The sequence below is a fragment of the Nocardia sp. NPDC051570 genome (assembly GCF_044454005.1).
Lineage (GTDB): Bacteria > Actinomycetota > Actinomycetes > Mycobacteriales > Mycobacteriaceae > Nocardia.
In genome coordinates, this window is the sequence record NZ_JBITDI010000034.1 from 1 (window position 1) to 49555 (window position 49555).

The following is a 49555-nucleotide window of genomic DNA, read 5'->3' on the forward strand; positions in this document are numbered from 1 at the left end:
CGGGATGCAAAGCCCCGACAACTTCGAGAAGTCACTACACGCGGCGGCCTGAAGCCGCACAAGCCCCCTGTCCACCGTCTTGGGGGAACCTCATGGGTGATCCAGATGGGCATTCGATCCGGCGGCCACATCTCAGAGTTCCTTCAGCATCCGGTCGCGCCGTGGCCCGCTGGCGCGGGCCCGGGTTCCGATCAACGTCGTGAACAGCTCGGCCTCGTACTCGTCCCTCGTGTCGTAGCTGGACACGCCGCAGGCCGTGCGGGCTGTAGACCCGTCGATCCCATGGTTAGCCGCTGCTTCCAGCAAAGAATCCAACTTCGCTGCTGAGATCGACATATCCCGACCGTGATCGAGCAACATGTGACCGACCTCGTGGAGGCTCACGTGCAACTCGACTGTAGGCTCGGACGAGGGGCGAAGAAAGATCACATCGTAGTCACTGCACGCCAGCCACAATCCGCACAACCCCACCGGAGACGTTGACGGCAGCGGTAATCGGACGATGCGCCTGCATCGAATGCGCTCAACCGACGCGAAGCACTCCGTGGCTGTCCAGTCTTCGGGCAGCTCAAGGCGATCGACAAGGATCTGCAAGCGGGCTCGCGTGGAAGGCTTGCGCCACAGAACCTTCAGCATGCCACCCCTGCACTTCCTCCGAGCACCCGACTGACCTTGTTCACTGGACGTTCAGCGCCGACGCACGAGGTCGACAGAACGCCTGGGCATCTCGATGCCGGGGCGAGCACGGTTCGATCACCATGCCGATAAGCAGGTCCCTGTATGATCCGGCTTCCGCTTTCGTTTACCCCGCACGCGCTCAATCACCAGGATAGGGCCGGGCCGCTGCTGTCGCGACACAGATGGCAGAGCCAGGCGGGGGCGGCCATACCGGCTACTAGGCCTCCGGTCGCACGAAGGTACGCCGCCGACACGAGTGTAAAGGGGACGGCGGCGAGATAGGCTAGCGCGGAAGCGATTTCGGGGACAACATACGTTTCTGGGGGCCTGGCCATGATGACACTGAAGAACCGCTTCGGCGCGAATCGCTACTTCTGGTTGGGCATCATCGGTGTGGTGCTGATCGTGATCCTGCTGATCGCGTCGAGCACCTATAAGAAGCTCGGTGTCGGGACCGAGGACATCAAGGCCGAATTCGCGCAGACGGCCGGGATCCGGGTCGGTGACAAGGTCGATGTCGCGGGCGTGCCGGTGGGTACCGTATCGGGTGCGAAGCTCGAGGGCGATCACGTGCTGATCACCTTGCAGATCAACAACGATGTGAAGCTGGGCGCCGACGCGCGGGCGTCGATCAAGATGGCGACCCTGCTCGGCGCCCGCTATGTCGATCTGGATCCGGGCGACGGCTCGGGCCTGAAGGGTCAGCGGATCCCCAAGAGCAATACCGCGGTTCCCTACAACCTGGCCGATGTGGTGCAGATCGGCACGCCGAAGTTCGAGGCGCTCGATACCCGGAAGCTGACCGAATCGCTGAAGGTGCTCGGTGATCAGATCGACGGATCGCCGCAGCTGACCGCCCAGGCCCTCGACAGCGTCGGCGCGCTGGCCAAGACGATCAACGATCGTAAGCAGCAGGTCGATTCGCTGCTGAAGGATCTGGATCGGGTCACCCAGATCCTGGGCGACAATCGCAACAGCGTATTGCTGGTGATCACTCAGGGCGAGGCCATCGCGAATCGGGTGATGGAGCGGCAGACCCTGTTGCGTCAGTTGCTCGATAACGTTGCCGCGCTGACCAAGCAGCTGCAGCAGATCGGCGCGGAGAACAACAATCAGTTCGGTCCGACCGTCGAGCAGCTCAACACCATTGCCGCGGGTCTGCAGAAGAACAAGGACAATCTGGATCGGTTGCTGTCGGTCATGCCGGTGTCGATGCGCTACGCGAACAACAGCTTCGGTAACGGCCCCTACGGCGAGGTCGGTATGCCCTGGCTGCTCATCCCGGACAACTGGTTGTGCTTCGCCCGCGTCGTCGAAGGATGCCAAGGATGACACCGGCCGGGTCGCGAGGGCCGCTGAGATGTGTCGGGCGGATGGGTGCGGCGGCGTTGTCGGCCGCCGCGGCGACACTGTCGATCGGAGTCGCGACGGCGGCGCCTGCGTCCTCGTGTGGTCCGGCGACGGTGACCACCGAAGTCGCGGCGCATATCCCGCTGCTGGACTGGTCGGAGAATCTGACCGTGGACCGAGACGGCGACCTGTGGGTCTCACGCCCGTTCCGCAGCGTCGTGGAACGCTACAACCACGAGGGCCGGCGCACCGCCTCGGTCGGGATCCCCACCCCCGATTCGGTCCGGCTCGGGCCCGACGGGCTGCTGTACGTGAACTACATCAATGCCACCTCCGGTGCGCTGCCGCCCGGTGGTGGTGTCGCGCGATTCGACCCTGCCGCACCGCAACCACACCTCGAGTCGTTCGCCAGCGGTCTCCGGTTCCCGAACGGATCGGCATTCGACACCGCGGGCAACCTCTACGTGGCCGACACCTTGTTCGGCGTGGTTCGGATCCGCCCGGACGGCACCACCGATCGTGATTGGACCGACAGGGCACCGAAGACACTGGGCCCCAACGGTTTCAACACCAACGGTATCGTGGCCTCCGGCGACTCGCTGTATGTGACGTACACGATCAGCCCGGCCGCGCGGGTGATCCGCATCCCGCTCGCGGATCCGGCACATCCGACCGTGGCCGCCGATCTCGCCGCGGCCCCGCTGACGTTGCCCGCCTTCCCGGACGATCTCGCCCTCGGCCCCGGCGGACTGCTGTATGTGGCGACCGCCAGCGGGGGACTGGTTCGTGTCGACCCCGCCACGCGCAGCACGTGCACGGTACTGTCCGGGCCGCCGATCACCTCCGTCGCCGTCGTTCCCGGATCCGATCGCGCCCTCTACCTCGGCTCCGAAGGAGGCGATGTGTTGCGCGTGCACCTGAACTGAACCACCGGTCGGGTCTCGCCGGAATCGACGTTCGGTTGATCAGAGACCTTGGCGCAGAGGATTTCTGGACGATGTGTTCGGAGCATTCGATGAGAGAGTCGATGTCGCGGTGGACCGTTGCCGACATTCCGGATCAGCGGGGTCGCACGGTGGTGGTGACGGGGGCGAATTCCGGAGTGGGTTTCCAGACGGCGCGGGCACTGGCCGACCGAGGTGCGCGGGTGGTGTTGGCGTGTCGAAGCCTGGACAAGGCGGAGGTGGCGTGCGCGGCGATTCGCAGCACGGTCGCCGATGCCGAAGTGGCCACGGTGCGGCTGGATTTGACATCGGGGCCCTCGATTCGGGCCGCGGCGCGGCAGATCGGCATCGAGCTGGGTCACGTCGATGTATTGATCAACAATGCCGGCGCCGCGTTCGGCGCTTTGGAGCTCCTCGACGGAGTCGACCGCACTTTCGTGACGAATGTGTTGGGCCCGTTCGCGTTCACCGGCTTGCTGTTACCGCACCTGCTGGCCACCGGGGCCGGGCGAATCGTGGTCGTGACCAGCGGCAGCCACGAGACGGGCCGACTCGACCTGGACGACTTGGCCTTCACCAGGCGCCGCTACGGCCGCTGGCGCGCCTACGCGCAATCGAAACTGGCCAATGTGCTGTTCGCATTCGAGCAGCAGCGGCGTCTGTCAGCGGCGAGAGAACGGGTGATCGCGGTCGCTGCGCATCCGGGAGCCGCGGCCACCGACTTCGGGCGCAATACCGGCGGTCTCGCCGGGATGCTGTCCGCAGCACCGCTCCGACAACTGGTGGCCCCCTTCTCCAACACGGCCGCCCAAGGCGCCTTGCCGAGCCTGCGTGCCGCCGTGGACCCCAGTGTCCGCGGAGGCGAGTTATACGGCCCGGACGGATTCCACGGCATCAAGGGTTGGCCGGTCCGGGTCGAGCCGGCCGCGGTAGCCCGGGACATGACCATCGCCCCGACGCTGTGGGAGACCTGCGACAGGCTCACCGGAGTGCACTATCAGCTGTAAGAAGATCCGCGCGACAAAAGCGAGACGTGCGCATGACCCAGTCGCTCAACAGGATTCGCTTCCGGGGGGAGTTCGAGCTTGGCTTGGCCTGGCCCGGACTGCCACCGCCGCCAGACCTCCTCGATCTCCGGCTCCGACAAGGGCCGCCAACGTCTCTGGAATGTCCAGACCCGCGGCCCGCGTTTGAGTGGGTCGGTGGAACATCACCGATCCGGGGCACCCCACCTCGCTGGGCACTGCCCGACCCGACTCAACGCGGGCGTCGACCGCGTTCGCCGGTCGCCCCGGAGCCCCACCGGCGTGGCGGTCATGGCTCAGTGCACGGGCCCGCCCCAGCACAAACGGGTGCGCCGCCCTCGACATGACCCGGATGGCTGAACTGCTCGGTGTCTCGACCTCGGGTTGGCTGGCAGCTACCGGCGATGACGGCCGGTCGGTCGTCGGCGACAAGCCGCGACTCCGTCAATCACCAAGCCCAACACACAGATCGACACCAGAATGGCGAGATAGCTCGTATTGAAACGATTTCTGCTGCATTCCTTCACGCGAAAAGGCGTGGACAGTGACAAGGCAGGGCTCGCGATGCTGGTCGAGTAACGCGGGGAGCCGGTCTCCAGGGATGCAGATATTTTGAATGACACAACAACTTCCAAGTCGGTCAGCACACGCGGGGTGTGGCGATGTACGTCCAATCGAGCGATGTCGACGGTAGGAGAATCCAGAAGAGAGGTCGCCGCATCAATGACCCTGAGGTGATGAGAACATGCAGGTGGAGGGTCGTTTCTGGTTCGGGAAGCTGCCTTCCGTTCCGGAAGAGTCCGGAGAGGAGGGCGGCTGTTCGACTGAACCGCAGTCGAATCCTCATCTGTGGCGCGGCGTGCTCGGTCGGTCGGTAATCTGTCGGCATGGTGACGGTTGGCCCACCTCGCGGCAACGGCGAGATCGGTTCGCCACGAGCACTATTCGCCGCTCGGCTCGCGGAGCTGTGGGAGGCCGCGGGCCATCCGACACTCGAGCGTGTGGCGCAGTCCACGACTGCTCGGATGCGCGCGGCGAAGGCCAACGGTCAAAGTCGCAGTACATCGGTCCAGCGGATCAGCGATTGGCGTGCTGGCCGGGCCGTGCCTGCACGGCTGGAATCGTTCGAGCCAGTGCTGGTGACATTGATTCATCTGGCCAAAGCCACGCCGACCCCGGTCCGAGGCGAGCTGACCGACGTAGTGGCCTGGCGGCGCCTGTGGAAAGCCGCGATCGCAGAAGCAGATACGACGACAGCACGGCGCGAAATGTTCCCGCCGCGACCGACGGTGACGACTGCGCTGCGCCGCGATATCGACACGTTCGTCGGACGCGATGTCGAGCTGCAGCGGATTCTCGACGCGGCAGCGCCAGGACGCGTGGTTTCCATCCATACAGTCGATGGGATGCCCGGTGTCGGCAAGACGGCTCTGGTCACACGGGCGGCGCACATGCTGTCCGACCGATTCCCGGACGGCCGCTTCTTCGTCGAGTTGAACGCCCACACACCGGGGCAATCTCCTGCCGATCCTTTCCATATGCTGGCCAGGCTGCTCACCGATCTCGGTATCGCTCCCGGCCACATACCCGACTCGGTCGACGGACGCTGTGATCTGTGGCGGGATCGCCTCACCCATAAGCAGGTGCTGTTGGTGCTCGATGACGCCCGGGACCACGCCCAGGTCGAGCCGTTGCTCCCGGCGGGACACGGTTGTCTGACGTTGATCACCAGTCGCCGTCGACTGCTCGCCCTCGATGGTGCCCAACCGCTGGCGTTGGACATCCTCGACCCAGGCGCCGGGGTTGAGTTGTTCTGCCGTGTGGCGCAACGCAGTCCGAGCGGCAGTGACACTGTTGCGGTCAGCGAAATCGTCCGCTTGTGCGGGTATCTGCCCTTGGCGATCGTGCTGCTCGCCAGCCGCCTCGCCCACCATCCCAGTTGGACCATCGCCGGCTTGGCGGCGGAATTCGGAGCGACTCGTGATCGGCTCGGCGAACTCGACGCTGGCCAACGCGCCGTCCGGGCCGCCTTCACGACCTCCTACAACAATTTGCCACCCGACCGTCAGCACCTGTTCCGCCGACTGGGGCTGCACCCCGGGGTCGACCTCGACGCCTACGCCGTTGCCGCCCTGAACAACATCCCGCTCACCGCGGCTCGCCATGCCCTCGACACCCTCTACACAGAGCACCTGATCGACGAAAGCGCACCCGGCCGCTATCGCCTGCACGACCTGCTGCGCGAATACGCCCACGCCTTCGTGACCGACGACCCGCCGACGACCGCATCCGAGCTGTCGACCGACTCCTCGACTACTACGAGCGGACCGCCCAGACCGCCGTCCGTTCGACACCGACGCAGCCACAACCGCGGTGCGATTCCGCGCCCACAGCGATGCCGGATCTGTCCGCACACGCCTCGGCTCTGGCATGGATGCAGACCGAGCGCGCCAACCTGCTCGCCTGCCTCAAATACACAGTGTCGAGCAATCAGTTGCCACGCACGCTGAATCTGACCAACGCGCTTACCAGCCAACTGCGCCTCCACGGACCGTGGATACAGATCCAGCAACGCCGCACCGTTGCCGCGCACACAATTGGCGACCGCAACGCGGAAGCATTCGCCCTCAAGGATCTCGGCCCGGCCGAGTACCTAGCCGATGACTACTCGACAGCCGCCGAACTGTTGCACCGCGCACTAGAGAACTTCGGCGACATCGGCGGACCCTCACGCGAGGCCTCCGCCCTCCGCACCCTGGCGCGGGCGTGGTATCTGGCCGGCAGCTATCCGGCCGCACTTGATGCGCTGGAGCGGGTGCGGGCACTCTACAGAGAGATCGGCGACCGAGTCGGTGAAGCCGTGACCCTCAACAACCTGGGTTGGTTGCGACACACCACCGGTCACTACTCGGCTGCGGCCGAATTGATACAGCAGGCGCTCGAGATTCATCGGGACATCGGCAACCGCACCGGTGAAGCCTCCGCCCTCAACCACCTGGGTAGAATCACGTACCTGACCGGCGACTACTCGACCGCGACCGATCTGCTGCAGCAGGCACTCGAGATCTACGAAAGCATCGGCAACCGTACCGGTGAAGCCGAGGCCCTCGGCAACCTCGGCTGGCTGCGGTATCTGACCTCCGACTACCCGGCCGCGACCGATCTGTTGCAGCATGCGCTGAGCATCTATCGAGTCATCGGCCACCGATCCGGTGAAACCGAGGTGCTCAACCGAATCGGGGCGCTGACAACGAGATCCGGCGATCCCCGGCATGCCCTGACAACGTATGACGAGGCGTTACGCCTAGCACGCCGAATACAGAACCCACTGGAACAAGCACGAGCATTGGAAGGATCAGCCCGATGCCGGGTTTGCCTGGGCGACCCGGTCGCCGCCAAGGCTGACCTGCGGGAAGCTGTGAAGCTTTACAGGCAAATCGAGGCAGCTGAAACCGGCTCTGCCGCAAGCTATCTCGCCACGCTCGAGCTGACTTGACGCTCTTATTGTCGTCTGCGTTCGCTGCGAGGGTGTTAGAGCCTGTGAACAAACTGCTCATTTCCGCGGTTGAGTGCGGGCGAGTCGGCGGGACATGAGCATGACCATCGACCAAGTGACCCAGGCTTCGTGGTGTTCGGGCAGCCGTTCGTAGTCGCGAATGCATCTGCGGCGCAGACAGATCCAAGCCAGGGAACGTTCCACCAGCCAGCGGCGCGGCAACACGACGAAACCGGTCATCGAGTTACTGTGCCAGTGGGTCAGGACCGGTCGGATTGCGGCGGTGAGAATCCAGCGTGTTCCCGAAGATCGTTGTTTCGCGCACTTACTAGTTCTGCCGCCAATTGCATCCGACGCAATTGGCGGCAGAAGTAGTAAGTGCGCGAAATCAACGGATATGGCGTAGCCGCAGGTGAAGCTGTTATCGCCTGGTTTGGTCGGGGCCGAGAAGACTGGTGATTTCGCGCATGGCTGCGGGGGAGGGTTTGAAGTAGCGCCGTAGGTTGGCCCGGTAACGCCGGGGACCGCATGCGACCCGGGTCGATCGTCTGCCTCGCTTGTCGACCACCCGCCGAACCCTAGGGGTCACTTCACCGTTCACCCCGCCGATCGGTCCGGTCGGCCTGGAATTGCCTCCGCTCGAACGGTTGCCGAGTTACCGTGTCGGCAGACGTGTTCCACTGTGGCAGAAGGACTTTCGCTGCGTAGGTGTCGAACGTGTCTTTTCAGGGGGTAGCAGGAGGGGGTCATGGTATTGCTGCCCGCGACATCTGATGCGCAACCGAGGTCGGCGTACTTCGAAAGGAATGTGGAAGTGACAACCGAAAGAACAAGACTCAGAACATCCTTATGGAGAGGGATAATCGTCAGCGCCGCAGTGTTGTGTGCGACTGCGGGGATCAGCGCGGCCCCGGCCCCGGCCGCACCGCCAGCGGACGCCTCGCCGAGGGCGCTGATCCAGACGACGTTCACCAGCGTCAGCAACGGCAATCTCCTCGATGTCCAGGACGGCTCCCAGGATGACGGTGTCCGTGTCACCGTCGATCCGGCGCCGGGCTCGGCCACGTCGTGGCGGATCAACACCGGGAGCACCGCCGGCGCCGGGTTCGCCATCGTCAACAACACCACCGGCAAGTGCCTCGACAAGATCCCTCCCCCCTTTTGGCTTCAGCTATTCCAATCGCCTTGCGATGGACGTGCGAGCGAGCAGTGGTACTTCCAGCCGGTCGACGGATCGTCGAATGCGTTCCGGATCCGCGACGTCGGCACCAACAGCTGTCTGTCCACGGAGATCCCGCCCGCCACTGACAACTGGGTGTACCTCAACAAGACCTGCGATGCCACGCGGTACCAGCAGTGGACACTGGCCGGTGAGGTATATCAGGCGGCCCGGAACGCCGCCGTGGACTACGCCGCTGCCCGTTGTGCCAAGGACACCTCCACCTGCTCGTGGACCACGACCAAAGAAGCACTCGCCGCTCCTCTGCCGGACGTGTGCGTCTCACCGGTGTGGTACAACGACACCTCCCGCGAGATCCCGTGGACGTTCACGCTCACCACCAGCACGGGCTGGTCGAACACCATCGGGGCATCACTGTCGACCGATCTGACCGTCGGCGGTGAATTGACACCGCTCAAGACCGTGGTCACCGCAGAGGTTCACGGCGAGACCACGCTGGATCTCAAGCAGGAGCTGGGCAACAGCCTGACCGTGACCGTGCCCTACCACAACTACGGGTGGGTCACGCTGTCCGAACTGGCCACGAAGGTCACCGGTACCTGGACCTTCGACACCCAGGGCGTCCCGTGGACCGCCGAGGACACCATCACCGTGCCCCTCAAGCACGGCCCCAACGGTGGCGCGAGCATCTACAGCGCGCACACCAGGACGGAGTTCACCTCCTGCTCCGGGACCGCAGGGACTGTCGGTTTAACCGTGGATCCGACCTCGGTTTGGTGACAGGCGACGGAAGTTCGGTGATGTGGGGGCGAGTTGATCGAACGGCGCGCCGCAGACCGGATGGGACAGGCCCGGGCCGGTCAGCGGGTCCGGTTTGCCATCGCCGTGAACGCCAGCTTCGGTTCCCAAGTCTTGGCCGCGCCGTTGATGCTGTCGAAGACCTTCACGAGGCCGCCGCTGGCCAGGTCGAGGTCGAGGGTCGGATCGTCGCGGTGTATGAGGTCGGGGCGGGAGAAGCAGTACCAGAAGGCGGTGTCGATGCCGGCTTCGTCCAGGATGTCCAGCATTTCGAGCAGGTGGGCGGCCCGGGCCTCCTCGTCACGCTCGTAGGCGCCGTCCAGGCGCAGCGGGGTGGCGGTGTGGGCGTCCCATTGCAAGATATCCGCGCCGCGATCGGCCTTGTCGGCTGCGCCGCGGTAGGTGACGCAGCCGAATTAGGTGACGGTCACCGGTTTTCCGAGTTTCGCGCCCTCGGCGACGTAGATGTGCATGAGGTCTGGATAGCGGTCTGCCAGTGCGGCCGAACGGTATCCGGCATCGGTGGCGAGGATGTCGAACAGTTCCCAGTTGACCCGTTCGAAGGGCAGGCAGCAGTAGGTGAGCCTGCCGTGGAGCGGGCTCGCGCGATTTCGGCTGCGCGGCCGAGGAATTCGTTGAATCGGGTCGGTATTTCGGCCATGGCCGCCTGGCCTGCGGGGGTGGGCAGGGCGGCGGCCCGCTGCTCGAAATCGTCGCCGGGGAAGAAGCCGTTCACGAACAGACTCAGCTCGGAGCCGACGGCCAGCACCACGTTCGCGCCCGCAATCCGCAGGCGCTCGGCAAATTCCGCAATATCCGCAACCAGCTCGAGCAGTTCGTCCTGGGTGACACCGTTGACGAACGGGCAGATCCACACATCCAAGCCGACGTCCGCGGCCAGTGCGGCCGCCTGTTTCAACCGCTCCACGTAACCGCCGGTGATACGAACGGCGTCGCAGCGCAGGTCGTCGTGGATGGCTCGCATATCCCGCAGCACCGCGTCCGGATCGAACGGTTCGTGCGTGCTGTTGCCGCGATTGATGAAACCGGTGTCGTAGCACACGCCGACGGTGCGCATCTGTACCTCCCTGACCATTTAAGGTACGTCCGGCTGCCCGGGCATGACCATGGACACCGTCGCCAAACGCGCCGACACCAACAAGAACGCCATCTACCGCCGCTGGCCCAACCGGGCGGCCCTCGGTGTCGCCGCCTACAACCAGCTAACCGCCACCGCCCTCGACCTCCTCGACACCGGCGACCTGCGCACGGACACGCTGGAGTTGTTGCGGCGCGCCCACTCTCACCTCGCCCCTCCCCTCGGGGAGATCCTGCGCAGCCTGCTCGCCGAGCTCGCGCACGAACCGGGGCTGCTCGCCCAGTTACGCGAACAATCCGGGGACGCCGCAGTAGGGCCCTGGCTCACCATTCTCGACCGGGCCATCGCATGCGGTGGCCGGCGAATCCGCCATTTCCGTCCGCGTTGCTCCGCGAACCCCTGGACGCGCTGGGCCCGGTCCCGACCCGGGGTCAGGACCGGGCTGACATCACTCCGTTCGAGCCGGGTGCTGTTATGCGGCGGTCCCGGAGCAGGAGGTGAACTCCGTCCTGGTGTGCGCGCTGTAGATGCTCGCGCCACCGTTGGGGCCGTGCTTGAGGGGCACGGTGATGGTGTCCTCGGCGGTCCACGGGACGCCCTGGGTGTCGAAGGTCCAGGTACCGGTGACCTTCGTGGCCAGTTCGGACAGCGTGACCCACCCGTAGTTGTGGTAGGGCACGGTCACGGTCAGGCTGTTGCCCAGCTCCTGCTTGAGATCCAGTGTGGTCTCGCCGTGGACCTCTGCGGTGACCACACCCTTGAGCGGTGTCATATCACTGCCGACGGTCAGACTGGCCGACAGTGAGCCCCCGATTTTGTTCGACCAGCCCGTGCTGGTGGTGAGCGTGAACGTCCACGGGATCTCGCGGGAGGTGTCGTTGTACCACACCGGTGAGACGCACACGTCCGGCAGAGGAGCGGCGAGTGCTTCTTTGGTCGTGGTCCACGAGCAGGTGGAGGTGTCCTTGGCACAACGGGCAGCGGCGTAGTCCACGGCGGCGTTCCACGCTGCCTGGTATACCTCATCGGGCAGTGTCCACTGCTGGTACGGCGTGCCGTCGCAGGGGAGTTCGTACGCCCAGTTGTCAGTACCGGGTGGGATCTCCGTGGTCAGACAGTTGTTGGCGCCGACGTCGCGGATCCGGAACGCCTTCGACGTCGACCCGCTGACCGGCTGGAAGTACCACTGCTCGCTCGCACGTCCATCACAGGGCCGTTGCCGTAGCTGATAGGTGAGAGTACCGGTGTCGAGGCACTTGTCCGTGGTGGCGTTGACGATGGCGAACCCGGCGCCGGCGGTGCTCCCGGTGTTGATCCGCCACGACGTGGCCGAGCCCGGCGCCGGATTGACGGCGACGGGAGCACCGTCATCGCGGGTGCCGTCCTGGACATCGAGGAGATTGCCGTTGCTGACGCTGGTGAACGTCGTCTGGATCAGCGCCCTCGGCGAGGCGTCCGCTGGCGGTGCGGCCGGGGCCGGGGCCGCGCTGATCCCCGCAGTCGCACACAACACTGCGGCGCTGACGATTATCCCTCTCCATAAGGATGTTCTGGGTCTTGTTCTTTCGGTTGCCACTTACACATCCCTTTCGAAGTACGCGCTTCAAGCAATGTAGGGACACATGCGACTCAACGTATGTCAGTCCAAAAAGATCTTCATGAGATGAGAGTGTTTTCTCATCGAGACCGCCGCACCTGGACCGGCGACGACCACTTCCCTTGAGGGAAGGATGCAGGTTCCAGTGCTCGTGCTCATCTGACTTCTCGTTATCATCAGACTGTCAGAGAAATTGCCGCGGAATATATTCGGGAGTAGGTAGTCAAACTTTCTTGAAATAGGATAAGACTTGCCCATCGGCCTCGGTTAGAAAAACGCGCCCGGAATTTTTCGAATACCACGGTGACCCCTAGACCTCGGGACACCCTGGACTGACTAAAACACGCGAAATCCTCCAATGAAGTGTTGCTCGAATCCGGTTGCCCACTGCTTGACGTCAGACTGTCCGGCTTGATCTAAAGCATGCAGCTACCTCCCCCGATATCTAGTCCACTTTGCCGTTAATAAGCCTCAGGTTTGACCATCTATGCGGTTCAGTTCGCTTTGGTTGCCCAGAGGGTCCATTCGGACCCGCGGTCGGTACGCCAGTAGCCAGTTCCGATCCCGACGTTTGCTGCAAGTTGCAGGGATGGGTCGGCGCCTAGCAGAGTGCCGAGCGGCACAACGCGCGAGTCCTCCGCTGCTACGTCTGGCCCGGGGCCAGCGAACATCTCCCATGCGTCCTCTTCCCAGCGCATCCACTCCGTGATCGGCTCGCCCTTCAGCGCCGCGAGATTCGTGGTCGCTACAGAGTTTCGCGGCACCGGATGTTCCCATGACTCACGCACCCACCGCCACACCGGTTCACGCTCGGAGGCCCAGGGTTCGCTGGCATTCGGAACGTCGATCGTGACGTGAGATGAATCCGGGACAATCTGCATCATCGACACATTCTTGTTCTCGTAGTAATCGACAGCGCCCAACGCCAGTTGGCGAACCCATGTCTGATGCGCAGGACGCAGGGCGAAAGAACCGAGCGTATCCAGGTCGACCGTGCGCACGGTGGGATCTTCGCGAAGGGTAGCGGCAATGACGCTCATTATTTTGTGTACCGCTTGTTGATCGTAGAATGAGCCGCCGGTCATGAGCAGGTCGAAGCCGAGAGGGTTTATCAATCCGATGGTATACGCAAAACGGGGGATCGCTTCCGCGGGAACTAGCGTGACCGTGAACCCGTACTTGTCAATATCCGATTTTATTTGATCGAGCCGGGCGGCTCTGGCTGCAGAGTTCAACTCGTTCTCCGTCACCTTCTATGTAGGTTCGTGTGGCATTCTGGGCAGAGTACCGCCAGGTTGCTCGGGTCTGTGGGGCCACCGTCGGCGTGACGGTCGATATGGTGTCCATGCGCACCCTCGAGCTCTTGCGGCTGCCCGCACATCGCGCAATTGCCGCCTTGCTTGTCCAACTGTTCCTGGACCTGCTCGCGGGTGAACCGGCGCTGCGGATCCCGCTCGCTGGGCGCGACCGAGCCTCGCCCGGTAGGTGGCTTGGGTATCGAACTCGCACCCGCATCGGACGCAGCGCCAAGGTGGGACGCGCCGGTGCCGCCAGCAGCTGTCTCGGTAGCTCTCGCGGCTTTCTCGACTGTCGATGCTTCCTTGGCGGCAGTCTTGGCGACGGTGCCGACCAGCTTGCCGCCCGGGATCATGCCGAGTGCGTCCATGGCCGCGGCCTGCTTGTTGCCCTGCGCGAGCTGACCCGCAGCGGCCACCCCGGAGGCAACCGTCCCGACTGGGCCCGGCACGTAGGCCACAACCTCCGCGGCGGTGGTCGCCACGCGAACTACCGACTTCCAGGAGAACGTCCCGGCCAGGTCGAGACCGTTGATCGGGTCGGCGTCGACGTAGTCGTAGTCGTTGGCCGATCCGCCCTCGACGGGGTCGATCTGCAGGAACCGTCCGAGGATCGGGAGGTAGACCCGGGCGCCCATTTCGATGGCCTGTTGGCCGGCTAGGTGTTCCACCGGCCGTTCGTGCTGGCCGAGCCAGCCGAAGTCCATGCCACCGGCGGCGGTGGTGGGGATGGGGATGTCGGTGAACGCGCCGGTCGTGGGGTCGATGGTCTGCCCGAACGGGTCGTATAGGTGCAGGCCACCGGTGCGGGTGGCGGTGCCGTCGGCGGTGAACAGCACATCGCCGTGGATGTTGGGGTAGGACCAGTTGGTGATGGCGGTCTTGTCGTAGTTCTTGGTCAGCAGTACCCCGCCGGGCAGCGCCACGATCCGCTGCAGCAGGCCGCCGTCCTTATCCAGAACCAGGTCGGCGGTGTCGTGTTTGGAGCTGTATGAGTAGCGGGTTTTGCCGTTCTTCGATGGCTCCTTGGCCCCGGTCACCGTCCGCGTCGTCAACCGGTCGGCCGGATCTCGTGTATAGGAGATCGACGTACCGGAGGCCGTGGTCGTGGATATGTGACGTTTGGTGGCGTCGTAGTCGAGGGTGTCGTCGCCGACCTTCACCGCGTCACCGTGAGCGTCGTAGGTGAACGCCAACGTGGTGCCGCCGCTGGTGGAGGTCAGCCGGTCGGTGCCGTCGTAGCAGTAGCGAGTGGTGACCGGCGGGGCGCCGTTGAGGCTGTCGGTGGAGGCGGTGCGGTTGGTGTTCGAGCCTGCTGCCTTGGCCGACCCGCAGCCGTCGGCCGGGTCGAACCGGTAGGTGAGGATGTGGTGCGGGACGGTCGCCGCAGTCAACCGGCCCAGAGTGTCGTAGGTGTAGGAGTAGTTCGCGACCGATCTCCCGCCGTCAGTCACCGCGTCGTCGGTGATGCGGTTGTCCCGGGAGCGGGTCACGGTGTCGACCACGGCGGCCGCGGTGTTCTTCCACGTCAACGCGGTTGGTTTGCCGGAGTCATTGCGCGCCAACGAATCCAAGCGGGATCCGTTGCCGTAAGCCACACTGCTCAGTTCGGCCGCGGTGGTGTAGGCGGGGGTGGCGACGACGGTGCCGTCCACCTTGACGGTGGTCAATTGGTTGGCGTCGTTCCAGGCGTAGGACACGGTGCTGGACACGCCCTTGACCGTGGTGGTGTCGGTGCTCAGCCGGCCGACCTGGTCGTAGGTGGAGGTCGAGGTGATGCCGTTGGCGTCGGTGTAGCTCACCTCCTGACCGAGCAGGTCGACCACCGTGGTGATCGACCCGTTCTCGTCGGTGACCTTCGCGGTCAACGGGTCACCGCCGACCGCGTAATCCGTGACGACTGTGCGCGCCGGCTTGCCGTCCAAGCCCGGGAAACTCTTCTTGATGACCCGTCCCCGCGCGTCATAACCGGTGCAGGCCCACGGCTCACCACCGACCCGGCTGGCGACGACACGGCCAGCCGCGTCGTACACCGACTCGCTGAACAGCGCCGGACCGCTGCCCGGTCTGGGTTTGGTGGCGGTCTTGGCCATGCCGGCCTGGCTTACCGCTGGCGAGCCCGCGTCACACGGATTGGCGCGGGTCTCGGTGTCGCCGTAGAAGGCAGTGGTGGTGCGCTTGTCTGGGTTCGTGAGATCACCGGCTGGCAACGCTGTGGCGACCCTGCGTAGATACCCCTCACCCGGCCGCTCGTAAGCGGTGTGGGCGATCAGGTCCAGCCCACCCGGATCCGCAGTATGCGACACCGCGAGCCCGTACACCGGGTCGATCCCCGCGGTCGGATCGGAGTAGCCGCTCGCGCTGTGCTTGGACGGTGCCCGTTCCTTGTCGCCGCCGGAAGTGTCCTCGGTGGTGGAGCTGGTCGCCCACCCGTACCGCGGCGCTAGGTTCGCACCGGGCACTGTCACCGGCGCGGCCGAACCGGGTGGGGTCCAGGTGAAGTTCAGCGCTCCCGTTGTGCCGGAACGGTTGTAGTAGTCGATGCGGACGCGGTGCCAGCTGCCCGCAGCAGTGTTGGTGTACTTGCCAGTGACCGCTGTGCTGGGTTTGTCGCCCCAACTATCGACGGTGAGCACGTCGTCGACCCACAGCCGCACGCCGTCGACCGCGGTGAACCCGAGTCCGTAGTCGCCGTCGGCGGGGAATTGGACCTCGCCGGTGAACCGGCCCGACCAGCCCCCGGTGTTCGCCACCGGTGAGGTGGCGCCCCAGGTCCGTGACAGTGTCCCGTCGGGTGTGCCCACTCCGGTGACGAACACCTTCGGCACGCCCGCCAGAGTGGGGTTGTCGTAGAAGGCAGCGGACAGCCCGGCCAGGCCCTCGTCGTAGCCGGTGTGGGAGTGCGGCATGGTGGCCGCGCACGCGGGTGCCGGGAGCTGGCCGGCGAAGCAGGACGCGGATGCGGGTCCGTACTTGTCTGTCGCGCGGTCGGCGTGGTCGTACACCGTGGTGGAGCGCCGACCCGCGCTGTCGACCGAGGCGGTGGCCTGGTCTTTGGCGTTCCACTCCGCGGAGATGCTCGCCCCGGTGAAGTCGGTGGACACCAGCGCACGACCGGCGTCGTCATAGGTCACCGTGCGGGACCGCGTCGCGTCGTCCACCCCGGCCAAGGCCACAGTGGCCTGTTTGCGGTCGAAGTAGTACTGGTAGACGTGCTCGGCCCGCTTCCCGGTCCGCAAGCCGTCCGGGGCCGGGGCCAGGACCTGGATCGCCCGCGGGACGGGCGGTTCGTTGACGTGTTCGGCTATCGCGTTGTAGCTGATCACCGTGCAAGCGGCGGCGGTGTCGTCGGTGTTGGTGCACCCGTTCTCGCTCGACGGGGCTTGGTGGGCCACCCAGTCGTAGACCAGGCTGCCACGCAGGGTGGCCAACGGCCCGACGCTGTCCAGTGCCTTCTGCTTCTCCTCCTCGTTGTCGCCGGCCTGGTCGTAGCGCTGCTTGGCCAACGCGCGGCCGGTGTAGTCGAAGTCCTGCATGGCCGCACCCGGGTTCTCGATCCGGGCCAGCGTGCCCATCAGGTACCACAGCCGCGTCTCGCTGCCATCCCAGTACTGGATCCGGCACAGCATCCCCGCCGGAGCCCGGTCCGAGCCCGGAGGGCGAGACACCCCGCCATAGCAGCGGTCGCTGCCATCGGTGTTGTAGAACAGCTGATGCTCTCGACCCGAGACCGGATCCTTGATCTGGGTCAGCCGCGGCGCGGCACCGCTGTAGAGGTACTGCAGCGCCGCCGGTTTCTTCCCGTCCAGCACCGACGCGACAGCGTTGACAGTGCCATCGGGGTTGAACACCGACACCGTGTCGCCCTCGGTGACGGTGATCCGGCCCGTGTTGTCGAAGGCCAGCACGCCGTCCTCGTTCACCGGCGGGCTGTAGCCACCGGCTGACTGCTTGGCCCAGGTGTGCTTACCTCCAGCGGAATCGGTGAGCACCACCGAGCCGTCCAGCATCTCGGCGTGGCTGTAGCCGCTGGACTGCGCCGAGAGCGTCCAACCGGCCGGCAGCGACTGCGAGTCCGTCGACATCAACCACTCGGTCGGCACGATCCGCGGATCCAGGTTGTGGCTGCGCGCGGTGTCCGTGCCCGTGGAGCTCTTGGTCCACAACACCATCCGCGGACGCTGGTCGGTGTGGTGGTACAGCTCGATGCGGATCGGCACCAGCTGACCGGCCTTCAAGGCAACGTCGTGGTCCTGGTGCGGGCCGGGCAGCAGGAAGCCATCGTCCGGGTCGGCGGCGGTGGGGTTGTCGTAGACCAGCTTGTCGCCCACCCAGATCCGCGCGCCGTCGGTGTGCCCCCCGGCGAACCGGAAGTCCCCGGTGACCGGGGCTTTGAACTGGCCCTCCCACCGCACCACGAACCAGTTCTTGTCAAGTGCTGGCGGCATCGGGTTGTCCCGCCACGGCAGGTTGTCCGGGTTCCCGCTCCAGGTGATGCCCCAGTCCAGGTTGACCTGGGACTCCCCGCGCACCATCACTGGGATGTCGTCCGGCGTGCCGGTGTGGCGCGAGTCGTTGAAGTACGACGCGCGAACCCCGTGCGGGGCGCCCTGCAGGGAGTTGTAGGCCAGGTTCACTCCGGCCGGCCCACCGACGGTCGGGAACGCCGGTCCGGCGGCCTCGATGTGGGCGTTGCCGTTGAACAGGTTCACCGTCACCGGGCCCAGATGGTCGGTCGGTGCCGGTCCGGGATCCCCGATCCGCTGGTTGACGGTGAAGTGCCCGATCCAGTTCGGCGCTGTTGCTGTGCTCGCGCCGGTCATCGCGGTGGCGGCGGTCCAGGTGTAGCGGGCACCGTCGTGCAGGACGTGCTTGGGCACTGTCCACTGTGGCTGGTCCAGGCACCCGGAATCGACCACGCTGCCGGAGCGGCCGTCGAATCCGGTGGAGATCTTGAAGCAGTACAGCACCTCGTCACCAGCGGCGGCGACCTGCAGCACCGGGGTCTCGATACCCACCACCGCGCCATCGGCCGGGGCGACCAGACTGGTCTGCGGTGCGGGAGCGGCGTCCCGTACTGATCGGCGCGCGTCAGCCTTGGAGTGCCTGCCCCCCGCCAGCGGTATGAAATCGGCCTTGGGCTGCTTCGGCACAACCTCCGGCCCATGCTTGTCCTTCGACGGCACCGACAGGATCGGCAGGTTCCGCGGCACCTCTGATGAGCGTGCCGCCGCCGTCCCCGATCCGGTCATCAGCTGCGCCACCGAGATCGGCAGTGCCACCGCCAGCACGAACGCGATCGCGCGCAACCACATCGGCCATCGGGAACGCGGTTGCAGACCCGCTCGATCGCGAGACCCTGCGTCTTCGAAGGTGATTCGATGCCATCCACACGAGGACGGTTGATACCCTGGCAGTTTCGACGCCAACCATCCCCGCGATCGGCGATATCCGCCCTTGAACGACCACGGACTTTTCCGCATCGGGAACCCCTCCGTCTCCACCTGCGCGCCGCTGATCGACACCGGGAAGTGGCTACGAGACCGCTGAAAGTCGTTGCGCTACTTGGCAACACTCCTCTGCTGCCGTTGCTATTGGAGCACGTATCGACCAGACGCGAATCGGACTCGGTAACGTGTCCATGACCAACCAACATCCGCCCTAGGGGCGCCCCATACCTGGAGACTTCACCGCCGGCAAGTTCCCGACGGCCCACGAGCCGACCCTGATGCCATCACGCCGGCCTCGATCCAGCGACATGCAGCACGACCGACGGGCCGCCATGCTGGGCTTTCAGCACCTCGGCGGGGATGTAGTCTTACAGATCGACACCTCACTTTGAATGCCGCGAAACACATTGGGCTGCAATCGATCTCGGCTGACAAGGTATCGAGAAAACTCTCCGCAATACGATAGGGGTTGCGGTCGCTGGCGCTACGAAGCTTCAGAACCTGCACAGGCCGTTCCCGCACGGACCGATACCGAATCCATCTCACACACGCACGACCGGACGGCCACTAACTCTCACGTCCTCCCGCGTGAGCAGCAACTGGCCGAACTGCGCGCCCGTATGGCCACCCATCACCGGCATCAAGGTCGGCGCCGCCGACCGGGCACCCGCTGCCAGCGCGGTCGACGTGCTCGCGGTGCCCGGCGGAATCGGCGAACTACTCCTCCACGGCAGACCGGTCCAGGGAAGCGCAGACACTGACACCCGATCTTGGGGCAGTGTGTGCAGGAGTGGCGGGGCTGGCGGCGTGTGGATTGCACTGACATTCTGGTGTTCCACGCAGAGTCCGAAGCGGAGTGTGCCGTGGGGAAAGTGCGAAGGAAGCAAGCCTTCGAGCTAGCACTTGCCGCTCGGGTGTTCATTTGGGTTGTCCTGGGGGCAGGCATCGTTGTCGTTGCGCTGCACGTGGGGAACGCGAGGTCGGGCTACCAGCACATACCCGCGAATCCGGTCACGGCTATCGAAGAACTCACCCGGGGCAAGCTGCACTGGCCACACGATGCGACCCGTGTGGTGAAGGTCGAGCCGGCGAACGGCAAACCATACGGTATGGACGGCACGCAGCGGCCGAGTTATTCGCCGAATCTGGCGCAGCGTCGGCGGCATCGTTCGCCGCCGGATTCGTTCGGGCAGGTAATCGCCGTCGTGATATCGGAGTGAGTCGGGAACAGGTTCGATTGCCGGCTCGCCCATGGTGCCCCCTGGTACGCGATTCTGCCGCCGCCCATCAGAGCACGACGAGCGTGGTGTGGCAACCCTCGTCGGGAGCTGGCAGCGAAAAGGCGGGATGCACGGAAAACGGCGCGCGGGTCGCGGCAGATGCGGATGTTCCCGAACATGCGGAACGCGCCGTTTGCGCGGGTCGGTGGATAGCGGACGAGCCGGAAACTCCCGAGTGAGGCACAACACATCGAATGTCTCAGCTGAGACAATATACTGAGAGTGTCTCAAAAGAGTGCATCCCTACTTCGGCCCAGTCTGGTCGAGGAGGAGAAATGCCGTGAACAGATCGAAGGAGGGCGACCGGGTAAAGGTGAGCTATCAACCCCACTTCTGAGCAGGAGCTTGATCATGTCTGAAAGCGCTTTGTCAGCAGAGGTTTTCGTCACTCCTACGATCCCGGCGGAGACCGGCATCCCCGGGGAGAGCTCGATCTGGTCACCCATGTCGGCCACACTGATCTCCGGTACACGCGACGCGGTCCTGGTCGACGCCTTCCTGACCGAGGATCAAGCCCGGGACCTGGGCGACTGGATCGAGGCCTCGGGAAAGAACCTCACCACCATCTACCTCACCCACGGCCACGGCGACCACTTCTTCGGCATGACACCACTACTGCAGCGATTCCCCGGCGCCCGCGCCGTCGCCACCCCCGGCACCATCGCGCACATGCACCAAGAGCTGGAACCCGAATTCTTCCAAGCATTTTGGGGAAAGACCTTCCCCGGCCAACTCCCGGACAACCTTCAGGTGGCCCAACCGCTGACCGACGGAGTGATCGACCTCGAAGGACACGAACTACGCGCCGTCGAGGCAGGCTACAGCGACACCCACGACACCACCTTCCTGCACGTACCCTCGCTCGACCTCGTCGTCGCGGGCGACATCATCTACAACGGCGTACACCAATACCTCGCCCAAACCAGCAGGGCCACACGGCAACAGTGGATCTCGGCAGTCGACCAGGTCGAAGCCCTGCATCCGAAACGAGTCGTCGCCGGCCACAAAGCACCGGGCGCGCAAGACTCGCCACAGGCAATCGCCGACACCCGCGCCTACCTCACCGATTTCGACCGGCTGCTCGACAAGGCCGGCGACCCAGCCGAACTCATCGAGGCGATGCTCGCCCGCTATCCCGACCGCATCAACCCCGACGCCTTGAAACTGTCCGTACGAAGGGTCTTCGCCCGGGAGCGAGCACACAGCCCCGCATGATGGACTACTCGGCAGCCGTCCATCGTTCAGCGGATCGAAGCCGAAGAATCGGCAACAGCGTGGAGGTTCCGATCCGCAGCCGTGCGGTGCCTGAGATGGCATCAGCCCGTTGATCTTCCGAGGTCCCGCGCTGGCCGCTTCGGTCAGCGCGGGTCGCGGCAGATGAGTGTGTTCGAAGCCTCGAGATGGCAGGGCTGTTCGCGACGTAGTTCATGGCCGCCATACCAGGCGGACGTCTGGCTCACGCTCCTCGTTGCGCGAGCCGTCCGTCCGGTCGACCTCGACGAATCCGTGCCGCTCGTAAAATCGTCGCGCTGGTTCGTTGACCTGGAATGTCCACAACCCCAACCTGTTCGGTCTCAATCGCTTGGCCAAATCGATGAACCGGTCCCCGAGGCCACAACCCCTCCAGGACGGTTCCAGATAGAGCTGTTCGACTTCGGCAGCATCGAGCACAAGGAGCCCGCGGACTATACCGTCGGCAACTGCAACCCAGGTTTCGTGCTGAGGCACAACCACTTCGGAGAACCAGCGCCGAACGGCATCATCTGTGTGCCCACGTCCGACCGTCGGCAGCGCTGCGGCAAAGGATCGCAGCCACACGTCAGCAATGTCGGCGGCATCGGTGTTCTCGGCACGCCGAAGCAGGAGATCCATGGCCTGAACGCTAACCCGCTCAGGCCGACCACGGCCGTCCGGCCGAATGCGCGACATTCGGCTACTACCGGACGTTCTGCGCCGCAGTCGATCTCGGTGTATCGACTGCCCGCACATCGCCATGGGCGGGCAGCGTCGACACGAAGCTCAGAGGGTTTCTGCTCAGGGCGACCAGGTGCCCCAGCATCGGCACGCCCCAAGCGCGACCCCTCGGTCAGGCTGGTCGCTATCAGTGATCATCCTTCCCCTCGGCGACTACGCCGCATCAAGCGGGAGCTGATTCGTACTCTGGTTTTCGGAACTCCCCATCCAATGCATGGCAACGATGTCTACGCGATATACGAGATCATCAGCAGCAGACTCTGTGGCAGTTGGCTTCTCGGCGAGCAGAATCTTGCGCAGCGGGCAGCAACGCCTCGAACTGCAGGTGTGAAAGACCCAGGATCGGAGATGTACTCCGTGAGGCCAACCGCCTCAGCCTATTTGCGCTTCTTGTCCCTGTTCTCCAGGGCCTCAACGCCGGCTTGTCCGCTGGCCGACTTGGCCTTCTTCTCGGCTCGTTTCTCCTTGAGGGATTTCCCCTGCTTCTTGGACATCGTGCTACGCGGAGATTTGTCGGACAACTGGGACGTCCTTCGTTTGCAAGACCTCGGCGGTCTCGTTGTCTCGACAGTACGCTCCCTGGAGGCGATTCCGCCCCGGCACCCAGCAGGAGAATCCTCACCGCTTCCGGGTGACCGCGCAGGCACGCCGCAAGTATCGCGCCAGGGCGGTGCAGGAGTTCTCGAAAACATCCAGTCCGACGCCGGGCCGGTCACACCGCACTCGCCGCAGCCTGGCTGCGCCTGGTCGCATGACCCGGCCTCGCTATCGCCCGCCGTACCGGCGACCGCACAGAAGCTTCGCCGTCGGCGGCACGTGGACCCATGCACGGCCACAGCGTCGCGTTGCACGATTCGACCGCACATCGGCATGTGGCTGGAGCGATCGGGCCTCGTGACAGTCAGGGGTGATGGCGGTCCCGGGGCAGACCGGGTGCTGCCTGGCGTCCGAGCCGAGGGCAGCACACCGGTCTGCGGCGAAGTGGTTACGGCAGTACGGCGCAGGCGGGGCCGAGAGTGATACCGGTTCCGACGGTCAGTGGAGTGTGGAGGGAGTAGGCATCGAAATCGTCATCCGACAGGACCTCGACCACCACGAGCTTGTGCTGCCCCTTCCTGTCGGGGGTCCATGTGGTGCGTGCCGTTCCGGACGCGTCCGCGAGCACATCGGCCGGATGGAATTGACGGTAGTCCGCGGTGGCCCGGTCATCGCCGATCTGGTCGATGAAGAACACCTCCCTGCCTGGTTCCGTGGTCACGGTGACCGGGTAGGAGCAGCCGGTGCCGCGGGTGTCCGCCGAGCTACCGAAGCTCTGCCCACTCTCGACATGGATGCTCGTGACGGCCGCCCCCGCCTGAGGCGCAGCGAACGCGATCGATGCCGCGAGCGCACCGAGCGTCGCCACGGCCGCGGCTGCCCTGTTCGATTCGAACACGTGAAATTACCTCTCTAGCAATGGAGTTCCCCCGGATGGGAGCGCAGCGAACTGCTGTACGAGCCAATCCGCATGCGTACGAACATCTTTCAGGCAATCTCTCAGTACTTCAACTCGGTTTCGTTCGACGCGCCCCGTGCCTGCGAAGAACCCACGCCACCGGCGCTGATGGGTTGTCTGTGTCGGAGTCAGAAGCTCGTGTCCGGTCGGATGTCCGCTTCTCGGCAAGAGCGGACGTTCTGCGCCGCAGCACATCTCGCCTCGGTTTAGGCGCGGCCGGGTCCTTCGGCGACGTTGCGGAAGGAGTGGAGGTTTTCGGTTGCCCACTGCCGGAACGTGCGCCCGGCGCGGCCGGTGAACCGCTCGGCGGAGCGGAGTGGACCGGTTCGGTCGTTGCTCAGCTGGGCCCAGTAATTCAGGACGGCGTCGACGAATGCGGGAGGTATATGGCTGCTCATCTGCTCGGCCATCCGAGCTCGGGTCGGTTCACGCAGTTCGACCTTGCGTCCGAGCAACTCGGCCAGCGTATCGGCTTGGTCTTTGAAGGTGAGGGTCTCGGGTCCGCCGAGGGGGACTGTCGCGCCGTCGAGTTCACCGGTGGTCAGTGCCAACTCCGCGACGTCGACGATGTCGGCCGGGTGGAGAACATCCAGTGCCGCATCCGGATACAGCTGCTCGACCGCATCTCCACGGCGGATGGCCTGCGCCCAGCCCAGGGTCATGGTCGCGAACCCGCCGGGCCGCAACACGGTCGTGGTGAGCGGTGAGTCGCGCAGCGCGTGTTCGACCATCAGATGATGGCGTGCCAGGGCATCGTTGTCGGCGCCGGGCCGCTCGACCGAGTCCGAGGAGAGCAACACCACCCGCCGCGCACCGGCGTCGACCGCGACCTTCAGCAACGCGTCGATCCCGGTGGGTTCGGCATAGAGGAACATATCGGTGACGCCCGCGAGCGCCGCGGGGAAGGTCGTCGGGTCGGCCAGGTCGAGTGCCACGGTCCGGACGCCTCGGGGCAGTGTGGTCCGCGCCGGGGCGCGACTTGCCGCGCGAACATCTCGGCCCGAGGCGTGCAGGCGACGCACGAGACCGGCGCCGATGCCGCCGCGAGAACCGGTGATCAACGTGGTCGTCGACCTTTCGGCGTGAATTGTCATGGCACTCCTCGGGTTTGGGAAACAGAAACTCGTCCCCCAGCTTGCCCTCGCCCGAATGATCTGATCCAACGAGGATTTCCGATCTCATTGATCGGCCTATGCGATGATTCGGCCGTGGAGCTCCGACAGCTCGAGTGTTTCGTCGCCGTGGTGGACGAAGGTGGCTTTACCGCCGCCGCGGCGCGGTTACATGTCGTTCAATCAACGGTTTCGGCCACGATCGCCGCACTCGAACGTGATCTGGGGACCGCGCTGCTGGTTCGCACGACGCGGCGAGTGGTTCTCACCGAAGCCGGAACGGAGTTGCTTCCGCAAGCACGGCGAGTGCTCGACAGCGCACGAGACGCCCGCGATTCGGTACACGCGGTGCACGGCGGACTTCAGGGCACTCTCCGCATCGGCACGATGAGCTCTCTGGGCCTGATCGATCTACCCGCACTGCTCGGCGCTTTCCATCGTGGCTACCCTGCCGTGCGAATAGGACTGATGACGTCGGGCTCGGGGTCGCCGGGGCTCGTCGCCGAGCTGGTCGCGGGACGGCTCGACGCCGCCTTCGTCTCACTGCCGGGGCCTATATCGGCCGCGGTGTCCCTGCGGCATTTGGCCTCCACGCCTTTGGATCTCGTGGTGCCTCGCGAGCATCGCCTCGCCGAACGAAGCGAGGTGACACCGGCGGAGCTGGCGGACGAATCCTTCATCGACTTCCCCCGCGGATACGGCAACCGCGAGATCACCGAGCGAGCGTTCGCGGCGGCCGGAATCCAGCGACACGTCGCCATCGAGATCACCGATATCGAGGCCGGTGCGGACTTCGTTCGGCAGCGGCTCGGGGTCGCGCTGCTACCACGGTCGGTGGTCGCACTCGACGACGAGCTGACGGCGATTCCAGTGGCCGGCTTCGACCTGGATTGGCCCATTTCACTGGCCATGCCCCAGGCCCGTACGGTCGGCGCGGCGGCCCGCGCGTTCGAACGGCTGGTGCTGCGATACGCAGCCGAAGACGGCGCGGAGAGTCGGCCTATAACAGGAGGCGTCATATAGTCGGCATGTGTCGGGCGCTCCGAAGATGTTTGATATCAACGGATTCTGACATCCGGCGTCCGGGTGCGAGTTAGCCTCGAAAGGCCGGTCACTGCGACCGTCGATGGACCAACCACCGGAGGTGCAGCATGGCATCCAAGGCTGAGAAGATCGTCGCCGGGCTCGGCGGGATCGACAACATCGAAGAGGTCGAGGGCGACATCACCACGCTCCGCGTCGAGGTCGTCGACCCTGACCTGATCGACGAGGCCGCACTGAAAGCGGCGGGAGCCCATGGTGTTGTCAAGATGGGCACCGCTATCCAAGTTGTCGTCGGTACCGATGCCGACCCGATCGCGGGTGAAATCGAAGACATGATGTAAGCCTTCTATGGCGACTACTCCACGCTCTGAAATTCGTTGCCGGTCAACCCAACTCGCACGAGGTGTCGTGGACGTAGAGGTCTGCCGGTGCGGGTCGATCGGATGTCGAATCGGGTTGTTCGGCCCGGCGGCGCAATTCGGCTCTGTCGGTCTTTCCCGTTGTCGTGCGGGGGAGCGAGGGCAGTATCAGGACGGCGCTCGGGTGTTCGTAGGCCGAGAGTCGATCGGTCAGCAGGTTGGTGAGGTCGGTGATCGCGTGGGTGGCGACCGTGTCCGTGGCGAGTACCACGTAGGCCGCCAGTGCCGCGTTTCCGGATGGCTTCGTGTATCCGACGACGGCGGCGTCGATGACGGTGGGATGGCTCAGGAGTACTGCCTCCACTTCGGCTGGCACGACGTTGTATCCGTCGATGCTGATTGCGTCGTCGGTGCGGCCGCGCATCCAGAAGTAGCCGTCGTGGTCGCGTCGGCAGAGATCGCCGGTCAGTGTCCAGCCGTCGTGGATGGCGGTGGCTTGGCGTGGGTGTGCCAGATAGCGGCATCCGGTGGGGCCGCGCACCGCGAGCTGTCCGATGTGCCCGACTGGGCACGGATGGCCGTCCGCGTCTATTACTTGGACCTGGTAGCCGGGAATGGGTAATCCGGTGGAGCCGGGGCGGATTCGATCCTCGGTGGCGCCGAGTACGCCGTTGGTCAGCTCGGTCGCACCCATGATGTCGATGATCTTTCGTCCGGTCCTGTCATGCCAAGTGCGCCACAGGGATTCGTCGAGTCGTTCACCCCCGGACACGCAACGACGAAGAGTCCGCAGCGTTTCCGAGGCGGGTACCGCGGCGCGGTAGCCCGACGGTGTGGTGAGCACCAGGTCTGCCCGGTGACGGGCGATCGCCTCGAACAGTGATTCGGGACCGGTATCTTCGGGCAGCAGGGCGGCGGAGCCGAACCGCAACGGTGACAGGACGAGCCCGCCGAGACCGTAGGTCAAGGCCATGCTCCGATTGCAGGCCACGAGGTCGTCCGGCCGCAATCGCAGCAGATGGCGGCCCACGGTATCCCCGACCGCCAGCAGGTCACGATGGAAATGCATGGAGGGCTTCGGGTTTCCGGTGGTGCCCGAACTGAACAGGATGAGTGCGACATCGTCGCCTGCGAGATCCACTCGCGGGCAGTGGGTGGGGTGCCGGGCGGCGCGCCGGTACAGATCGTCTGTCTCCCCGGTGCCGTATCCGAGGGCAGGCAGGCCGGTGCCGGTCATCGTGTGTAGATTGCCGGAATCGCACAGTGCCGCAGATGGTTCGACCGCGTTGATCATCGAGTTCAGCTCATGAGTACGCAGCATCGGCGGCAGCGGCACCGCGACCGCGCCCGCCTCGAGAACGGCCAGCAGGCAGGCGATGAACCAGGGTGAGTTCGAGCCGGTGAGCAGCACCCGGTTGCCGGGTACGACGTGGAGGTCGTGGTGGAGCACGTGCGCGATCTGGTGAACGCGGCCCAGTAGGTCCGCGTAGGTCCATATCGCCGAGTCGGTGACCACCGCGCGGCGGTCGTGCCCGAGCCGCGCGCCGGTGCCGTCCAGCAGTACGGTGGCAGCGTTGAACCGCTGCGGATATCGCAGTTCCGGCATGCTGTAGACCAGATCCGGCCACGGGCGCACCGCCAGTGCGTGGCGTCGGGTGAACGGGTCCGCGTGTCCGGACGGTGTCAGCTGCGGGGGATCGCCGGTCATACGTGCACCGCCTCGGAGATGATCACGCGATCGACGACACCGATGTCCGAGGACCGTCCGCACTCGGCACACCAGCAGCAGAACCACCGCTCGTCTCGGGCCCAAAACTCTTGGACCAGTGCCGAATCGGGGTATGGATGCCCGCACCACGGGCAGTGCACCGGCGTGTTCACGAGGCTGCCCCCGCACGGTCGGGATCGGTGAGGTTCAAGCCGAGGTCCAACCCCACTTCGGTGTAGCGGCGGGCGATCTCGATGCGCCGGGGACTGAACCGGGGGTAGGCCGCGGTGAGGAAATCGCGGACGAAGTTGATGCCGGATCCGAACTTCTCGTTCTCCTGCGGGATGTCGATGACATCGTCGCCGCCCCGCCGTACCCCGAGCGGATCACGGCCTTCCGCAACGTCGGTCATTGCCTGGAAGTACATGCGGCGCAACAGGATCACACCGCGGTCGACGGTTCCGAGATGCTCGAGGGAGCGGTCGGCGATGCGGCCCTGGGTTACCCAGGCCATGATGTCCTGGCCTTCGACGTGATCGACCCGGTGCTCGCCGCCCGGCCACCGCCACGGAACCTCGAAGGAGGTGATCGGGCCGGGTTCGGGGACCGGGAGACCACCGGGGCGCCAGGCGGTGTACCACAGCACCCAGGTGTTCTCATTGTCGATGGGCACTCGCAGGTGGTAGTGCGAGCTACCGCCGCCTCCGAGCCGGAGCATATGGGGAAAGACCAGTGGGTGCCCGACCGACCAGTCGTCCGCGTCGGTGTTCTGGCCGTGGAGTTGACGGCGCATGAGGATGCCGTGTTCGAACTCCTCGAAGGCTACTTCGCGGTTGAGCTTGGCGAATGTCGCGGGGATGCGCACCGCGTGCCCCCGACCGGCCATCCATTCGCTGTACCTCCCGTGCAGCCAGGCCACGTGGTCCAGGTCGACCGCGTTCTCCATGATCTGCACGAAATTGCATGGCACGACGGCGAATCCGATATCGCGGATGGCGTCGTCCCAGCAGAACAGGTCATAGCGGGGCAGCGTCGGCACCGGGTCCGGGCCCAGGTAAGCGAATACCAGACCGCCCAATTCCCGTGCGGGATAAGCCTTGGCCTCGACTCGGTGAGCGAAGGTGGACCCGTCGGGTTCGCCGGGTTGTTCCAAACATGCTCCGGCGCCGTCGAATAGCCACCCGTGGTAGGGGCAGCGCAGTCCGTTGTCCTCCACGATTCCGTAGGAGAGTGCGGCGCCACGGTGTGGGCACCGATCCTCCAGCAGATGGACATCGCCGCGGGCGAGCCGGTAGAGGACCAGGTTCTCGCCGAGGAGACGTACCTTGCGCAGGTCGTGTCGCGGCAGGTCCGCGGAGATGGCGACCGGCCACCAGTAGCGCCGCAGCAGCTCGCCCATCGGAGTGCCCGCGTCGAACCGTGTCAGTCTTTCGTTCCGCTCGGTCGAAAGCATTCAGACCTCCTCGACGCAGACGCGGCGCAGCTCACCGGATCGGATGAGTTCGACCAGGGTCGCGATATCGGAGTCCATCTGCCGATCGGCGTCCAGGAACGCGATGTGTTTGCGCACCGTACGAAACGCTGCCAGCGTGCCGCGGCCGAGCTGATCGGCCCCGCGCAACTCGGCGGCCTGGCACAAGGCGGCGAGATGGATCGCGGTGATGTTCTGCACCAGCTCGACGATTGTCCGCGCGTCGCGAGCGGCGATCGTGCCCATGCTGACCTTGTCCTGGTTATGCGCCTCGGTGGACCGGGAGAACGTCGTCGCGGGCGTGGCGAGTTTGAGCGCCTCGGCGGCCAGCGCGGAACAAGCCAGCTGCATACCTTTGAACCCGTGGTGCAGTCCCGCCTGGTAATCGTCGTCGGCGAACCGGGGAATGAGATTGGGGGTCAGGCCGCGGTTGAACTTCTCGTCGACGACGAGCGCGAGTTGCCGATCCAAGAGATCGCCCACGCTGGCCACCGCGATCTTGAGGCTGTCCATCGCCTGTCCGACGTGACCACCGTAGAAGTTCCCGCCGTTGTACACGTTCTGGGTGTCCACGTCGAACAGCGGATTGTCGTTGGTCGAGTTGATCTCGGTCTGCAGCCAGGGCCGCACCCAGTCCAAGGTGTCCCACAGCACGCCCGTGACATGCGGCGCGCAACGCAGCGAGTAGCGATCCTGAATGGGATGAGTGAGCTGGACGTACCCGTGTTCGCCGAGCTCTGGATTGGCCGCCAGCACCTGCGGATGGTTGCGGGACAACTCGGACCCCGCCAGCAATGCGCGAATCCTTGCCGCGCTGCGCATTTGGCCGGGATGTCGCTTCTGCGCATGGATCACCGCATCGAAATGACCACGGTTGCCGCGCAGCACCTCGACCGCCAGCGCGGTGCACACATCGGCCGCCGTGGCCAGCTCGGCGGCATCCTCGGCGGCGAGCACGGCGAATCCGGACATGAACGACGTGCCGTTGATCAGCGCCAGGGCTTCCTTGGCCTCCAAGACAACCGGCCGCAACCCGGCCTGTGCCAATGCGCGTTCGGTCGGCCACAGCGCGCCCCGGAATCGGGCCTGTCCCGCGCCGGTGAGCAGATTCGCCAGGTAGCACAGGGGAACCAGATCACCGCTGGCGCCCACCGATCCCCGCTCCGGAATGACGGGCAGGATATCGGCATTCAGGCAGTCCAGGAGCAGCCGTACCACTTCCGGCCGCACGCTGGAGTAGCCGCGAGCCAGGCAGTTGGCACGCACCAGCATCGTGGCGCGCACCACCTCGGAGGGTGCGGCAGGCCCGGATCCGTTGAGGTGATAGTTGACGAGATTGCGTTGCAACTCGATCGCTTTGTCCGGACTGATCTGCCGAATACAGCTGTCGCCGAATCCGGTGGTGACACCGTAGATGGGCTGGCCGCTGGCGATGAGCCGGTGTTTGAGCCCGACCGAATCATCCATCCGAGCGACGGCGCCGTCGGGTAGCGTGGCGATCCAAGTATCGGGATTCCTTGCTACACATACGGTCTCGGTGACTGTCAGTGTGTCCGCGCCCACCGCCAGCTCGGTGGGCGCGTCGTCCTCCATCACGGCCAGAGGCTCTGCCATGGATTTCCCCTTCGCGGAAGAGACAGCCACAGGCCCCGTGGCCGAATGGCTCACGGCGAGAACGTGATCACCGCGCCACGGCGCCGAAATCCGCCGCGAATCGGGTCCGCCACCTGCGGGAGATTGTTTGCGATACATCTAGAGTGTGTTGCCCCCGGCAGCCTGATGCCCAATCCCATCTCGTCATGCCATCACGGCATGACCATGAATTCCCGCGGTCGTCGACGGCGGCAGCGCGGCGTCGGTAAATGACCTGTCCGGCAGGGGATTTCGAACAATCTGCCCTAACATCCCGGTATGGAGTTGGAGGTACGACATCTGCGGATGCTCTGTGCCATCGCGGAGCACGGCAGTCTGACCAAGGCGGCGGCAGCGCTGGGCATGTTGCAGCCGGCTTTGACCAGGCAGCTGCAACGCCTCGAGCAGGGGCTGGGTGGTCCGCTGTTCACCAGGAGCGGCAACGGGTCGGTGCCGACCCCACTCGGCGAACATGTGTTGTCCAGGGCCCGTGCGGTACTGCCCGCACTGGATGGGCTCAACAGCGACGCCCTTCGTGAGGCCGCCGGATGTGAGCACCCCAGTCGGATCCGCTACGGCGCGGTGCTCGGGCCGTTGGCGGCGGGGCTGCTGCCGCCCCTGCGGCGGTTACTCCCCGCGGCCGATGTCAGATTGCTCTCCGAACCGTCGAATACGGTGCTGGCCGACCTGGTGGCGGGGGGTCGTTTGGAGTTGGCGGCGATTCTGGAATTTCCAGGCTACGAGTTGTGGGTGAAGCCCGATGTGCAACGGCACGTCATAGCCACCGAACCGGTGTTCGTATTGCTGCCCTGCGATCACCCTGCGGCGCAGTGGTCCGAGGTTCCACTCGCCGCACTCGCGCAGGGGGATTGGGCCTTGGAACCGCCGGACGACAACAGGTTCCGTGAGTACGTCACAGTGGCCTGCCGTGCTGCCGGGTTCACACCGCGCGTCTGCTACGAGGCCGAGGCGGGCAGCCTGACAGACCTGATCAGCAGCGGTCAGGCGATCGGTCTGGGACAGGCCACGTTCCGGGTGACTCCCCGGATCGCGGTGCGGCCCCTGGCGGGCAATCCGCTGTGGGAGAGCCATGCGCTGATCTGGCAGAAGTACGGTCCGTTCGCCGGGCTCGTACCGAAGTTGATCGGCGCGGCGGAACAGGTGTACGAGGCTGCGGTGGGCCGGAGTCCGGCCTTTCTGGAGTGGCGCGATCGCCAGGGCTAGGCAGTTGTAGGGGCCTGGCTACTTTCGCTTGTCGGATCGGGTGGCGGTGTATCCGGAGGAGGGGAACGCTGGGGTGGTTTGGACGAGACTCTGGATCGTATTGCGGCTCAGGTGAGTTCGGGCCATGGATCGAGGTGCTGGCCGAGTGGATCGAGATGGCCCCCCGGAGGCGAGAGGCCATCTCGTGAGGTCCGGTTACGCGCTGCCGAAGGGCGGCAGCGGGAACGGGCCGGGCTGCGGGCCCGGAGCGGGCTGCGGGGCCGGGGTGTTGGTCGGGGCCCGGCTGGGGGCCGTGGTCGCGGTCCAGTGCGATCTGGGTGTGGGCGGGTGCGGCCGTGGCGGGGCCGCGACGAGTGCCGCCGGGACGGCCAGGAGTGCGCCCGCGATGGCGATCTTGGCGGCGGTTCGTGTGCGTGCGGTGTTCTTCGTCATCTGGTTGGGACCGTTGCCGTTGAGTGTGTTGTGGTTGCACGCTCTTCGGCAGTCGTCGTATTGCTACGCGACGTTGACCGCGTGGGTCTTCCCGTGGCGGTACCCGCTGCCAACCAGGTTGGACTTATGTGGGTTTCCATCGGGCTCGTTTTCCGTCGCCCCGCAACTCGGGGAGGACGCACCACTGTCGACGCTTGCCGCGAGCGCGGCAAGGCAACGGGCGGCGTTGACGTCGCGATCCAGGGTGAGTCCGCATTGGTCGCAACGGTAGATACGTTGGGATAGACGCAGTTTGGCTTTCACCGCGCCACAAGCTGGGTTCGAGCATGTCTTCGACGACGGAAACCACCGGTCCGCCACGATCAGGGTGCCGCCACGCCAGGCGGTCTTGTATTCGAGTTGGCGGCGCAGCTCGCCCCATCCGGTGTCGGCGATATGCCTGGCCAAGCGCCGGTTACGCAGCATCCCTGCGACGTTGAGGTCTTCGACCACGACCGGCCCGGATTGCTCGGCGAGCCCGGTGGTGAGCCGGTGCAGGCTGTCGGCGCGAGCGTTGGCCACCCGCGTGTGCAGCCGGTTCACCTTCGCGTGGGTGGCTTCCCAGCGTTTCGACGGGGTCGCGGCGGTGCGTTTGTCCGGTCCGCGGGGGCGAGCAGCTCGGCGTTGCAGTCGACGCAACGCCCGGTGAGCGTGGTCGAGGTGCTTGGGGTTGGCGACCATCCCGTGCTCGTCGGAGACGCCGGCGACCGGCCTCGACAGCACCGCCAAATGTGCGATCCCCAGATCGACACCCACCGCGGCAGTGAGGCTCGGCCGGGCGGCGCCGCTCCGCGCCGGGTGATCGACTTCCACGGAGAAGGACACGAACCAGCGGCCTCGCCGGTGCGAGAGGGTGGCCGACCGGATCCGAGCGGTGCCACGCTCGATGTGGCGGGCCAGTTTGCGGGTCGATTCGAGTGTGCGGACGACTCCGATCCGGGGGAGTTTCACGTGTCGCCGGTCCGCATCGACCAACCCGAACGCGCCGGTGGTGAAACGACACGACAAGGTGGTCTTCCTGCCCTTGAACCGGGGAAACCGAATCGGCTTGCCTTTGCGGTCACCTTTCTTCGAACCCGACCAATTCGCCAGTCCCGCAGCCAGATTCGCCAACCCGCTGGAATACGCCTCTTTCGAGTTCTCACTCCACCACGGCGCAACCTCGTCTTTCACCCTGTTCCAGGTTTTGCGCAACGAATACGCCGACCAGTTCAGCGGCGGCGTGCGCTCATCATCGGGAACATCATAGGAGTCCTCCGCAGCTCGCTGTCCGAGGTTCGCCTTGATCACCCCCAGGCCCCAGTTGTAGGCGAAACGTTGTGCACCGCAATGCGATCGCAATGCTTCGACCTGGCCCGGCGTCGGGTCGAGCGCGAACCTGTAGGCGCGCAGCACTCGGACCGGCTCGCCGCTCACGCCGGAACCCGCTCATCGACGTGCTTGGTGGCGGTGACCGCGCGCAGTGCTCTGTTCCGCGCACCGCGGCGCCCGTACAGCCGCGCACACATCGAGGTGAGCACCTCGATCATGTCGCGCACCAGATCGTCGGTCGTCTCGCCCGCGTCGGCGACCACGATGCGGCGGCCCTGCGCCGACAGGGCGGCCTCGAGATGCTCGACCCCGAAGCGTGCCAGCCGATCCCGATACTCCACGACGATCACTCTCGCATCCGGGTCCGACAAGATGCGCCGCAGTGTCGGTCGTTTCCCGTTCACCCCGGACCCGACCTCGCACCCGACCCGGCCGACGGTGACACCGGTCGTCGTTGCCCACGCCGTCAGCCCTGCCACCTGCCGATCCAGATCGGCGCGCTGGTCATGGCTCGACACCCGCGCATACAACACCGCCACACCCGGCTCAGAGGCCGCGACCGGACACACCACAATCAGCCACCCCACCCGCTCTCCGCCAGCACCGGTAACGTCCCCTCCCGATACCAGCGGTACGCCGTATGCCGGCCCACCCCCAACCGACACCGCCCAACCCGCCAGGCTCACACCATAGGTAGAACCTACTTACACACACCAAAACACACCGAACGCGCAACAGCTGCGAACCCTTCGTTCGTGAATCGGGACTGCGCCCGGTCGGTCACGGACTCGATCTGACCTGGGAAGTAGTCAAACGTCGGGGGATGGGCGGCGACTATGTCCAGGCTGTGCATCGGATAAGCGCCATTTCTCGTCGACGGCACACAGCAATTACATAGCTACGGCACAGCCGAGCCCTAGTCCGCCTGTGCACGATGCGAGGATGTCCACCATGAGCGCAGGAAATGCCGGGCTCCCCATCGAACGTGTCGTGATGCGCCGCGCCGATGGTGCGCCCATCACTGTGCTCGTCGTCGACGATGAATCGGTGCTGGCCGAAATGGTGTCGATGGCCTTGCGGTACGAGGGGTGGGACGTCACGACGGCGAGTGACGGTGCGACCGCGGTGACCACGGCGCGTGCGATGCGGCCGGACGTGGTGGTGCTGGATGTGATGCTGCCGGATATGACCGGGCTCGAGGTCTTGGGCCGGTTGCGGGCGCAGATGCCGGATCTGCCGGTCCTGCTGTTGACCGCGAAGGATTCGGTGGAGGATCGCATCGCCGGGCTGACCGCGGGCGGCGACGACTACGTCACCAAGCCGTTCAGCATCGAAGAGGTGATCCTGCGGCTGCGTGCGCTGTTGCGGCGCACCGGGATTACCACCGAAGACAGCGGCGCCCGGATCGTGGTCGGCGATCTGGTGCTCGACGAGGACAGTCATGAGGTAACACGCGCCGGGCAGCCGATCACGTTGACCTCGACCGAATTCGAGCTGCTCCGATACTTCATGCGCAACCCCAAGCGGGTGCTGAGCAAGGCGCAGATTCTGGATCGGGTGTGGCGCTACGACTTCGGCGGCCGCTCCAACATCGTCGAACTCTACATCTCGTATCTCCGGAGAAAGATCGACAGCGGTCGCGAACCCATGATCCACACCCTGCGCGGTGCGGGCTATGTCCTCAAGCCCGCACCCTGACGTGGCCGGGGGGCCGCGCCGCCGGACCTGGTTGCCTCGGCCGTGGTCGTTGCGGGCCCGGCTGCTGGTCGGTCAGGTACTGCTGCTCGCGGTGGTGTGTGCCGGTATCGGAATCGCGACCGAGCTTGCGCTGCAACAGTTTCTGACGAGCCGGCTGGACAGTCAGCTGGTCGATATCATGCAGCGGACGGTGCGCGACTCCTATCTTGATCAGGGTCCTCCGCTGCATCCGCCGCTACGTCCACCGCCACCGCCACCGCCGGACCCGGTGACCGGCCCGGGGCCCGAATTCCTCGGGCGGCCGGGTCAGCCGATCGGGACCATCGGCGCCGTCGTCGAGGGCGGCCGGGTCACCGCCGGTGCCATCTTGAATTCGAGCGATTCCCGAGAGTCGTTGTCGGACAAGGCAAATGCGGAAATCGCCGCGGTGCCGGTGGGCGGCGGGCCGGTGACGCGCGCGATCGACGGTATGGGCCGCTATCGCCTCGTCGGTGCACAGGATCCGCAGGGCGAGACCATCGTCGTCGGTATGCCGCTGGCGGACGTGGATGCGACCTTGGTCCGGCTGGTGCTGGTCCTGGTGGCCGTCACGGTGGTCGCCCTGATCGCGGCGGCGTCGGCGGGCATGTTCATCGTCCACCGGGCGCTCGCCCCGCTGAACCGGCTCGCGGCCACCGCGGCCCGGGTCGCCGATCTGACGTTGGATCGGGGCGAAGTGACACTGCCGGTGCGGGTTCCGGCCGAGGACGCCACCCCGCGCACCGAGGTGGGCAGGCTGGGTTCGGCGCTCAACCGGATGCTCGATCACATCACCGATGCGCTCGCCTCGCGCCAGGCCAGCGAGACCCGGGTCCGGCAGTTCCTCGCCGACGCCAGTCACGAGTTGCGTACTCCGCTCACCGCGATCCGCGGCTATGCCGAACTCGCACAACGCAATCGGAGCGAGGTCCCCGCGACCGTGGCGCACGCGCTGGGGCGGGTGGAATCGGAGGCCGGTCGAATGACACACCTGGTCGAGGACATGCTGCTGCTGGCCCGCCTGGACTCGGGCCGGCCGCTGGAACAGCGACCCGTCGATCTGTCGAGACTGACCGTGGACGCGGTCAGCGATGCGCACGCCGCCGGCCCCGATCACCGCTGGAACCTCGATCTGCCCGCCGACCCCGTGCTGGTGCCCGGTGACGCGGCACGGCTGCATCAGGTGTTGGGCAATCTGCTGGCCAATGCCCGGACCCACACCGGCCCGGGGACATCGGTCACCACCGCGCTGGCGGCGGATGCCTCCGGTGGCGCGACGTGGCGGGTGATCGACGACGGCCCCGGCATCCCCGCCGAATTGCAGCCGGAGATCTTCGAGCGGTTCGCCCGCGGCGACTCGTCGCGGTCGCGGCGCACGGGCAGCACCGGTCTGGGGCTGGCCATCGTCGCCGCGGTGGTCAAGGCGCACGGCGGAACCATCGAGGTGCACAGCGTCGCGGGCCGCACCGAGTTCACCGTGCGATTGCCGGGCACATATCCACCTCACAGCGAGGACCAACGGCAGACCTAGCCGCCGCCACAACCATCGACGGTATGACAACTACCACCGGCCCACGGAACACCTTCGAATCCCGGCCGAACGCCGTGGCCTACGCGGCGGCCCGCGGCGTCCCGGTGCTGGACGTGGTGGTCCCGGTCTACAACGAACAAGCGGCCCTGGCGGATTCGATTCTCCGCCTGCACCGCCACCTCAGCGCGACCTTCCCCTACTGGTTCCGGATCACCATCGCCGATAATGCCAGCACCGACCGCACCCCCGTGATCGCCGCGGCGCTGACCGAGAGGTTCGCCGAGGTCCGTTGGGTGCGGATGGAGCAGAAGGGCCGCGGCCGCGCCTTGCATGCCGTGTGGTCGGCCTCGGACGCTCCGGTGCTGGCCTATATGGATGTGGACCTGTCCACCGATCTCGCCGCCTTGGCTCCGCTGGTGGCGCCGCTGATCTCCGGCCACTCCGATCTCGCCATCGGTACTCGGCTGGGACGCGGCTCGCGGGTGGTGCGGGGGCCGAAGCGGGAGATCATCTCCCGCTGTTACAACCTGATCCTGAAATCCACTCTCGCAGCCGGATTCTCCGATGCGCAGTGCGGTTTCAAGGCCATCCGGTCCGATGCCGCGCGGCGGCTGCTGCCGCATGTCGTGGACACCGGATGGTTCTTCGACACCGAACTGCTGGTACTCGCTGAGCGCAGCGGTATGCGGATCTACGAGGTGCCGGTGGACTGGGTGGACGATCCGGACAGCCGGGTCGACATCCTCGCCACGGCCACGGCCGATCTGTTGGGAATCGCACGGCTGCTGAAGGGATTCGCCACCGGCGCGATCCCGGTCAACACCATCGCCGAGCAGCTCGCCCCCGCCGCACCTGCCGCGCCGAGTTCGCTACTGCGCCAAGCGGTCCGGTTCGCCGCGGTCGGCGTCGCCAGCACGCTGGCCTATCTGCTGCTGTTCGTGGCGCTGCATGGCTGGCTGGGCGCGCAGGGCGCGAATCTGGTCGCGCTGTCGACGACCACGATCGCGAACACCGCGGCCAATCGCCGGTTCACCTTCGGGATCCGGGGGCGGGCCGGGGCGGTGCGCCACCAGTTCGAGGGTCTCGTGGTGTTCGGAATCGGCCTGGCCGTCACCAGCGGATCGCTGCTCCTGCTGCACAGCGTGACCGATCAACGCCACGGTATCGAACTCGTGGTGCTGGTGCCCGCGAATCTCGTCGCGACGGCAGTGCGTTTCGTCCTGTTGCGCGGCTGGGTCTTCCGCTCGCGCCGTCCCCGCTGATCAAGACTCCGTCGACCCTGAGAAGAGCCATGTCCACAACAGTTCCCACGTCCCCCGCGCACCCGGCGTCTTCGTCTCCCGCGCCCGGTGACGGCTCCATACCTGCCACACCGAGCAACCCCGGCTCATGGGCGACCCGCGTACTGTTCGGCTCGTCGGCCCAACCACGCTGGGCCCGACCAAGTTTGCTGGCACTGCTGATCGGCACCGCGGTGCTGTATCTGTGGGGCCTGAGCGCCTCCGGCTGGGCCAACGACTTCTACGCCGCCGCCGTGCAGGCGGGTACCCAGAGCTGGAAGGCACTGCTGTTCGGTTCGCTGGACTCGGGCAATGCGATCACCGTCGACAAGCCACCGGCGGCCATCTGGGTGATGGCATTGTCCGGCAGACTGTTCGGGTTCGGCTCCTGGTCGCTGCTGGTCCCGCAGGCGCTGATGGGCGTCGCGTCGGCGGCGCTGCTGTACGGCGCGGTGAAACGGTGGAGCGGCCACGGCGCGGGCCTGCTCGCCGGTGCCATCCTCGCGCTGACTCCCGTTGCGGCGCTGATGTTCCGGTTCGACAATCCGGACGCGCTGCTGGTGCTGCTGCTGGTCGCGGCCGCGTACTGCGTGGTGCGCGCCACCGAGTCGGGCCGCACGGGCTGGCTCGTATGGGCCGGGACGGCAGTCGGATTCGCCTTCCTCACCAAACTGCTGCAGGCGTTCCTGGTGCTCCCCGCCTTCGCGGTGGTGTTCCTGATCGCCGCGCCGGGCGGCTTCTGGAAACGGATCGGCAAGCTCGCCATCGCCTGCCTCGCCATGGTCGTCTCCGGCGGCTGGCTGGTCGCGCTGGTCAGCCTGTGGCCCGCGGCGTCGCGGCCGTATATCGGCGGCTCCACGAACAACAGCCTGTGGGAACTGGCGCTCGGCTACAACGGCCTCGCCCGCATCGTCGGCGGCGCGGGCAACGGTGGTGGTGGTCCGGGTGGCGGCGGCGCGAACGCGGCATTCGGCGGCAGCACCGGGATCACCCGGCTGTTCGGCGACTCGATGGGCACCGAGATCTCCTGGCTGCTGCCCGCGGCGCTGATCGGATTGGTCGCCGGTCTGTGGTTCAGCCGTTCGGGCCACCGCGCTCGTGCCGGGCTGCTGCTGTGGGGCGGCTGGCTGGTGACGACCGGAGTGGTGTTCAGCTATATGAGCGGCACCATCCACCCGTACTACACCGTGGCGCTGGCCCCGGCGCTCGCGGCGGTCATGGCGATCACGGTGCGCGAATTGTGGCGCGGCAGAGAGTATCTGCCCGCCCGGGCCGTGCTGGGTGCGATGTCGGCGGCGACCGGTATCTGGAACTTCATCCTGTTGGATCGCACGCCGGAATGGCTGCCGTGGCTGCGCTGGGTATTGCTGATCGGCGCCGTCGCGGTCGCCTCGGTGCTGATCGTCGGCGGCCACCAGCTGGGCAAGCTCACCGTCGTGCTCGCGGCCGCCGGACTGCTGTTCGGTCTCGGTGGCACCGCGGTCTACGCGATCGATACCGCCGCACAGCCGCATACCGGGTCGATACCCATCTCGGGTCCGAGCACCGGTCGCTCGAATGCGGGGATGCCCGGTGGCCCGGGCGGCGACACGAGCTCCGATAGCGCACTGGAAACCTTGTTGCGGGCCACCAATTCTCGGTGGGCCGCGGCCGCGGTCGGCTCACACGGCGCCACGGACCTGGAGTTGGACACCGGGAAATCGGTCATGGCGATCGGTGGCTTCACCGGCGCGGACCCCGCACCGACGCTGCAACAGTTCCAGCGGTACGTGGCCGACGGCGATATCCGTTACTTCATCGAGAGCGACGGCCCCGATCATGGTCCCGATGCGGGAACGGACAATACCGCGGGTCAGATCACGACCTGGGTCAAGACCCACTTCGCCTCGACAACGGTGGGCGGCACCACTATCTACGACCTGACCGCAGCACCGAGTTCCTGAATTACCGGTCCCGCGAACGCATTCAGCGGCGGCCGCTGGTGCGGCGGTGGCGAACCAACCGACGTGCTGGCGCCGATCCTCGATGACCGCACAATGCCCTGACGCGGGCTACCGCATACCCCCCTCGGGGTAGTCCGATTCATCCGATATGGGTAGCGAGAGATCCCGCACACGGGCGACGACCAGCGCCGATCCGCCCGATATCGTGGGCCGGTGCGGGCACACCTGCGGCCATTTCCGAATCTGCCGCCCCTCCTGATCGATACGCTACTGGCCGTAGTGCTGACGGTATGGACCGTCGCGGGCATGCACCCCGCCGACCGAACCAACTGGCTCGCGCTGGCGCTGACGATACTGTCCACCGCGCCGATCGTGCTGCGTCGTTATGCGCCGGTGATGACCATGCTGGTCATCGGCGGTGCGATGGTCGCTTATTCACTGCTGGGTTACGACGATTTCCTGGTGTCCGGCCTCGGGCTGCTGGCCGGCATGTTCGCCGTGGCCAGGCATCGGTCCCAGCGCGTGGCGGCGGTCACCTGGGCGTGCGTGCTGACCGCGGTGTTGATCTCCAACATCCCCACGGTGGCCGATCTGCGATCGCTGGATGTCATCAATGCGGTGGGGCAGACCCTTGCCGCCTGGGCATTGGGCGACAGCTTCCGGCGCTGGTCACTGCGCAATGAACGGCTCGCCGAACAGGCCGCGCGGGCCGCGGTCGAGGAGCGAGTACGTATCGCCCGCGAACTGCATGACATTGTCGCCCACCACATGTCGGTCATCTCGCTCCAGGCCGGAGTCGCCGGATATGTGCTCGACACCGACCTACCCGCCGCGCGGGAAGCACTCGCCGCGGTCGGCGACTCCAGCCGTGCGGCACTCGCCGAAATGCGACGCTTGCTCGACCTGCTGCGCGTCGATCCGGACGGAAAACCGGACTACAGCCCGCAACCCGGCCTGGCCCAACTCACCGAGCTCATCGAGCCCCGCGACGACCGCGGTTTCGCGGTACTTCCGCGATTACCGATGAATGGAGTTCAGTGACCATCCGCCTACTCATCGCCGACGACCAGGCGCTGCTGCGCGCGGGTCTGCACGCCCTGTTCCTGCGGGGCGCATCCGGATTCGAGATCGTCGGCGAGGCGGCCGATGGCGCCCAAGCCGTCGAACTCGCCGCCAGCACGAAACCCGATGTGATTCTGATGGATATCAGGATGCCCGTCCTGGACGGAATCGCCGCCACCGAGCGGATTCTCGCCGATGCCGGCGACAATCCGCCTCGCGTGGTCGTGCTCACCACCTTCGACCTCGACGAATACGTCTATAACGCACTCAGTGCCGGAGCGTCCGGATTCCTGCTCAAAGACACCCCACCGGACCGGATCCTCACCGCCGTCCGCGCCGTCGCCGGCGGCGATATCCTCATCGCCCCCGCCATCACCCGGCGACTGATCGAGGCCTACGCCCACCTCCACCGAACCACGACCAGACCTCGGCTGAACGAATTGACCGCTCGCGAAACCGAAGTGCTGGGCCTGGTCGGCAATGGGTTGTCCAACGATCAGATCGCCCAGCGACTGTTTCTCAGCGAAGCCACCGTCAAAACCCACCTCAAACGCGTGATGAGCAAGCTGGGCCTCACCAGCCGCGCCCAAGCGGTCGTGGCGGCTTACGAATCCGGACTGATCACACCCATGCTGGGAAATCCGCGGTAATCACCGTCCGTTCAGTTCCTGACCGGGGTGACCGCGATCGGCGGGAGGCTGTTCAGGCACGAAAGGTCGCCGGGTGAGGCGGTGCGGATGAATCGGGAGACGATGCCGGTGACACATCCGCTGGGTTCCAGCCCGGGCACGTGGCCGGTATTGGGGACCGAGACGAATGTGGCCCGCCGGAACTGGGCGGCCGCCGCCCGGCCGTTGGCATCAGGGGTATTGGCATCCAGATCACCCGACAGCACCAAGACCGGGACATCGGGCATGCCGTTCGAATGCGGTTGTGCGGTACCGGAATTCGGCCACCGGATGCAGAGATCACCGCCGTCGCTGAGGGCCTCGTCGAACCCCGCGGCACTGAAAGCGCCGAATTCGCCGGGCGCGGTAGCGGCCAGTGCCTGCCGATACCGCAGATCACGTTGTGCCGGTGGCACATCCGGCGACCATACTGTGGCGTAGTCGTTGCAGACCACCGCCGTCCCCAACGCGTCATCCCCGCCTTCCGGCGACGCTGTGGTCGCATCGACGAACTCCCACAGTGCCGAATCGTCGCCGCGCACGGCGTTGTGCAGCGCGGTGGGCACCATACCCAGCGGAGTGCGCGCGGTCGGATCCCAACCGACGCCGCCGCTCGCGGTCTCGTAGATCAAGTCGGCGAGCTTGGCTTCGGTCAACTCCAGCGGCCGCGGACCGTCGCGAGTGATCGGCTGAATGCGCAAACGGGCAGCCGTCGCGGTCAGATCGGCTACCGCGGTATCACCGTCGCACGCCCTGCTGCGCTCGCAAATGCGATGCAGCGTCAGCGATACCGCCTCGGCGCTCGGGCGCGACAGCGGATCGAAATCGATCGGATACGCCCCCGACAACACGATCGACTGCACGTGGTCAGGATGGCGCTGCGCGTAGATCGGCATCAGATACGCACCGTAGGAAAGGCCGTAGAGCACCAGTTTCGGAATGCCGAGCCGATCACGCACGGCATCGAAATCATCGGCAGTGGCCGCCGAGGTGTAGCCCGCCGCGCGTGCCCCCAGCCGCTCGCCGCACCGCGCGACCAATTGCCGCTGCTGGTCACGGGTTTCGAGTTCGGGTCTTTCGTCCCCGATACCGCAATCCAGCGGGCCGGACAGTCCGGTCCCGCGCGGATCGATCAGCAGTAGATCGTGATCATCCAGCATCGTTTCGACCAACTTCATCGTCGGCGCGGCCTGATCGATCATGGGTCCACCGGGCCCGCCGGGGTTGGGCACGATCGTCGCGGCGGCGGGTGCGTCGCGACGGCTGTGCCGCACCAGCGCGTAACTCACCTCGAGGTCACCCAAATCCGGTCGATCCACCACAACGGGCCTCGACAGCACCCCGCAGGACACCTCATGCCCCGGTATCGTCGGGCACCATCGCAGCGCTGTGGACTGTCCGCCGCCACAGGCCGTGATCAGTCCTGCGACCGTCGCCACCACCGTGGCCAGGCTCATCCCGAACAACAGTTTGCCGCGCATCTCGCGCACTTCCCTTCCTCGTGTAATACCGGTCCGGTTCACGGCTTGTTGAACCGGACCTCCGGGTAGGCGGGGGCAGGACCGTCCAGGAGCGGTTGCCCCACACCCCGCAGATGCTGATCGAAGAACGCGGCGACATAGGCGCGCGTGAGATCGACTGCCCGGCCACCGCGCAGTGCGGTTTGGTTCGGCAGGCCTGCCTGCTCTGCGAGCGCGAGGGTGTCAGCGAAGGAGTTGTGGTTCGCGCCAACCAGAGTCAGCCATCGCTTCCATCCCCGCAATCGGCCCCACGCCTCATCCCACGACGGGTCCCCGCCGCCGCCCGGCCTCGAGTCACTGTCGGTGCCGAGCATCAGGAAGGGCCGCTGTCCCAATCCCGCTACCGGCACGGCGCCGTCGAAGGATCCGTCCATATTCACTCCGGCCCGCACCCTGCCGTCGATCGCCATCGCGGCGGCGGCACTGGCCCCGCCGATCGAATGACCCGCCATACCGATCCGGGTGGTATCGATCAGGTGGGCATGTGGCCAGACCGGCTCACGGGCCGTGAGACTGTCGAGCAGGAAGGCAACGTCGTGTGCCCTGGTCTCGGCCACGACGCTGAGAGGGGTACCGGCGTCGATCTGCTTGCACGCCACGCAGGTGGACATCCGGCCACCCGGGAACTCGGTCCCGAACGACTCGCCGGCGTGGTCGACGGCGGCCACCACATAGCCGCGGCTGGCGAGTTCCTCACTCAGCGCGGTGAGCGTGTAGCGGGACGCGGTAAAACCCGGCGACAGCACCACCAGCGGATAGGATCCGTTGACCGGTGCGGCATCCACCACGGCGTTGGTGCCCGCCTTACTCAACGCTTGCACCGGAACTCCCGTCATCTCCTGGCCGGCGAGCAGTAATCGGATCTCCTCGTCGGTCGCATACGGCGCACGCTGCCCACCGCCCTGCTGCGCCGGGTAATACATGCTGACCATCAGCTCACGGGGCTGTGCCGGTATCCACGGATCCTTTCGAGCCGTGTCGACCAGATGAACCACGTTGCGGCCGACCGCGAATGGGCCGGTGGGAGCGGGTAATTGGGTGGTCGGACTCGTTATCGCCGATGTCGGCGGCACATTTGTCGCATCGGTAGCGCGCGCATAGGCGGCGCTGGTCATGGGCAATGTTACGGCGAGCATGATCGCGGCAAGAATGCGCATCTTCCGAACTCCTCTTCCCTCATGACAATCCGGCGGCATTCGCCATCGGATCTTCGTCGCCGATCCTGCGCAACCATCGGCAAGACAACGCCAGACTAACGACAAAACCAGGTAAGAAAACGAGCCCGAGCGCAAGTTCATCCCTGCGGAGGACCATCATCCCCAGGGGGTATCCCTCGATCAACCTGCGGCACGATTCGCAGCAGGGATCGGCTGGCTACTGTAAAACGCCGTGAATCAACCGATTTCCCCTTCGGTACCGAGAATTGCGGCACTCGATGTGCTGAGAGGCTTCGCGCTCGGCGGGATATTCATCGTCAATGTCATGGTCATGTCCACACCCGGCGGTTTCTCCGACGGTTCCGCGCACTCCGTGGTGAACGCCTTCTTCTACGACAAGTTCTATGTGCTGTTTTCGTTTCTATTCGGTTACTCGCTGACTATGCAGTTCCGTTCGGCCGAACGCGCACAGGCCGATCCGGTGCCACGCACAGCGCGCCGGTGTCTGATGCTGATGGCGATTGGATTGCTGCACATAGTTTTTCTGTTCCTTGGCGACGTACTGTTCGATTACGGCGTGGCTGGGCTCGTGCTACTTGCGTTGAGCCGGTTACGACCGAAAACAGCGCTGATTGTGGCATCGGTGCCGTTCACCGTGGTCGTGATCGTGAACACCGCGCTGAACGTACTGCACGTCAACATGAATATGGGTGCGCCCGAGCAAGCAAAGGCGTTGGCCGCGATGCGATCCGGATGGCTGGACGCGGCGAGCTATCGCTGGGACGGCTTCGCCGGGCACGTGCCGTTCTTCCTGATGTTCGGTCTCCTCAACGCGCTGCCCTTGTTCATCGTCGGGATGGTCGCCGGAAAGGCAAGGCTGCTCGAACAACCGGAGCGCTATCTGCCGCTGCTGCCCCGAATCCAGTGGATCGGCTTCACAATCGGCATTCCGATCTGCGTGCTGGGCGCGTTCACCGACTGGCCACTAGCCGGTCCCGCCCACCTCGTCGCACCGCTGCTGTCGGCCGCGTATGCGGCGACCATACTGCGTCTGCTGCATCGGCATTCGGCGGTACAGGCGATCTTCGCGCCCGCGGGCAAGATCGCGGCGACCAACTACATCGGCCAATCCCTCATTGCCGCGATCATTTTCACCGGTTACGGATTCGCACTCGCCGGGCGCCTATCGGATTGGACCGTGCTGAGCATCGCCGTCACCATCTATGCGGCACAACTGGCCATCAGCGCTTGGTACGTACGCAGACACCGCTACGGCCCGCTCGAATGGGTCCTGCGCGCCGCCACCTACGGCACGCTACGCCCTGCCCGGACCGAACAACCCGAATTACGCTCCGCCGCAACCGGATAACCGCAGTCCCTCGAGCGACAGCCGGGAAGCTCGAAGCAGTGATGAACCAACCTCGATTGTGGATGCGGGGGAGTTTCGGCGATCTCGAAGAAGCCTGTCAGTTGAGGTTGGTGGGGTCGCCGTAGACGGTGTCGCCGTCGTTGGTTTCTGGTGTGGTGACGGTGATGGTGGTGTAGGAGCGGATGCCTGCTCCGCCGAGGCAGCCGTTGAGCATGAAGTGGGTGTTGCGGTGGATCAGGTACCCGGTGGTGTCGGGTGTCAGTGGCCGGGTGTCGACTTGGACGTCGGTGATTGCTCCCGGCGTCAGGGACACGGTGACTTCGGGTCCGGCGCCGATTTGGGGGCCGATGGTGATCACGGGGGCGATCCCGCCGCCGAGGGTGACGCCCGGTGCGATGCCGAGTTGACCGAACAGGCCGACGGAGATGTTGGTGAGGTTGACCGCGCAGCCGATCAGGTAGCCGGTTTTGAGTGTGCCGGTGGCGGGTCCGGTGATGCGGCCGTAGCTGGTGTTGCTGACGAACATTTCCAGTGAGGTCGGTGTCTGGTTGAGTGCGGGCACCTTGTCGATCGTCTCGCCGGTGTGCCCCACGGTGAATTGTGTCCCGGTCGGGGTGGTGTCGACCCGCTCGTGCGGTGCCAACGCTATCTCCTGCGCGGATACCGGCACTGCCGATGTCAACCCCGCCAACGCCGTGGCGATGCTGATTGTGACGGCCTTGATCCTCACGGCCGTTCCTTTCTGTCCGGCCCTTTCGGTCGAGCCGGTATTCGATCTTCGTAACCGCAAGTCCCGGAACAGATCTCGGAAACCCGTTGTCCGGTCAGTGGTGGGCCGGGGTGGGGGTTGTCGTGGTGTTGGGGAGTTTGCGGACGGCGTGGGTGGCGGAGGTGATGACGGCGTCGGGGTCGGTGAGATAGAAGGTCGGGAAGGCTTGGGCGTCGAATGCTGTGGCGACGCCACTGTCGGTGCCGTTCTCACACACCACGGTCGCGACCGGGGCCAGCGCGTCGAGCATGTCGTGGCGGGCGGCGGGATCGGTGTGTTCGTTGGTGGTGACGACGGCCAGGACGTGGTCGCGGGGCAAGCCCGCACCTTGGATGTAGGCGACGAATTCGGGCAGGTTGGTGCGGCAGTGCGGGCAGTCGACCGCCAGCAACGCCACCGCAGCCGGGTGCCGCAGATTCGCTCCAGTCGTGGTGTCGCCGTCGACGGTTCGTGCGGTGAACGCGGGAACGGTGGTACCGACCGAGAGCAGCCGGTCGGTGTTGTCGGTGAGTTGGTCTAGTAGGTCGGTGTGGGCGCGCAGGCGGCGGACCAGGCCGAGGGTGATCATCAAGTGTCCGCCGGTAGTGACGGCCAGGACGATGGTGAGGGCAATCAGGATGTTCATCGCAGGGGTGTTCCTGTCAGGGGAGAGCAGACCGTCGAGTCGTCGCGGCGGCCGATGGTGGTGTGGGAGTGGTGAACAGGTCGGCCAGGTCCTCGAAGACGGTCAACACGGCACCGATCAGGGCCCCGGTACCGGCAGCGATACACAACCCGACGATCGGGATGGTGCTACGACCGGTGGAGAGAGCTATGGCGAGCAGGGTGGTGGTCACGCCGGTCGCGGTCACCGCAAGCAGGATGATGTTGCGGGCCAGTTGAATTCGCGAGACCGGCCGAGTGGAGGTACCGAAGCAGCGACACGGTGTGGTGGTGCCACGGCGGATCGCAGCGGCGATGGCGGTGGTGAACGCGGCCAATGTGATTGCGGCCAGCCCGAACCCGGCCACGGTCGTGACCCGGTTGGGCAGCGCGAGCAACACCACGATCACCCATTCGGTGGCGATGACCGCTGCGGCGAGGAGTGCGGCGGAGGTGCCGCGTGCTCGAGGTACCAGTCCGGTGACGGCAGTGCGGAACTCGGTCCGTGCCGGGTGGCTGGTTTTGGATATCGCCGCGAGGGCGAACACGACCCCGATCGCGGCGCGGGCCGCCACGGTGGGGGCGGTCAAGCAATCAGCGAACATGGCGTGATCGCCGATTCGGTGAGGGTGTCGAGGAGTGTCTCGGAGCGCTCGAGTACAGCGGTGACATGGTGCCTGATTTCTTTGTGTCGATGCCGCGTACGCGAAACGATCGACGACGGCCCTGCCCAATGGCGCGGATAATAGCGGGTCTTATTCGAATGTGCGATCCAGGCTGGGGGCGCCGGGTCGCATCTCCCCATAGTTGGTTGGACATTCGCCGCAGAAGTCGAGTCCGGCTCGGTAAGCCAGGCCCACTCGTAGTGGGCGGTGACAGCACATGGCGCACTTCGGCCTTGCTGAAGGCTCTGTCCACGACATTGCGGCGTTTGTCGGCGCCGGGGTCGAACACCGGTGCCTGGCCCCGGCTGGTGTCCGGCAGCGTGAACCGTCACCGGACACCACCGCCTCGTGCTAGGTGACGCAGATTCCTGCTTCGCAGGCCCGGAGACCGAGGAATTGGCAGCACTGGGCGAACGTGTCGCAGGGGTCGCCCAACTGTCCGCAGTCCATGCGGATGATGGAGGGGCGGTCTTTGCGGATGATGACTTTGTCGGTGAACGTGTCGAGCAGTGTCTCGGCCCGCTCCAATAGCGCGGTAGTCATAGCGGTTACATCTCTTCTCTTTCTCGGTGACGCTCACTGCGGGGTTATCTGAATCGTTGCCCCGCTTGTGAGGCGCGTCACTCGCCATCGTTTACCCGTAATCGACGCAAAGCTAGCAACTAGTTGGTTTGACTATGCAACTGTTACCTTGCCGTCACCGATGCTCCACAAGCCGTCGGCGACGATCGAGGGTGCGCACAGCCGTGAAGTTGCTGCGGATCGATTTCGACCCGCGCCGACACCACTGCACATGCCGAATGATCAACCATCACACCCGGTCCCACCCGATCCGGACCCGGGAGGTCGGCGGGAATCGGCTGCACACAGGAGGCCTGAGCCGCACGTGGTGGTGGCGCAACACCCCTCACCGATCGTCCCGACCTGCTGAAGGGCTGAGGATTTCATGCCGATGACGAGCAGTGCTTCGGCCCGCCCGATCAGCGCGGAGGGTATGGCAGTCGCCTCTGGTTTCGTTCTCGATGCCGCCCGCCCGGGTTATCGGCCAGTGATCCCATTTTGTGATGTGCGCCACCTACGATGAGGAATCCGGAACCTGCGCGGCACTGCCGACCGGTCGGTGGCAGCAACGTAACTGTGACCTCGCGGTCAATGGCGCTTCACCGCAGGGGCCGGGAGTTGTTGGAAGGAAGCACCTTTAGTGGATACCGCGACGTTGCTGCGGATGCTCGATCCCGAC

Annotated in this window: 39 protein-coding genes and 2 pseudogenes; 19 read left to right on the forward strand and 22 right to left on the reverse strand. The window is 65.6% G+C overall.

Features of this window, described 5'->3' with window-relative positions:
* Positions 1-132: 132 nt before the first annotated feature.
* Positions 133-636, reverse strand: coding sequence for a hypothetical protein (locus ACIA76_RS41760; protein WP_397160834.1), 504 nt, complete (start codon positions 634-636; stop codon positions 133-135).
* A 375-nt stretch (positions 637-1011) separates the two neighbouring features.
* On the opposite strand from ACIA76_RS41760, the gene ACIA76_RS41765 reads away from it, so the two are divergent.
* The 5 genes from ACIA76_RS41765 (at position 1012) to ACIA76_RS41785 (ending at position 7493) form a co-directional block, all read left to right on the forward strand.
* Positions 1012-2010: an MCE family protein gene (locus tag ACIA76_RS41765; RefSeq protein ID WP_397160836.1), complete on the forward strand. Its 999-nt coding sequence runs from the start codon at positions 1012-1014 to the stop codon at positions 2008-2010.
* Complete coding sequence (locus ACIA76_RS41770; protein WP_397160837.1) at positions 2007-2954, forward strand: SMP-30/gluconolactonase/LRE family protein; 948 nt, start codon at positions 2007-2009, stop codon at positions 2952-2954. Before ACIA76_RS41765 ends, ACIA76_RS41770 begins: the two co-directional genes overlap by 4 nt.
* An 89-nt stretch (positions 2955-3043) precedes the next feature.
* Positions 3044-3979 carry an oxidoreductase gene (locus ACIA76_RS41775; RefSeq protein ID WP_397160839.1) on the forward strand — a complete coding sequence of 312 codons (936 nt, stop codon included), beginning with the start codon at positions 3044-3046 and terminating at the stop codon, positions 3977-3979.
* A 1043-nt stretch (positions 3980-5022) separates the two neighbouring features.
* A complete protein-coding gene (locus ACIA76_RS41780) occupies positions 5023-6507 on the forward strand; it encodes an ATP-binding protein (protein ID WP_397160841.1) in 1485 nt (494 codons plus the stop codon).
* Complete coding sequence (locus tag ACIA76_RS41785) at positions 6432-7493, forward strand: tetratricopeptide repeat protein (protein ID WP_397160842.1); 1062 nt, start codon at positions 6432-6434, stop codon at positions 7491-7493. Before ACIA76_RS41780 ends, ACIA76_RS41785 begins: the two co-directional genes overlap by 76 nt.
* Before the next feature lie 57 nt (positions 7494-7550).
* On the opposite strand, the gene ACIA76_RS41790 is transcribed toward ACIA76_RS41785, so the two are convergent.
* Entirely contained in the window at positions 7551-7733 is a 183-nt protein-coding gene (locus ACIA76_RS41790; protein ID WP_397160844.1) for a hypothetical protein, read from the reverse strand.
* Positions 7734-8370: 637 nt separating this feature from the next.
* On the opposite strand from ACIA76_RS41790, the gene ACIA76_RS41795 reads away from it, so the two are divergent.
* Entirely contained in the window at positions 8371-9453 is a 1083-nt protein-coding gene (locus ACIA76_RS41795; protein ID WP_397160846.1) for an RICIN domain-containing protein, read from the forward strand.
* Positions 9454-9533: 80 nt separating this feature from the next.
* Here the strand turns inward: ACIA76_RS41795 and ACIA76_RS41800 are convergent, their stop codons facing one another.
* Together ACIA76_RS41800 and ACIA76_RS41805 are read right to left on the reverse strand one after the other, a co-directional pair.
* Positions 9534-9830 (reverse strand): hypothetical protein, encoded by a 297-nt coding sequence (locus tag ACIA76_RS41800; RefSeq protein ID WP_397160848.1) that lies wholly within the window; start codon positions 9828-9830, stop codon positions 9534-9536.
* Between the two features lie 68 nt (positions 9831-9898).
* A complete protein-coding gene (locus tag ACIA76_RS41805; RefSeq protein ID WP_397160850.1) occupies positions 9899-10549 on the reverse strand; it encodes a hypothetical protein in 651 nt (216 codons plus the stop codon).
* Between the two features lie 49 nt (positions 10550-10598).
* Between ACIA76_RS41805 and ACIA76_RS41810 the strand changes: the two are divergent.
* Positions 10599-10913 (forward strand): annotated as a pseudogene (locus tag ACIA76_RS41810) (TetR-like C-terminal domain-containing protein); the annotation flags it as partial.
* 129 nt (positions 10914-11042) lie between these two features.
* Here the strand turns inward: ACIA76_RS41810 and ACIA76_RS41815 are convergent.
* The 3 genes from ACIA76_RS41815 to ACIA76_RS41825 all read right to left on the reverse strand — a co-directional run bounded on the left by ACIA76_RS41815 (position 11043) and on the right by ACIA76_RS41825 (position 18777).
* Entirely contained in the window at positions 11043-12083 is a 1041-nt protein-coding gene (locus tag ACIA76_RS41815) for an RICIN domain-containing protein (RefSeq protein WP_397160851.1), read from the reverse strand.
* A 578-nt stretch (positions 12084-12661) separates the two neighbouring features.
* A complete protein-coding gene (locus ACIA76_RS41820; RefSeq protein WP_397160853.1) occupies positions 12662-13417 on the reverse strand; it encodes a DUF4262 domain-containing protein in 756 nt (251 codons plus the stop codon).
* Complete coding sequence (locus tag ACIA76_RS41825; RefSeq protein WP_397160855.1) at positions 13414-18777, reverse strand: PA14 domain-containing protein; 5364 nt, start codon at positions 18775-18777, stop codon at positions 13414-13416. Before ACIA76_RS41825 ends, ACIA76_RS41820 begins: the two co-directional genes overlap by 4 nt.
* Positions 18778-19775: 998 nt before the next feature.
* On the opposite strand from ACIA76_RS41825, the gene ACIA76_RS41830 reads away from it, so the two are divergent.
* Together ACIA76_RS41830 and ACIA76_RS41835 are read left to right on the forward strand one after the other, a co-directional pair.
* Entirely contained in the window at positions 19776-20132 is a 357-nt protein-coding gene (locus tag ACIA76_RS41830; protein ID WP_397160857.1) for a hypothetical protein, read from the forward strand.
* A 411-nt stretch (positions 20133-20543) separates the two neighbouring features.
* Complete coding sequence (locus ACIA76_RS41835) at positions 20544-21407, forward strand: MBL fold metallo-hydrolase (RefSeq protein WP_397160859.1); 864 nt, start codon at positions 20544-20546, stop codon at positions 21405-21407.
* A 210-nt stretch (positions 21408-21617) separates the two neighbouring features.
* Here ACIA76_RS41835 and ACIA76_RS41840 read toward each other — a convergent pair whose 3' ends face one another.
* The 3 genes from ACIA76_RS41840 to ACIA76_RS41850 all read right to left on the reverse strand — a co-directional run bounded on the left by ACIA76_RS41840 (position 21618) and on the right by ACIA76_RS41850 (position 24755).
* Positions 21618-22064 carry a GNAT family N-acetyltransferase gene (locus ACIA76_RS41840; protein ID WP_397160861.1) on the reverse strand — a complete coding sequence of 149 codons (447 nt, stop codon included), beginning with the start codon at positions 22062-22064 and terminating at the stop codon, positions 21618-21620.
* A 1087-nt stretch (positions 22065-23151) separates the two neighbouring features.
* The gene (locus tag ACIA76_RS41845) at positions 23152-23601 is read right to left on the reverse strand and encodes a hypothetical protein (protein WP_397160862.1); all 450 of its coding nucleotides are present in this window, start codon (positions 23599-23601) and stop codon (positions 23152-23154) included.
* A gap of 266 nt (positions 23602-23867) precedes the next feature.
* Entirely contained in the window at positions 23868-24755 is an 888-nt protein-coding gene (locus ACIA76_RS41850) for an NAD(P)H-binding protein (RefSeq protein ID WP_397160864.1), read from the reverse strand.
* 114 nt (positions 24756-24869) lie between these two features.
* On the opposite strand from ACIA76_RS41850, the gene ACIA76_RS41855 reads away from it, so the two are divergent.
* Positions 24870-25796: a LysR family transcriptional regulator gene (locus tag ACIA76_RS41855; RefSeq protein ID WP_397160866.1), complete on the forward strand. Its 927-nt coding sequence runs from the start codon at positions 24870-24872 to the stop codon at positions 25794-25796.
* A 128-nt stretch (positions 25797-25924) separates the two neighbouring features.
* Complete coding sequence (locus ACIA76_RS41860) at positions 25925-26158, forward strand: PTS transporter subunit EIIB (protein WP_397160868.1); 234 nt, start codon at positions 25925-25927, stop codon at positions 26156-26158.
* Between the two features lie 43 nt (positions 26159-26201).
* Here ACIA76_RS41860 and ACIA76_RS41865 read toward each other — a convergent pair whose 3' ends face one another.
* The 3 genes from ACIA76_RS41865 to ACIA76_RS41875 all read right to left on the reverse strand — a co-directional run bounded on the left by ACIA76_RS41865 (position 26202) and on the right by ACIA76_RS41875 (position 30969).
* On the reverse strand, positions 26202-27884 hold the full coding sequence (locus ACIA76_RS41865; protein WP_397160870.1) for an AMP-binding protein: 1683 nt from the start codon (positions 27882-27884) through the stop codon (positions 26202-26204).
* Between the two features lie 169 nt (positions 27885-28053).
* Complete coding sequence (locus ACIA76_RS41870) at positions 28054-29337, reverse strand: Rieske 2Fe-2S domain-containing protein (protein WP_397160871.1); 1284 nt, start codon at positions 29335-29337, stop codon at positions 28054-28056.
* Entirely contained in the window at positions 29338-30969 is a 1632-nt protein-coding gene (locus ACIA76_RS41875; RefSeq protein ID WP_397160873.1) for an aromatic amino acid lyase, read from the reverse strand. It abuts the gene before it with no gap.
* A 297-nt stretch (positions 30970-31266) separates the two neighbouring features.
* Between ACIA76_RS41875 and ACIA76_RS41880 the strand changes: the two genes are divergently transcribed.
* Complete coding sequence (locus ACIA76_RS41880) at positions 31267-32211, forward strand: LysR family transcriptional regulator (RefSeq protein WP_397160875.1); 945 nt, start codon at positions 31267-31269, stop codon at positions 32209-32211.
* Between the two features lie 195 nt (positions 32212-32406).
* Here the strand turns inward: ACIA76_RS41880 and ACIA76_RS41885 are convergent, their stop codons facing one another.
* The 3 genes and pseudogenes from ACIA76_RS41885 to ACIA76_RS41895 form a co-directional block, all read right to left on the reverse strand.
* Entirely contained in the window at positions 32407-32643 is a 237-nt protein-coding gene (locus ACIA76_RS41885) for a hypothetical protein (RefSeq protein ID WP_397160877.1), read from the reverse strand.
* A 63-nt stretch (positions 32644-32706) separates the two neighbouring features.
* Positions 32707-34098 carry an IS607 family element RNA-guided endonuclease TnpB gene (gene tnpB / locus ACIA76_RS41890; protein WP_397160879.1) on the reverse strand — a complete coding sequence of 464 codons (1392 nt, stop codon included), beginning with the start codon at positions 34096-34098 and terminating at the stop codon, positions 32707-32709.
* Positions 34095-34679, reverse strand: a pseudogene (locus ACIA76_RS41895) (IS607 family transposase). The gene tnpB and the pseudogene ACIA76_RS41895 overlap by 4 nt, the downstream one beginning before the upstream one ends.
* A gap of 307 nt (positions 34680-34986) precedes the next feature.
* Between ACIA76_RS41895 and ACIA76_RS41900 the strand changes: the two are divergent.
* The 6 genes from ACIA76_RS41900 (at position 34987) to ACIA76_RS41925 (ending at position 42175) form a co-directional block, all read left to right on the forward strand.
* On the forward strand, positions 34987-35691 hold the full coding sequence (locus tag ACIA76_RS41900; RefSeq protein ID WP_397160902.1) for a response regulator transcription factor: 705 nt from the start codon (positions 34987-34989) through the stop codon (positions 35689-35691).
* Positions 35669-37240 carry a sensor histidine kinase gene (locus ACIA76_RS41905; RefSeq protein WP_397160881.1) on the forward strand — a complete coding sequence of 524 codons (1572 nt, stop codon included), beginning with the start codon at positions 35669-35671 and terminating at the stop codon, positions 37238-37240. Before ACIA76_RS41900 ends, ACIA76_RS41905 begins: the two co-directional genes overlap by 23 nt.
* 23 nt (positions 37241-37263) lie before the next feature.
* A complete protein-coding gene (locus ACIA76_RS41910) occupies positions 37264-38502 on the forward strand; it encodes a glycosyltransferase (RefSeq protein WP_397160882.1) in 1239 nt (412 codons plus the stop codon).
* Between the two features lie 29 nt (positions 38503-38531).
* Positions 38532-40463, forward strand: a complete 1932-nt coding sequence (locus ACIA76_RS41915) for an ArnT family glycosyltransferase (RefSeq protein ID WP_397160884.1) — start codon at positions 38532-38534, stop codon at positions 40461-40463.
* A 213-nt stretch (positions 40464-40676) separates the two neighbouring features.
* Positions 40677-41504, forward strand: coding sequence for a sensor histidine kinase (locus ACIA76_RS41920; RefSeq protein WP_397160886.1), 828 nt, complete (start codon positions 40677-40679; stop codon positions 41502-41504).
* Positions 41501-42175, forward strand: a complete 675-nt coding sequence (locus ACIA76_RS41925) for a response regulator (RefSeq protein WP_397160888.1) — start codon at positions 41501-41503, stop codon at positions 42173-42175. Before ACIA76_RS41920 ends, ACIA76_RS41925 begins: the two co-directional genes overlap by 4 nt.
* Before the next feature lie 11 nt (positions 42176-42186).
* Here the strand turns inward: ACIA76_RS41925 and ACIA76_RS41930 are convergent, their stop codons facing one another.
* Both ACIA76_RS41930 and ACIA76_RS41935 read right to left on the reverse strand, forming a co-directional pair.
* A complete protein-coding gene (locus ACIA76_RS41930; RefSeq protein WP_397160904.1) occupies positions 42187-43674 on the reverse strand; it encodes an alpha/beta fold hydrolase in 1488 nt (495 codons plus the stop codon).
* Positions 43675-43712: 38 nt separating this feature from the next.
* Positions 43713-44870 (reverse strand): alpha/beta hydrolase family protein, encoded by a 1158-nt coding sequence (locus ACIA76_RS41935; RefSeq protein WP_397160890.1) that lies wholly within the window; start codon positions 44868-44870, stop codon positions 43713-43715.
* A gap of 232 nt (positions 44871-45102) precedes the next feature.
* Here ACIA76_RS41935 and ACIA76_RS41940 point away from each other — a divergent pair, with 232 nt between their 5' ends.
* A complete protein-coding gene (locus ACIA76_RS41940; protein ID WP_397160892.1) occupies positions 45103-46239 on the forward strand; it encodes a DUF418 domain-containing protein in 1137 nt (378 codons plus the stop codon).
* Between the two features lie 97 nt (positions 46240-46336).
* Here ACIA76_RS41940 and ACIA76_RS41945 read toward each other — a convergent pair whose 3' ends face one another.
* The 4 genes from ACIA76_RS41945 to ACIA76_RS41960 form a co-directional block, all read right to left on the reverse strand.
* Positions 46337-46969 carry an MspA family porin gene (locus ACIA76_RS41945; RefSeq protein ID WP_397160894.1) on the reverse strand — a complete coding sequence of 211 codons (633 nt, stop codon included), beginning with the start codon at positions 46967-46969 and terminating at the stop codon, positions 46337-46339.
* Between the two features lie 94 nt (positions 46970-47063).
* Entirely contained in the window at positions 47064-47633 is a 570-nt protein-coding gene (locus ACIA76_RS41950; RefSeq protein WP_397160896.1) for a hypothetical protein, read from the reverse strand.
* A gap of 16 nt (positions 47634-47649) precedes the next feature.
* Positions 47650-48240 (reverse strand): MauE/DoxX family redox-associated membrane protein, encoded by a 591-nt coding sequence (locus ACIA76_RS41955; protein WP_397160898.1) that lies wholly within the window; start codon positions 48238-48240, stop codon positions 47650-47652.
* Positions 48241-48666: 426 nt separating this feature from the next.
* Positions 48667-48858, reverse strand: coding sequence for a hypothetical protein (locus ACIA76_RS41960; RefSeq protein ID WP_397160900.1), 192 nt, complete (start codon positions 48856-48858; stop codon positions 48667-48669).
* Positions 48859-49555: the final 697 nt, after the last annotated feature.

Coding starts and splice junctions, on each gene's coding strand:
- ACIA76_RS41760 (WP_397160834.1), bottom strand. CDS start 636: ATGCTGAAGGTTCTGTGGCGCAAGCCTTCCACGCGAGCCCGCTTGCAG.
- ACIA76_RS41870 (WP_397160871.1), bottom strand. CDS start 29,337: ATGCTTTCGACCGAGCGGAACGAAAGACTGACACGGTTCGACGCGGGC.
- ACIA76_RS41835 (WP_397160859.1), top strand. CDS start 20,544: ATGTCTGAAAGCGCTTTGTCAGCAGAGGTTTTCGTCACTCCTACGATC.
- ACIA76_RS41960 (WP_397160900.1), bottom strand. CDS start 48,858: ATGACTACCGCGCTATTGGAGCGGGCCGAGACACTGCTCGACACGTTC.
- ACIA76_RS41825 (WP_397160855.1), bottom strand. CDS start 18,777: ATGTGGTTGCGCGCGATCGCGTTCGTGCTGGCGGTGGCACTGCCGATC.
- ACIA76_RS41770 (WP_397160837.1), top strand. CDS start 2,007: ATGACACCGGCCGGGTCGCGAGGGCCGCTGAGATGTGTCGGGCGGATG.
- ACIA76_RS41910 (WP_397160882.1), top strand. CDS start 37,264: ATGACAACTACCACCGGCCCACGGAACACCTTCGAATCCCGGCCGAAC.
- ACIA76_RS41780 (WP_397160841.1), top strand. CDS start 5,023: ATGCGCGCGGCGAAGGCCAACGGTCAAAGTCGCAGTACATCGGTCCAG.
- ACIA76_RS41865 (WP_397160870.1), bottom strand. CDS start 27,884: ATGACCGGCGATCCCCCGCAGCTGACACCGTCCGGACACGCGGACCCG.
- ACIA76_RS41840 (WP_397160861.1), bottom strand. CDS start 22,064: ATGGATCTCCTGCTTCGGCGTGCCGAGAACACCGATGCCGCCGACATT.
- ACIA76_RS41885 (WP_397160877.1), bottom strand. CDS start 32,643: ATGACGAAGAACACCGCACGCACACGAACCGCCGCCAAGATCGCCATC.
- ACIA76_RS41915 (WP_397160884.1), top strand. CDS start 38,532: ATGTCCACAACAGTTCCCACGTCCCCCGCGCACCCGGCGTCTTCGTCT.
- ACIA76_RS41805 (WP_397160850.1), bottom strand. CDS start 10,549: ATGCGCACCGTCGGCGTGTGCTACGACACCGGTTTCATCAATCGCGGC.
- ACIA76_RS41790 (WP_397160844.1), bottom strand. CDS start 7,733: ATGACCGGTTTCGTCGTGTTGCCGCGCCGCTGGCTGGTGGAACGTTCC.
- ACIA76_RS41875 (WP_397160873.1), bottom strand. CDS start 30,969: ATGGCAGAGCCTCTGGCCGTGATGGAGGACGACGCGCCCACCGAGCTG.
- ACIA76_RS41785 (WP_397160842.1), top strand. CDS start 6,432: ATGCAGACCGAGCGCGCCAACCTGCTCGCCTGCCTCAAATACACAGTG.
- ACIA76_RS41775 (WP_397160839.1), top strand. CDS start 3,044: ATGAGAGAGTCGATGTCGCGGTGGACCGTTGCCGACATTCCGGATCAG.
- ACIA76_RS41900 (WP_397160902.1), top strand. CDS start 34,987: ATGCGCCGCGCCGATGGTGCGCCCATCACTGTGCTCGTCGTCGACGAT.
- ACIA76_RS41950 (WP_397160896.1), bottom strand. CDS start 47,633: ATGAACATCCTGATTGCCCTCACCATCGTCCTGGCCGTCACTACCGGC.
- ACIA76_RS41905 (WP_397160881.1), top strand. CDS start 35,669: ATGTCCTCAAGCCCGCACCCTGACGTGGCCGGGGGGCCGCGCCGCCGG.
- ACIA76_RS41765 (WP_397160836.1), top strand. CDS start 1,012: ATGATGACACTGAAGAACCGCTTCGGCGCGAATCGCTACTTCTGGTTG.
- ACIA76_RS41880 (WP_397160875.1), top strand. CDS start 31,267: ATGGAGTTGGAGGTACGACATCTGCGGATGCTCTGTGCCATCGCGGAG.
- ACIA76_RS41860 (WP_397160868.1), top strand. CDS start 25,925: ATGGCATCCAAGGCTGAGAAGATCGTCGCCGGGCTCGGCGGGATCGAC.
- ACIA76_RS41935 (WP_397160890.1), bottom strand. CDS start 44,870: ATGCGCATTCTTGCCGCGATCATGCTCGCCGTAACATTGCCCATGACC.
- ACIA76_RS41930 (WP_397160904.1), bottom strand. CDS start 43,674: ATGCGCGGCAAACTGTTGTTCGGGATGAGCCTGGCCACGGTGGTGGCG.
- ACIA76_RS41850 (WP_397160864.1), bottom strand. CDS start 24,755: ATGACAATTCACGCCGAAAGGTCGACGACCACGTTGATCACCGGTTCT.